This is a genomic window from Marmoricola sp. URHB0036 (genome assembly GCF_000426045.1).
Taxonomy (GTDB): Bacteria; Actinomycetota; Actinomycetes; order Propionibacteriales; family Nocardioidaceae; genus Marmoricola.
Genome location: NZ_AUEP01000018.1, coordinates 1 through 57671 on the forward strand (window position 1 = coordinate 1; position 57671 = coordinate 57671).

52 protein-coding genes and 1 riboswitch (1 of these 53 running past the window's edge) are annotated in these 57671 nt (G+C 70.8%); of the genes, 22 read left to right on the forward strand and 30 right to left on the reverse strand.

Annotated features, from left to right (window positions below; translation table 11 throughout):
* The 4 genes from H976_RS30150 to H976_RS0118820 all read left to right on the forward strand — a co-directional run.
* Window positions 1–288, forward strand: a 288-nt coding sequence (locus H976_RS30150; RefSeq protein ID WP_231388929.1) for a hypothetical protein, incomplete at its 5' end; no start/stop codon positions are given.
* Window positions 289–814: 526 nt separating this feature from the next.
* A riboswitch (cyclic di-AMP (ydaO/yuaA leader) is annotated at window positions 815–997 on the forward strand.
* Between the two features lie 97 nt (window positions 998–1094).
* Entirely contained in the window at window positions 1095–1991 is an 897-nt protein-coding gene (locus H976_RS29065; protein ID WP_231388990.1) for a C40 family peptidase, read from the forward strand.
* A 43-nt stretch (window positions 1992–2034) separates the two neighbouring features.
* Window positions 2035–3249, forward strand: a complete 1215-nt coding sequence (locus H976_RS29070) for a hypothetical protein (RefSeq protein WP_051277050.1) — start codon at window positions 2035–2037, stop codon at window positions 3247–3249.
* Between the two features lie 5 nt (window positions 3250–3254).
* The gene (locus H976_RS0118820) at window positions 3255–4517 is read left to right on the forward strand and encodes a M48 family metallopeptidase (RefSeq protein WP_231388991.1); all 1263 of its coding nucleotides are present in this window, start codon (window positions 3255–3257) and stop codon (window positions 4515–4517) included.
* A gap of 21 nt (window positions 4518–4538) precedes the next feature.
* Here H976_RS0118820 and H976_RS0118825 read toward each other — a convergent pair whose 3' ends face one another.
* The 10 genes from H976_RS0118825 to H976_RS0118870 all read right to left on the reverse strand — a co-directional run bounded on the left by H976_RS0118825 (window position 4539) and on the right by H976_RS0118870 (window position 16057).
* Window positions 4539–4736: a Flp family type IVb pilin gene (locus H976_RS0118825; protein ID WP_027862805.1), complete on the reverse strand. Its 198-nt coding sequence runs from the start codon at window positions 4734–4736 to the stop codon at window positions 4539–4541.
* A gap of 316 nt (window positions 4737–5052) precedes the next feature.
* A complete protein-coding gene (locus tag H976_RS0118830) occupies window positions 5053–5253 on the reverse strand; it encodes a Flp family type IVb pilin (protein WP_027862806.1) in 201 nt (66 codons plus the stop codon).
* Between the two features lie 200 nt (window positions 5254–5453).
* Window positions 5454–6092, reverse strand: a complete 639-nt coding sequence (locus H976_RS0118835) for a response regulator (RefSeq protein WP_051277054.1) — start codon at window positions 6090–6092, stop codon at window positions 5454–5456.
* Between the two features lie 39 nt (window positions 6093–6131).
* Complete coding sequence (locus H976_RS27280; protein WP_051277055.1) at window positions 6132–7664, reverse strand: sensor histidine kinase; 1533 nt, start codon at window positions 7662–7664, stop codon at window positions 6132–6134.
* Window positions 7661–8602: a type II secretion system F family protein gene (locus H976_RS0118845; RefSeq protein WP_027862808.1), complete on the reverse strand. Its 942-nt coding sequence runs from the start codon at window positions 8600–8602 to the stop codon at window positions 7661–7663. Before H976_RS0118845 ends, H976_RS27280 begins: the two co-directional genes overlap by 4 nt.
* Window positions 8602–10566, reverse strand: coding sequence for a type II secretion system F family protein (locus H976_RS29075; protein WP_051277057.1), 1965 nt, complete (start codon window positions 10564–10566; stop codon window positions 8602–8604). The genes H976_RS0118845 and H976_RS29075 overlap by 1 nt, the downstream gene beginning before the upstream one ends.
* Window positions 10563–12167, reverse strand: coding sequence for a CpaF family protein (locus H976_RS27290; protein WP_081683031.1), 1605 nt, complete (start codon window positions 12165–12167; stop codon window positions 10563–10565). The genes H976_RS29075 and H976_RS27290 overlap by 4 nt, the downstream gene beginning before the upstream one ends.
* Before the next feature lie 18 nt (window positions 12168–12185).
* Window positions 12186–13349, reverse strand: coding sequence for a P-loop NTPase (locus tag H976_RS27295; protein ID WP_051277059.1), 1164 nt, complete (start codon window positions 13347–13349; stop codon window positions 12186–12188).
* Window positions 13350–13376: 27 nt separating this feature from the next.
* Window positions 13377–14090, reverse strand: coding sequence for a Flp pilus assembly protein CpaB (gene cpaB / locus H976_RS0118865; protein WP_081683032.1), 714 nt, complete (start codon window positions 14088–14090; stop codon window positions 13377–13379).
* A gap of 161 nt (window positions 14091–14251) precedes the next feature.
* Complete coding sequence (locus H976_RS0118870) at window positions 14252–16057, reverse strand: long-chain fatty acid--CoA ligase (RefSeq protein ID WP_027862810.1); 1806 nt, start codon at window positions 16055–16057, stop codon at window positions 14252–14254.
* 152 nt (window positions 16058–16209) lie between these two features.
* Here H976_RS0118870 and H976_RS0118875 point away from each other — a divergent pair, with 152 nt between their 5' ends.
* From H976_RS0118875 to H976_RS27300, 5 genes are read left to right on the forward strand one after another with little or no spacing between them, the layout of a single operon-like run.
* Entirely contained in the window at window positions 16210–16647 is a 438-nt protein-coding gene (locus H976_RS0118875; RefSeq protein WP_027862811.1) for an SRPBCC family protein, read from the forward strand.
* Window positions 16648–16670: 23 nt separating this feature from the next.
* Window positions 16671–17858: an ArsA family ATPase gene (locus H976_RS0118880; protein WP_027862812.1), complete on the forward strand. Its 1188-nt coding sequence runs from the start codon at window positions 16671–16673 to the stop codon at window positions 17856–17858.
* Window positions 17855–18316 carry a hypothetical protein gene (locus H976_RS0118885; RefSeq protein ID WP_027862813.1) on the forward strand — a complete coding sequence of 154 codons (462 nt, stop codon included), beginning with the start codon at window positions 17855–17857 and terminating at the stop codon, window positions 18314–18316. The genes H976_RS0118880 and H976_RS0118885 overlap by 4 nt, the downstream gene beginning before the upstream one ends.
* Window positions 18313–19257, forward strand: coding sequence for an ROK family glucokinase (locus H976_RS0118890; protein ID WP_027862814.1), 945 nt, complete (start codon window positions 18313–18315; stop codon window positions 19255–19257). Before H976_RS0118885 ends, H976_RS0118890 begins: the two co-directional genes overlap by 4 nt.
* Before the next feature lie 16 nt (window positions 19258–19273).
* Window positions 19274–20269: an ROK family protein gene (locus H976_RS27300; RefSeq protein ID WP_051277061.1), complete on the forward strand. Its 996-nt coding sequence runs from the start codon at window positions 19274–19276 to the stop codon at window positions 20267–20269.
* On the opposite strand, the gene H976_RS0118900 is transcribed toward H976_RS27300, so the two are convergent.
* The 3 genes from H976_RS0118900 to H976_RS0118910 are packed head-to-tail and all read right to left on the reverse strand — an operon-like array spanning window position 20202 to window position 22726.
* Window positions 20202–21440, reverse strand: a complete 1239-nt coding sequence (locus tag H976_RS0118900; protein ID WP_027862815.1) for a TIGR00300 family protein — start codon at window positions 21438–21440, stop codon at window positions 20202–20204. The two genes, H976_RS27300 and H976_RS0118900, sit on opposite strands and share 68 nt — an antisense overlap.
* 33 nt (window positions 21441–21473) lie before the next feature.
* Window positions 21474–21929, reverse strand: coding sequence for a hypothetical protein (locus tag H976_RS29080; protein ID WP_051277063.1), 456 nt, complete (start codon window positions 21927–21929; stop codon window positions 21474–21476).
* Complete coding sequence (locus tag H976_RS0118910) at window positions 21926–22726, reverse strand: carboxylesterase (protein WP_027862816.1); 801 nt, start codon at window positions 22724–22726, stop codon at window positions 21926–21928. Before H976_RS0118910 ends, H976_RS29080 begins: the two co-directional genes overlap by 4 nt.
* A 161-nt stretch (window positions 22727–22887) precedes the next feature.
* On the opposite strand from H976_RS0118910, the gene H976_RS27310 reads away from it, so the two are divergent.
* The 5 genes from H976_RS27310 (at window position 22888) to H976_RS0118935 (ending at window position 26421) form a co-directional block, all read left to right on the forward strand.
* On the forward strand, window positions 22888–23652 hold the full coding sequence (locus H976_RS27310) for a 1-acyl-sn-glycerol-3-phosphate acyltransferase (protein WP_036227417.1): 765 nt from the start codon (window positions 22888–22890) through the stop codon (window positions 23650–23652).
* A gap of 4 nt (window positions 23653–23656) precedes the next feature.
* Window positions 23657–24826, forward strand: coding sequence for a MacS family sensor histidine kinase (gene macS / locus H976_RS0118920; protein WP_231388992.1), 1170 nt, complete (start codon window positions 23657–23659; stop codon window positions 24824–24826).
* The gene (locus H976_RS0118925) at window positions 24823–25329 is read left to right on the forward strand and encodes a flavin reductase family protein (protein WP_027862818.1); all 507 of its coding nucleotides are present in this window, start codon (window positions 24823–24825) and stop codon (window positions 25327–25329) included. Before macS ends, H976_RS0118925 begins: the two co-directional genes overlap by 4 nt.
* A 55-nt stretch (window positions 25330–25384) precedes the next feature.
* Complete coding sequence (locus H976_RS0118930; protein WP_155918536.1) at window positions 25385–26041, forward strand: response regulator transcription factor; 657 nt, start codon at window positions 25385–25387, stop codon at window positions 26039–26041.
* 74 nt (window positions 26042–26115) lie between these two features.
* Window positions 26116–26421, forward strand: coding sequence for a helix-turn-helix domain-containing protein (locus tag H976_RS0118935; protein WP_027862820.1), 306 nt, complete (start codon window positions 26116–26118; stop codon window positions 26419–26421).
* 101 nt (window positions 26422–26522) lie between these two features.
* Here the strand turns inward: H976_RS0118935 and H976_RS0118940 are convergent, their stop codons facing one another.
* Both H976_RS0118940 and H976_RS0118945 read right to left on the reverse strand, forming a co-directional pair.
* On the reverse strand, window positions 26523–27476 hold the full coding sequence (locus H976_RS0118940; RefSeq protein ID WP_027862821.1) for a type IV toxin-antitoxin system AbiEi family antitoxin domain-containing protein: 954 nt from the start codon (window positions 27474–27476) through the stop codon (window positions 26523–26525).
* Window positions 27477–27671: 195 nt separating this feature from the next.
* A complete protein-coding gene (locus H976_RS0118945) occupies window positions 27672–29066 on the reverse strand; it encodes a wax ester/triacylglycerol synthase family O-acyltransferase (protein ID WP_051277067.1) in 1395 nt (464 codons plus the stop codon).
* A 144-nt stretch (window positions 29067–29210) separates the two neighbouring features.
* On the opposite strand from H976_RS0118945, the gene H976_RS0118950 reads away from it, so the two are divergent.
* Genes H976_RS0118950 through H976_RS0118960 form a run of 3 tightly spaced genes read left to right on the forward strand, consistent with a single transcriptional unit; the run spans window position 29211 to window position 33452 of the window.
* On the forward strand, window positions 29211–30806 hold the full coding sequence (locus H976_RS0118950; protein WP_027862823.1) for a GMC family oxidoreductase: 1596 nt from the start codon (window positions 29211–29213) through the stop codon (window positions 30804–30806).
* Window positions 30803–32317 (forward strand): aldehyde dehydrogenase family protein, encoded by a 1515-nt coding sequence (locus H976_RS0118955; protein WP_231388993.1) that lies wholly within the window; start codon window positions 30803–30805, stop codon window positions 32315–32317. The genes H976_RS0118950 and H976_RS0118955 overlap by 4 nt, the downstream gene beginning before the upstream one ends.
* Window positions 32295–33452 carry an aromatic acid exporter family protein gene (locus H976_RS0118960; protein WP_231388994.1) on the forward strand — a complete coding sequence of 386 codons (1158 nt, stop codon included), beginning with the start codon at window positions 32295–32297 and terminating at the stop codon, window positions 33450–33452. Before H976_RS0118955 ends, H976_RS0118960 begins: the two co-directional genes overlap by 23 nt.
* Window positions 33453–33606: 154 nt before the next feature.
* Here H976_RS0118960 and H976_RS0118965 read toward each other — a convergent pair whose 3' ends face one another.
* The 3 genes from H976_RS0118965 to H976_RS29090 form a co-directional block, all read right to left on the reverse strand.
* Window positions 33607–34719, reverse strand: a complete 1113-nt coding sequence (locus tag H976_RS0118965) for a glutamate--cysteine ligase (RefSeq protein ID WP_027862826.1) — start codon at window positions 34717–34719, stop codon at window positions 33607–33609.
* A gap of 18 nt (window positions 34720–34737) precedes the next feature.
* Entirely contained in the window at window positions 34738–36048 is a 1311-nt protein-coding gene (locus tag H976_RS29085; RefSeq protein WP_051277069.1) for a lytic murein transglycosylase, read from the reverse strand.
* Window positions 36049–36163: 115 nt separating this feature from the next.
* Window positions 36164–36712 carry a DUF402 domain-containing protein gene (locus tag H976_RS29090; protein WP_081683033.1) on the reverse strand — a complete coding sequence of 183 codons (549 nt, stop codon included), beginning with the start codon at window positions 36710–36712 and terminating at the stop codon, window positions 36164–36166.
* A 23-nt stretch (window positions 36713–36735) separates the two neighbouring features.
* Here H976_RS29090 and H976_RS0118980 point away from each other — a divergent pair, with 23 nt between their 5' ends.
* Window positions 36736–37671, forward strand: a complete 936-nt coding sequence (locus H976_RS0118980) for a threonine/serine dehydratase (RefSeq protein WP_027862827.1) — start codon at window positions 36736–36738, stop codon at window positions 37669–37671.
* A 3-nt stretch (window positions 37672–37674) separates the two neighbouring features.
* On the opposite strand, the gene H976_RS27325 is transcribed toward H976_RS0118980, so the two are convergent.
* Genes H976_RS27325 through H976_RS27330 form a run of 3 tightly spaced genes read right to left on the reverse strand, consistent with a single transcriptional unit; the run spans window position 37675 to window position 40581 of the window.
* Window positions 37675–38196: a GNAT family N-acetyltransferase gene (locus H976_RS27325; RefSeq protein ID WP_051277073.1), complete on the reverse strand. Its 522-nt coding sequence runs from the start codon at window positions 38194–38196 to the stop codon at window positions 37675–37677.
* Window positions 38197–38236: 40 nt separating this feature from the next.
* Window positions 38237–39073 (reverse strand): SDR family oxidoreductase, encoded by an 837-nt coding sequence (locus H976_RS0118990; RefSeq protein ID WP_027862828.1) that lies wholly within the window; start codon window positions 39071–39073, stop codon window positions 38237–38239.
* Window positions 39070–40581, reverse strand: coding sequence for an NAD(P)/FAD-dependent oxidoreductase (locus H976_RS27330; protein ID WP_051277074.1), 1512 nt, complete (start codon window positions 40579–40581; stop codon window positions 39070–39072). Before H976_RS27330 ends, H976_RS0118990 begins: the two co-directional genes overlap by 4 nt.
* Window positions 40582–40652: 71 nt before the next feature.
* On the opposite strand from H976_RS27330, the gene H976_RS0119000 reads away from it, so the two are divergent.
* Window positions 40653–41261 (forward strand): TetR/AcrR family transcriptional regulator, encoded by a 609-nt coding sequence (locus H976_RS0119000; RefSeq protein ID WP_036227420.1) that lies wholly within the window; start codon window positions 40653–40655, stop codon window positions 41259–41261.
* Here the strand turns inward: H976_RS0119000 and H976_RS27335 are convergent.
* From H976_RS27335 to H976_RS0119030, 6 genes are all read right to left on the reverse strand, one after another.
* Window positions 41188–42453, reverse strand: a complete 1266-nt coding sequence (locus tag H976_RS27335) for a bifunctional glycosyltransferase family 2/GtrA family protein (RefSeq protein ID WP_081683034.1) — start codon at window positions 42451–42453, stop codon at window positions 41188–41190. The genes H976_RS0119000 and H976_RS27335 overlap by 74 nt on opposite strands.
* The gene (locus tag H976_RS0119010; RefSeq protein WP_027862830.1) at window positions 42450–44522 is read right to left on the reverse strand and encodes a glycosyltransferase family 39 protein; all 2073 of its coding nucleotides are present in this window, start codon (window positions 44520–44522) and stop codon (window positions 42450–42452) included. Before H976_RS0119010 ends, H976_RS27335 begins: the two co-directional genes overlap by 4 nt.
* Window positions 44523–44628: 106 nt before the next feature.
* Window positions 44629–44901 carry a DUF4242 domain-containing protein gene (locus tag H976_RS0119015; RefSeq protein ID WP_027862831.1) on the reverse strand — a complete coding sequence of 91 codons (273 nt, stop codon included), beginning with the start codon at window positions 44899–44901 and terminating at the stop codon, window positions 44629–44631.
* 72 nt (window positions 44902–44973) lie between these two features.
* Window positions 44974–47559 (reverse strand): AAA family ATPase, encoded by a 2586-nt coding sequence (locus H976_RS0119020; protein WP_027862832.1) that lies wholly within the window; start codon window positions 47557–47559, stop codon window positions 44974–44976.
* Between the two features lie 17 nt (window positions 47560–47576).
* Window positions 47577–48986 carry a cell wall metabolism sensor histidine kinase WalK gene (locus tag H976_RS0119025; RefSeq protein ID WP_027862833.1) on the reverse strand — a complete coding sequence of 470 codons (1410 nt, stop codon included), beginning with the start codon at window positions 48984–48986 and terminating at the stop codon, window positions 47577–47579.
* A complete protein-coding gene (locus tag H976_RS0119030) occupies window positions 48983–49708 on the reverse strand; it encodes a response regulator transcription factor (protein WP_027862834.1) in 726 nt (241 codons plus the stop codon). Before H976_RS0119030 ends, H976_RS0119025 begins: the two co-directional genes overlap by 4 nt.
* A gap of 138 nt (window positions 49709–49846) precedes the next feature.
* Between H976_RS0119030 and H976_RS0119035 the strand changes: the two genes are divergently transcribed.
* Both H976_RS0119035 and hrpA read left to right on the forward strand, forming a co-directional pair.
* Window positions 49847–50293, forward strand: a complete 447-nt coding sequence (locus H976_RS0119035; RefSeq protein ID WP_027862835.1) for a hypothetical protein — start codon at window positions 49847–49849, stop codon at window positions 50291–50293.
* A 188-nt stretch (window positions 50294–50481) separates the two neighbouring features.
* Complete coding sequence (gene hrpA / locus H976_RS0119040) at window positions 50482–54216, forward strand: ATP-dependent RNA helicase HrpA (protein WP_027862836.1); 3735 nt, start codon at window positions 50482–50484, stop codon at window positions 54214–54216.
* Window positions 54217–54222: 6 nt separating this feature from the next.
* On the opposite strand, the gene H976_RS0119045 is transcribed toward hrpA, so the two are convergent.
* The 3 genes from H976_RS0119045 to H976_RS30155 all read right to left on the reverse strand — a co-directional run bounded on the left by H976_RS0119045 (window position 54223) and on the right by H976_RS30155 (window position 56211).
* Window positions 54223–54645, reverse strand: coding sequence for a type II toxin-antitoxin system PemK/MazF family toxin (locus H976_RS0119045; RefSeq protein WP_051277076.1), 423 nt, complete (start codon window positions 54643–54645; stop codon window positions 54223–54225).
* 186 nt (window positions 54646–54831) lie between these two features.
* Window positions 54832–55461, reverse strand: a complete 630-nt coding sequence (locus H976_RS0119050; protein WP_027862838.1) for a hypothetical protein — start codon at window positions 55459–55461, stop codon at window positions 54832–54834.
* Between the two features lie 3 nt (window positions 55462–55464).
* A complete protein-coding gene (locus tag H976_RS30155) occupies window positions 55465–56211 on the reverse strand; it encodes a hypothetical protein (RefSeq protein WP_155918523.1) in 747 nt (248 codons plus the stop codon).
* Between the two features lie 145 nt (window positions 56212–56356).
* Here H976_RS30155 and H976_RS0119060 point away from each other — a divergent pair, with 145 nt between their 5' ends.
* Window positions 56357–57671 carry the 5' portion of an ABC transporter substrate-binding protein gene (locus tag H976_RS0119060; RefSeq protein ID WP_027862840.1) on the forward strand. The gene runs 44 nt beyond the window's last position, so the window shows 1315 of its 1359 coding nt (coding positions 1–1315); its start codon is at window positions 56357–56359; its stop codon lies beyond the right edge, outside the window.

Sequence of the window (57671 nt, forward strand, 5' to 3'; positions counted from 1 at the left end):
TCCGGACATGCCGCACAGACGCTGCCTCCGGCGGACTCGTATCGTTCAGGCGTGGCGAAACACACCGGGGTGCTCTTGCGGTTTTCCGACGGCAGGAGGCAGTTCATCGACGACGCGCACGTGCATGGGTTCCGCGACGGTGACCTGCTGATCGCACTTGGACCTGCTGAGGCGGGTCTCCATGCTGTGGTGGCTCGAAGAGTTCCGGTCGCAGAGCTGGCCTTCGCTGACACCCGCAATGCCTATGACGACGACGGCGAGCCTGATACGCATACCCTCAACTGGTGAACCGTCTTATGGCGAGGACATCGCGATCAAGGTCTGGCTCGGACCGGCTCTGACATCGGATCAGCGGGTGGGTGGGGCCGGCCCTCGTGCCTCGGCCGTAACGTCCGCACATGCCGCGACGCGCTCGTGTCGAGATCGCACCCGTTCAGAGTCCAGGTGACGGCGTCGAGCGGCGAGGACGGCCAATCCGAGCCTGGAGACCGAACGATCAGGTGGGAGGAGCACAACTGTCACCTGCTGACAGCAGGGCTCCTCCTAGTGCGTCACCCCCCACGCGGGGCACTCCCGGACTGCAGACCACGTCTCAGTGATCGCGGAGTGGCGAGCGTCGGTCTGAGAACTGGCAGAGAACTGCACAGGCAAGCAGACTGGTGGCGGTGGGACCGGTGTGCCCCACTGGGGCTGGTGCGGCCGGGAGTGGCCGAGAACACACCGTGTCCACCCGCGCCCCGGTTGGCAGCGCGGCCCGATCTTTCCTAGGGTGACGAACCTAGTGCCCCCGCACCAGCTCGCCGACCCGGCGGGCTCGGGGGCAGCGCCGAGTCTGGAACAGGTGCCCTCGGGGGAGACATCTGTACCGGAGCCGGGGACCCAAGTTCCTTGGGGTGAATCCGGCGGACCTGCCACCGAACGTGGCGGATCTCGCTGGTAGGGCGTTCTTTGGGCCCGAACCCGTCAGCTCACCTGGTAGGCGTCTGAGACAAAGAGGAGACCGACCGCTCGTGTTTGACGGCCGGAAGCGCCACCATGCCCGCGCGGTTGCAGGAGTCACCGGAGTGCTCGCCACGATGAGTCTCGGATTCGTCATGAGCCCTGCTGCTGCAGCCCCCGACACCGCCCAGAAGCTCGACGCCGCACAGGCCCGCGTCGACAAGCTTTCCCACAAGGCCCAGACCGCCGACCAGCGTCATGACAAGGCGGCCGCGAAGCTCACCGAGACCCGCAAGCAGCTGCGCCAGACGGCCGCTGACATGCGGCGCCACCAGCGGCTGATCCAGGCCCTGCAGGCGCAGGTCGCGGCGACGGCTGTCGACGCCTACGCCGGCACCGCCGGGTCCACCGCCCCCGTCAGCACGTCGTCCCCCGCCCTCGACGCCCAGGTCAAGAAGGACTCGACGGCCCTGCTGTCCAACGTGGTCCTCGTCAGTCAGGACGCGGGCGCTACTGCCGACGCCCTGGCCCGGTCGAACGCCGAGCTCGGGCAGCTCGCCCAGCGCAAGGCGGCACTGCAGGGCAGGCTGGACCTGCTCGCCCGTGGCGAGGAGGCCACGCGCAGCATGGAGCGGGTGGCCGACACGCGTCAGGCCAAGGCCTCGGCCACGCTGGCCGACCTCCAGGCCAAGCGGATGGCCGAGCTCGGCGGTCCCGCCGTGGCCTACGCGAAGTCCAAGATCGGCAACGGCTACGTCTACGGTGCAGCCGGACCGAGCGTCTTCGACTGCTCGGGGCTGACCATGGCGGCGTGGAGCCAGGCCGGCGTGAGCCTGCCGCACAGCTCCTCGGCGCAGTACAGTTCAGGTCGGCACATCTCCGAGAGCGAGCTTCAGCCCGGTGACCTGGTCTTCTACTACAGCCCGATCAGTCACGTCGGCATGTACATCGGCAACGGGCAGATCGTGAATGCGCTCAACCCCGGCGCGGGAGTCGTCATCTCCGGACTCCACGACATGCCGTACGTCGGTGCTGTGCGCCCTGGGAACTGACGCTTCCCACAGAGCCGCTCGCCCCTTCCGGGCGAGCGGCTCTGTGCTGTCCGTGGTCCTCGCCGTCGTGCTGGCCGGGCTCACCGGGTGCGACCACGACGAGAGCATCACGCCACCCTCTGCCTCGAAGGACAGCACCGCCCAGCACGCCCAGGAGGCCCAGCAGACGCTCGAGCAGCTCGTCCGGGCGGTGACCTCCGGGTCGAGGGACGCCGCCGAGGCCACGGCGGCCAACGGCTCGCAGGACCTGCTCGGCTCGATCTACGACAATGCCGCCGCCCTGCACGTCGGTGACTTCTCGCTGCGCTACGTCGACGAGGCGGCGCCGCTCGACGACAGCGACCAGGCCGAGCTCGGTCCGGGTGCCTGGCGCGGCACCGTCCAGCTCACCTACCGCAACGACGGGTTCGACAGGGCGCCGGCGCGGCTCGAGACCGCGGCCACCTTCGTGCCGACCGGCGACCACGTGCGGATCGCGTCCTTCGGCGGCCCGGGGGAGCGGACCCCGTTGTGGCTGGTCGAGCCGCTCAGCGTCGTACGCACTCCGCGGACGCTGCTCGCCGTTGCCGGCACCTCGACCGGGCGCTACCCCGGCCTGGTGGCCGAGGCGGTGCGGCAGGTCACCCGCGTGCTCCCGGACTGGAAGGGCCGACTGCAGGTGGAGGTGCCGGAGTCGGAGGACGAGCTGGAGGCTGCCCTCGACGCCCAGCCCGGCGAGTACGACAACATCGCGGCCGTCACCACCACCGCGGACGGCTCGCTGGCCCCGGACGCGCCGGTGCGCGTGTTCGTGAACCCGCAGGTCTTCGACCGGCTCAAGCAGCGGGGCGCGCAGGTGGTGATGAGCCACGAGACCACCCACGTGGCGACCGACGCGCCGTTCGCCTCGATGCCGACCTGGCTGCTCGAGGGCTTTGCCGACTTCGTCGCCCTCGACCACGCCGGCGTGCCGGTCGACCGCGCCGCCGGGCAGATCCTGCCGCGCATCCGCAAGGAGGGCCTGCCCGACCGGCTGCCGACCAGCCAGGACCTCGACCCGACCGCGAACGGCCTGGGCGCCACCTACGAGGAGGCGTGGCTGGCCTGCCGCTTCCTGGCCCAGGAGTACGGCGAGGACTCGATGGTGCGCTTCTACCGCACCGTCAACGCCGGTGCCTCGACGCAGCAGGCCTTCCGGACCGTCCTGCACACCACCCAGCGTGACTTCGTGACGCGATGGCGCGCCGACCTTGCCCGCCTTGCCGGGGTGGCAGGGTAGTTGGCGTGACGCCACCCGCCCCCAGCCGCGCGTTGTGTCTGTGGTTGATGGGGGCCTCGGCGGTCGTGTTCGTGGTCCTGGCCGCCGTGTTCGTTCCGTGGTCGTGGGTGCCGGGTGGCCACGTCGTGCACGTGCGGGGGAGCGAGGTGTTCAGCGCCGAGCAGCTGCGTCGCGGCCAGACCTACGCCTCGATGCAGCGGCACCTCGGCTGGGCCTCGCTCGCGGTCTCGCTCGCCGTGGCGCTGGTGCTCGGTCTGACCCGGCTCGGTGCTCGGCTGGTGCGGCTGCTGCCCGGTCCCTGGTGGGTCAAGGCGCTGGCGGGGACGCTGCTGATCCTGCTGGTCGGGCAGCTCGCGACCCTGCCGTTCGACCTCGCGATCCGTGGGAACGCCCTCGTCTACGGCCTGACCCGTCAGTCGCTCGGTGGCTGGCTCAGGGACTCCGCGGTCTCACTGCTCGTCAGCTGGGTGTTCGCCGGCGGCACCGTGCTCGTCGTGATGGTCTCCGCCCGTCGGTCGCCCCGTCGCTGGCCGTTGTGGGCGGGTCTGGCCGGAGCCGTCCTGAGTGTCCTGGGCTCGTGGGTGTACCCGGTGGTCGTCGAGCCGTTGTTCAACCACTTCACACCGCTGCCGCACGGTGAGCTGCGGACGAGGATCCTTGCCCTGGCGGAGAAGGAGCACGTGCACGTCTCGGACGTGCTGGTCGCCGACGCGTCCCGTCGCACGACGACCCTGAATGCCTATGTCTCGGGATTCGGCAGCACCCGCCGCGTGGTGCTCTACGACAACCTCGTCGACGACGTGCCGCAGCGGGAGACGCTGGTGGTGGTGGCCCACGAGCTCGGGCACGCCCACCACGACGACGTCCTGCTCGGGACGGCCCTCGGCGCGACGGGCGTCGTCTTCGCCAGCGGGTTGCTGGGGCTGCTGTTCACGCGCCGCCGGTTGCTCGACCGGGCCGGCGTACCGGACCCGGGCCAGCCGGAGGTGGTGGCTCTGCTCCTGGCGCTGGTAGCGGTGGGGACGTTGCTGGCCAGCCCGATCCAGAACGTGATCAGCCGGGCGATCGAGGCGCGTGCCGACCGGGCCTCGTTGCAGGCGACGGGTGACTACTCGGGGTTCGAGAAGATGCAGGTGCAGCTCGCCACGCGTTCGCTCAGCGATCCCGATCCGCCCTGGCTCAGCCAGCTCTGGTTCGGGTCGCATCCCACCGCGCTGCAGCGGATCGGCATGGCACGTGCGATCGAGCAGGAGCACGCCCCTCGCTGAGAGGTTCGGGACGGGAGCTGGTCAGCAGGTGGCGCTGGCGCTGCCCTTGCTGGAGACGACGCCGCAGGTCTTGGAGAAGGAGCTCTTGATCATCCCGCCCATGACGAAGACGATGGCCACGATCAGCGCAGCGATCCCGGCCACGAGCATGCCGTACTCGACTGCGCTGGCGCCGGTCTCGTCGCGGCGACGGGTGATGGTGCGGATGTACTCGAGCATCGTGTTTCCCCTCTGGGAATGGTGACTCTCTGACCGGGTGAGCGCCCGGCCCCTGCCGGCTTGGGCGGGGCCGGGCGACCCGTGTCGGTAGCTCACCACCCCCCGGCAGTGCAGGCGCGTTGCTCATGCGCGCCCGCTGAGGAGCCACCTCCACACCTGCACTCCGTGGTAGTGCAGGAGATTCAGCTGGTGCTCGGCAGGGGGTCCGGTGCCTCGGGCCGCGAGGCGTTGTGTCCTTGCAGACCGGTGGCGAGATGCCCCTGGAGAGCGGAACCCGGAGAGACCCTGTCGGGTCTCTCCGGGTCGAGCCGAGAGGTCAGGAGCAGGTGGACGCGGCGGTACCGTTGCCCTTGATGGTCTTGCAGGTGCTGTCGAAGGAGTTCTTGATGACTCCACCGAACAGGAAGACGATGGCGACGATCAGCGCCGCGATGCCGGCGACGAGCAGGCCGTACTCAACGGCGGACGCGCCGTCTTCGGTACGACGGCTGGTGATGTTACGGATGAACTCGAGCATGGTGGGTTCCTTCCCTCGGGAACTCGGCGGGCGGTGCGATTGACGTGGAACCGACTTATTCGGTCCAACAGGTAGAAAGTATTCCAAAAGGGACAGATCGGTACATCATTCATCCGGTTTGATCCCAATGACCTTAATGGGTGGTTTTGGGAATAGTCCGAACGGGCTATGGCATCGCCAGCCGCTGCTGGCTTACGCCGCTATTCGGTGGGAGCGGCCGAGGAGATCAGGCCCAACCGCATGGCCATGACCAGGGCCTGGGCCCGGTTGGCCGCGCCGAGCTTGTCGTAGATGCGGCCGATGTGGCTCTTCGCGGTCGACTCGCTCAGGTAGAGCCGCGCGGCGATGGCGGTGACGCCCAGTCCCTCCGCGAGCAGGTCGAGCACCTGACGCTCGCGGTCCGAGAGCCGGGGGGCCCCTGAGCTCATCCGCCTCACCATGGCCTCGGCCAGGCCGGTGCACGTGAAGGTCAGCGGGGCGACGACGGCCTGGCGCGCGGCACTGATGACGCTCGAGGTGGGGGCGTCCTTGCCGACGAAGCCGGACGCACCGGCGTCCATGGCAGCGAACAGCTGCTCGTCGCCGGCGTACATGGTCAGCACGACGAGGCCGATCTGCCGGTTCTCCTTGCGCAGGGTCCGGACGATCTCGAGGCCCGACCCGTCGGGCAGGCGTACGTCGGTGACCACCACGTCCGGATGGAGCTCCTCGGCCAGTGCGATGCCCTCGGCCACCGAGCCAGCCTGGCCGGACACCTCGAACCCGTCGGCCTGGCTGAAGGCACCGGCCAGTCCCTGGCGGATCAGCTCGTGGTCGTCGATGAGCAGCACGCTGGTCATGGGCACCCGGGATGTCGGCTCCCGGCCTCCAGTCGCAGGCTAACGGGTTCGCTCCCGCGCAGGTGAGCCGACGCGCACCGTCACCTGCGTCCCCGGCCGATCGGTCGTGGGCTCGGTGACGACCAGCTCGGCCCCGATGGTGCGTGAGCGCTCCCGCATGATCTTCAGGCCCTGGGAGTCGCTGCGAGGCGTGTGGGCGTTGGTGCCGTCGTCGCGCACCTCGATCTCGGCGTACGGCGGCCGGATCGTGCAGCGCAGCCACAGGTTGGCCGCCCCGGAGTGCTTCCGGGCGTTGGCCATCGCCTCCTGGGCGATGCGCAGCAGCTCGTACTCCACGTCTGCGGGTAGCCGTGGACCCTGTTCGTCGAGGGTGACGTGCACGGCCATCGGGGAGGTGGTGCTGACGTGGTTGGCGTACGCCGAGAGGCTCTCGCCGAGGCCGGACCCGGCGGCGAGCTCGTGGCGCAGGTCGAAGATCGAGTGCCGCAGCTCGGTGACCACCCGGGTGACCTCGCTGCGCAGCTGTCCGATCCGGGCCTGCTGGTCGGGGTCCGACGTCCCGATCGCGAGGTTGTCGACCAGGTAGCCGAGGGAGGCGACGTCTTGGGCCACACCGTCGTGCACCTCGCGCGCGATCCGCTGGCGCTCCTCGCTGGTGGCGGTGTCGCGGACCCGCCCGAACAGCAGCGCGGCCTGGAGCTGCACGGCGTGCCGCCCGAGGTGGTTGCGCAGGGCGACGGCCGTCGTCGACTCGACCTCACCGAGCGTCTCGAGGACCAGCACCGCGATCATCTCGTCGTTCGCGAGGAGCGGGATGGCGACGCGGGACTCCCGCAGCACCATCGCCTCGTACTCCCAGCACTTCGCGGCCAGCGCGCCGGCCCAGGCCATCGCCCCCGGCAGCGTGCCGGCGGAGTACCGCAGGGGCGCCATGGTGCCGTTGTCGGACTGCACGAAGACCCCGGCGCTGCGCGTCGGCACCACCGTGTCGGCGTCTCCCATCACCTGTTCGGCAATGCCGACGGCGTCGAGGCCTCCGCTGAGCTTGCCCGAGAGCGCCTCCAGGCGGCGGATCAGCCCCACCGCGCTGCGGTAGCTGGCGTCGGCGTCGGTGGTGCTCATGGCCCGTCGGAGGGCGACCCCCATCAGGCCGATCCCCACGGCGCAGGAGAGCCACGTGAACCCGCCAGCGGCGAACTGACGGTCCCAGCCCTGGATCACGATGGCGGAGGTGGCCACCAGCACCACGAACTCGGCGGCGATGACCCGCAGCATGCCCACGCGGCCGAGGTCGACCGCGGCGATCAGCACCGGGATCACCAGGTAGGGGGTGACGGTTGCCTGGTCGGGCCGGGCCAGCACTGCCAGCGCCGCGATCACGCCGCCCTCGAAGAGTGCGACGGTGTGCTCCGGCACCCGCCCGACCATCGCCACCGCCTGGGCGATGGCCGCGGTCAGGACGACCAGCAGGGCACCGTCGAAGTACCGCGGGCCAGCCACCGCGGCGAGCGAGGTGAGGGCGGCAACGGTGAACACACGGGCCGCGAGAGCGACCCGACCGACATCGGTCACTTGGAAAGTGTGCCCGAGAAGTTCTCCATGATGTGGATACCCGCCGGACCGAGCACGGCGATGAAGAGCGTGGGCAGGATGCAGAAGATCAGCGGGACCAGGATCTTGACCGGCACCTTCTGGGCGGCTTCCTCCGCCCACTGGCGGCGCTTGACCCGGATCTCGGAGGACTGCACACGCAGCACCTGGCCGACCGGGATGCCGAACGCGTCGGCCTGCACCATGGCGCTCACGAACGACCGGAGGTCGGGCAGGTTGGCGCGATCACCCATCGACCGCAGGGCCTCCGAGCGTCCGCGACCGATCTGCATCTCCTGCAGCATCCGGGCGAACTCCTCGGACAGCGGTCCTTCGGTGTTGCGCGCCACCTGGGCACAGGCCGCGTCGAACCCGAGGCCGGACTCGACCGAGATGGTGAGCAGGTCGATCGCGTCCGGCAGGGCACGTTGCAACGTGTCCATCCGGTTGTACGTCGCCTGGTAGAGGTACAGGTTCGGTGCCATGTAGCCGACGAGCGAGGCGATCACCACGAAGCCCAGCGTGGGGAGGAAGCCCAGGCCCATCAGCAGGGCCAGCACCAGCGACACGACGAGCGCGATCGCGAAGCCCACGACCTTCCCGGCCATCACCCGCTCGACGGTCCAGCCGGCCGGGTTGCCCGCCATCTCCAGCTTCTCGCGGATGCGCTCGCTGGCGTCCTCGGGGGTGAGCCGCCGACCCATCTGCTGGCTGCGCGCCAGCAGGGGGAAGAGCACCCGGTCGCTGAAGCTCTGGTCGAGCTCGCCCTTCATCTCGGCGGGCGCGCTGGTGAGTGCCTCGAGGACCGCGATGGAGCGGTTCACACCGGGCTGCTCCTTGAAGATGCCGCCCACGGCGCCGAAGACGAGGAGCAGGGCGACGAAGATCAGCGCGAACGCAACGATCACCACCGGGCTCATCAGACATCCACCTTCGCGAGCTTGGACATCCAGAAGATGCCGACGGACAACAGGGCCCCCATGACGATCAGCAGGATCCAGCCGATCGGAGTCGTGTACATCACGCGCACGTAGTCGGGCCTGGTGACGGCCAGGTAGACCATGAAGGCGGGCGGCAGGCCGCCGAGGATGTAGCAGGAGAGGCGGCCTTCGGCCGACAGCGCACGGACGTGACGGCGCAGGAACTCGCGCTCACGCAGGGTGGCGGCCACGGTGAGCAGGAGCTCAGCCAGGTTGCCGCCCACCTCGCGCTGGATGCGGATGGCCATCACGACCCAGCCGAAGTCACGACTCTGCATCCGCTCGGCGACGCCCTCCATCGAGTCCTCGAGGGTGACCCCGAGGCGGGTCTCCACGACGACGCGGCGGAACTCGCTGGCGATGGGGTCGACACCCTCGCGCACGATCGTGTCGATCGACTGCGCCAGCGACAGTCCGGCCGAGAGGCTGCCCGACATCAGCTGCAGCGTGTCGGGCAAGGCCGTGGCGAAGGCCTTCAGCCGTTTGGCGGCCTTGACCCGGAGGTAGATCGGGGGCGCGACCAGCACAGCGACCACGAGCAGGATGCCCAGGACGAGGTTGCCGGCGCCGATCAGGATCCCGAGGAGACCGCCGGCCACGCCGATTCCGGCCCGGAACAGCAGCCACTCGGCCGGTCGCAGGTCAACACCGGCGGATTCCAGGGCGGCAGCGAGTTTCGCCTCGTAGTTCTTGTTGTTGGCCAGCGCCTTCTCGGCGGCCTGACGGGCCTGACCGGCGAGGGGAGTAGGACCGGCGTCGTCGCGGCGCGGCCCGGCCTGGCCCGGGACCGACATCACGCCGTAGGCCTGGATCTGCTCGGACAGGGTGAGGTTCTGGGCGGGCTTGTTGCCCCCGATCGCCAGGACGCCGACGAGACCGAGCAGGCCGACGCCGATGGCGCCGACGGCTCCGAGGACGACGTTGCGCGAGACGGTGAGCGGACCGGCCTTGACCGGCTGTGGAGCCGCCGCTGCCGCCTGCTCGGCGGCGATGTCGGCAGCGGTGCGCACCGGGACGTACGCCGACGCGGTGTACGCCTGGCTGTCCGTCGGCACCGTCACGTCGACGTTGGAGCTGGTCTCCCGGAAGCTCGTGGGGACCTGGGCTGTCACCACGATCTGACGAGCGAGGGCTGCGGCCTCGCTGGCGAAGGCGGTCGAGAGGGCGGCGGGGTCTGCGGTGGTGAAGACCTTGCCCTTGCCGGCGCTCGCCATCGCCTCGAGGGGCTGGTTGGCGTCGCCCTGCTGGAGGGAGACCACGTCGACGCCGACGCCGGACGCCTTGATCGCGTCGAGCACGTCGGTGAGGTTGGTCGCGGTGGTGTCCTCTCCGTCGGACAGGACCAGGATCTTGCGCTGGCCGGAGTCCGCGCCCCCGGGACCGGCGGCCTTGATGGCGCCGAGCACCCCGTCGTACAGCGCCGTGTGCAGGGTGAGGGTCAGCTCCCCGATGGCCCGGGTCGCCGCTGCCCGGTCCAGCGTCGGGGCGACCAACGTCTTGACGGAGTCGTCGAAGCTGACGACACCCACCTTCACGTTGTCGGGGACGCTGGCGAGGTAGGCCAGTGCGGCCTTCTTGGCCTCCGCGATGCGGGGGCCCTTCATGCTGTTGCTGGTGTCGATGGCCAGGATCGAGGTGCGTTCCACGTTCGTCGTCGAGGCCGCGACGGCCTCGGAGCCGACGGTGGTGCCGTCGATCTCGACCCCGACCTTGTCGTAGTCGACCGGGTCGGTGCCGGGCACCGACACGAGCAGCCGCACGGCGCCCTTGGTCGGCTGGGCGTGGTCGATCACCGCGGTGTCGTCGGCCGCCGATGCGGGCGACGACGCGAGCAGCGCGAAGGAGACCAGGCCCAGGAACAGGGCCAGGACGGTCGCGGTGACGCGGTGGACGGTGCGAGTCATCGGAAGTCCATGGCGGTGGCGAACAACCGCGGGTCGACGACGACGTTGTTGTGCTGCATCTTCTCCAGGAACTTCGGTCGCAGACCGGTGGCCTTGAGGCTGCCGAGCGAGCGCCCCTCGGAGTCGAAGCCGGCGGAGTTGTCGAACAGGAAGATGTCCTGAAGCGTGATGACATCGCCCTCCATCCGCTCGACCTCGGTGACGTGCGTGATCCGGCGAGTGCCGTCCTTGAGGCGCGCCTGGTGCACGATCAGGTCCACGGCCGAGGAGACCTGTTCGCGGATGGCCCGGACCGGCAGCTCCATGCCCGCCATCAGCACCAGAGTCTCGAGGCGCGAGAGGGTGTCGCGAGGACCGTTCGAGTGCACCGTGCAGATCGAGCCGTCGTGGCCGGTGTTCATCGCCTGGAGCATGTCCAGGGCCGAGGCGTCACGGACCTCACCGACGACGATGCGGTCCGGGCGCATACGCAACGCGTTGCGGACGAGGTCGCGGATGGTCACCGCGCCCTTGCCCTCGATGTTGGACGGACGCGACTCGAGCCGGACGACGTGGTCCTGCTTGAGCTGGAGCTCGGCAGCGTCCTCGATGGTGACGATGCGCTCGTCGGAGGGGATGAACGACGAGAGCACGTTGAGGGTGGTGGTCTTACCGGCACCGGTACCGCCGGAGACGACCACGTTGAGGCGACCGCGCACACAGGCGTCGAGGAAGTCGGCGGTGCGCTCGCTGAGCGAGCCGAACTGGATCAGGTCGTTGACCGTCAGGGGGTCGGCGGCGAACTTGCGGATGGTCAGCGTGCTGCCGTCGATCGCCAGGGGCGGTACGACGGCGTTGACACGGCTGCCATCGGGGAGGCGGGCGTCCACCATGGGGGAGGCCTCGTCCACGCGACGACCGATGCGGGAGACGATCTTGTCGATCGTGCGCCGCAGGTGCGCCTCGTCCTTGAACTTGCCGTCGACCTTGACCAGCTTGCCCTTGCGCTCCAGCCAGATGCTGAACGGTCCGTTGACCATGACCTCGGCGACGTCGGTGTCGCGCAGGTAGGGCTCGAGGGGTCCGTAGCCGAGGATGTCGTCGGCGATGTCCTGGGTGATGCGTTCCCGGTCGACGCGGGTCAGCGGCCGGTTGGTGGCGGCGAGCACGTCGGCGAGCACGACCCGGACCTTGGTGGCGAGCTCCTCGGCATCGAGGTTGGCGTCGTACAGCTGCGGGCCGAGCTGCTGGAGCAGCTCGGTGTGCACGCTCTCCTTGAGGTCCTCGAACCGGTCCTTGGCGGCGTCGTTCCGGGTGGCCGTCGTCGCGGCGGCGCGGGACTGGTGGCTGGAGGCGCCGACGGCCTTGCCGAGGCCCGACGGGCCGGAGGTCGAGCCAGTGCCCTGGGAGCTGGCGGGGGGCAGCTGGCCGGCGCCGGAGTGGCTGCCCTGGACGGACGAGGGGGTGCGCGCCGGTGCGGCGTCCGGTGTCGCCGGGGCGTCCGTGGGTACGTCGGCACGCCGCTTGGGGGCCGGCGACTGGCCGTCCTCCGGGGACTCGGCCTCCGTGGCCGGACCTGTCGTCCGGTTCAGGGCCGCCAGGCGCTCGCTGAGACTGCTCATCGCGTTGCTCTCTTCCCGCTACTTCTTGCGACCGAACAGACCACGCTTGGCCGGCTCGGCCGGCTTCGCGTGTGCGGACTCACCGGCCAGGCGCATGGCCAGGCCGATGATCGCCTTGGACACCGGGTGGTCCGGCTTGGACAGGACGATGGGCTGCCCGTGGTTGGTGGCGCTGGCGACCGCGGGGGAGCTCGGCAGCGCGACCGCCACCTTGATCCCGAGGATGTCCTCCACGTTGCCCTGGTTGAGGCCGACCTCCTCGTCGGCCCGGTTCAGCACGAGGTGCCGGTTGCCGGGGACCAGGTTGAGCAGGTCGAGGGTCTCGATGGCGACCTTGGTGTTCTTGATGGTCGGCACGTCGAGGGTGGCGACGATGATGCACTCGTCGGTCTCGTCGAAGGCGCCCAGCACCTGGTCGTCGAAGCCGGGAGGCGTGTCGATCACCACGTAGTCGAAGTGACGACGCAGCGTCTGCACCACGCGTCGGGCCAGTGAGGCCGTGATCAGGTCACGACCCTCGGGGTGCGTCGGTGCCGCGAGGATGGTCAGGCCGCTCTCGTGGCGGGTGAGCAGCTTCTGCAGCAACGAGAAGTCCATGTCGTCCTCGGACACCGCTGCCTCGGTGATGGTGTGCTCGGGGATCAGCTGCATCGTGATCGCGACGTCGCCGAAGGCGAGGTCGAGGTCGACGACGCACACCTCGACGCCGGTGCGCGCCAGGGCGACGCTGAGGTTGACCGCCATGGTGGTCTTGCCGACACCGCCCTTGGGCGAGAACACCATGAACACCTGGCCCTGTCGCTCACCCTCGACCACGCCGGTCGGGCCGTGGATGGCCTCCCAGGTGCTGCGAGCGCGGGTGACGGCGGTGCCGAGGGCCGCGTGGTCGTCGGCCGCCACCACGGCACCGATGCCCGCCTGCATGGCCTGGGCGTAGACCTGGGGTTCGAGCTCGAGCCGAGTGAGCACGATCGAGGTCCCGGGGTGGCCGGTGCGGACTCGTTCAGCGAGTCCGACGGCGGCCGTCATCTCGAGCGTGGGTCCGATCACGAGCGCGTACTCACCGCGCCCGTTGAGCCAGCCCTCCACCTCGTCAGCACGAGCGACGACCTGGGCTCCACCGGGAAGTGCCGAGGTGAGCACTCCAGCGGTGGTGGAGTCGGGTTCCACGAGGATGGGCATGGGGGTCCTTCCGGGTTGTGCGCGGGGTCAGCGGAAGAGGTTCAGGTCGGTGGCGCCCTGGGAGGGAGCCACCACGGAGTCGTCGTTGAGCAGGCCGAAGGCGAGCTCGCCGAGCTTCTGGGCCAGCAGCACCCGCTCGGCGTCCTGCTGCGAGACGGCCAGGGTGAGCAGGGTCTTGGGCAGCTGCTCGGTGCTCTGTGCGCCACTCGCGTCGGTCGTCGTCGTGGTGGTGACGGTGGTCGTGCCGGCACCGATCACCGTGACGCTGGGCAGGAGCAGCCGGGCGCCCTTCTCGGTGGTCAGGAAGATGGCCACCTTGTCGCCCGGGTTCACGAAGCCGGCGACGCGGGACGGGTCGGAGAGGTTGATCGAGATCGCGATCTTGCCCTTGGGGATGGCCAGGCCGTTGGCGGTGTTGGTTGCTCCGAACTTCGAGGAGACCAGCTGCTCGCCGGGGTAGATGGCGGTCGTGGCGACCTTCCCGGCGATGGGCTGGGTGCCGGTCAGGGCGTCGGGCAGCAGGTCCTTCTTGGAGACCGAGCCGGACTCGATCTTGCCGGCCGACTGGGCCGCCTCGACGGTCTCACCGGCAGCGATGGGCTTGACCACGCGGAGCACCTGAACGGCGTCGTACCGCTGGTCGGCGCGAGTGTCCGCCCCGCGTACGTAGAGGAACACCAGCAAGGTGCCCACTGCGGCGATGACGGCAGCGACGAGAAGCAGAGCTTTCCTGCGATCCATGAACGGAGCCTTTTCTAGTCCGTGGAGCGCGGATTCTGCATCGCGGCTCCCGTTGGCACCGTGAGACAACTCGACTTTCACGGCATGAGACAGATTGCCCCACTAGAGTCCGTTTTGTACGTGAAATTCGAGACTGGTACACAAATTGGGGAAATTGGGACTCAACGGATGTAAAGGGCGTCCACGTCGTCGCGGTGTTCACGCATCACGACGCCCCTCTTCAGCTTGAGGCTGGGGGTCAGCTGACCGCCCTCCTCGGTCCACGCCGCAGGCACGATCGCGAACCGGCGGATGGACTCCGCCTTCGAGACCGCCTTGTTGGCCTCCTCGACCGCGGACTCGATCTCGGCCCGCAGGTCGGGGTCGTCGACGAGGGCGTGGATGTCACCGGACTTGCCGTGCTGCTCGACCCACGTCGGCAGGGTCTCGACGTCGATGGTGACCAGGGCGCCGATGAACGGCTGGCCGTCACCGACCACGATGCACTGGTCGACGAGGTGGTGCGCCCGCAGGCGGTCCTCGAGTACGGCGGGGGCGACGTTCTTGCCGCCGGCCGTCACCAGGATCTCCTTCTTCCGCCCGGTGATCCGCACGAAGCCCTCGTCGTCGATCTCGCCGACGTCGCCGGTGTGGAACCAGCCCTGGGCGTCCTTGGCCTCGGCCGTCGCCTCGTCGTTGTGCCAGTAGCCCGCGAACACCTGACCACCACGGAAGAGCAGCTCGCCGTCGTCGGCCACGCGCACGCTGGTGCCCTGGAGGGGGCGCCCGACCGTGCCGATCTTCTGGGCGTCGGGCAGGTTGGCGGTCAGGGCGGCCGTGGTCTCGGTCAGGCCGTAGCCCTCGAGCACGTTGACCCCGATGCCCCGGTAGAAGTGGCCGAGCCGGTCACCGAGCGGGGCACCCCCGGACACGGCGTACTCGCACTGGCCGCCGAGCGCGGCCCGCAGCTTGGCGTAGACGAGCCGGTCGAACACACGGTGCTGGGCCCGGACAGCGAGGCCCGTGCGGCCGCTCTCCTGGCCGCGCGACCAGGCGATCGCGACGTCGGCGGCCCGGTCGAAGATCTTGCCGCGCCCGTCGGCGACGGCGCGCTGGGAGGCGGTGTTGAAGACCTTCTCGAAGACCCGTGGCACGGCGAGGATGAACGTCGGCCGGAAGGCCGCGAAGTCGTCGAGCAGGTTCTTGATGTCGGCCGAGTGACCCATCCGCACCCGGGCCTTGACGCAGCCCACCTGGATGATGCGGGCGAAGATGTGGGCGAGAGGCAGGAACAGCAGCGTGGAGGCGCCCTCGCCCTGCTCGCCGGACGGGGCGAACAGCGGGTCGAGCTCATCGATCGCGACGGTGAGCTCGAACATGAAGTTGCCATGGGTGAGCATGCAGCCCTTGGGGCGCCCGGTCGTGCCCGAGGTGTAGATCAAGGTGGCGAGGTCACCCGGTCCGGTCGCCGTACGACGCTCCTCCAGCTGCTCGTCGCTGACGTCGTGCCCGAGGGTCATCAGCACGCCGATGCCGTTGCCGTCGATCGACCAGACGTGGTGCAGCTCAGGGAGGTCGTCGCGGGCCTCCTTGACCCGTGACCCGTGCTCGGCGGTCTCCACGAACGCCGCCCGTGCGCCCGAGTCCTCGAGGATCCACGCCACCTGGGCCGAGCTCGAGGTCTCGTAGACCGGCACGGTGGCGGCGCCGGCGAACCAGATCGCGTAGTCGAGCAGCGTCCATTCGTAGCGGGTGCGCGAGATCAGGGCGACCCGGTCACCGGCCTCGACGCCAGCGGCGATCAGGCCCTTGGCCACGGCCCGGACCTCCTCGAGGAACTCGCCGGCAGTGACGTCCGCCCATGCGCTGCCGGCCCGTCGCGAGAACACCACGACGTCGGCGTACTCGGTGCCGTTGGTGACGACGTCGTCGGTCAGGTTGCCCGTCGTCGGGACGCTGACCTGCAAAGCGGTGGAGTACTCGCGCACGCTGTACCTCTGTAGGTGTGGTGAGAGCCTGAACTGCACCTGCACGGTACTCGTCGGCGCCCCTTCCCGCCGCCCGCGGGAGGGTGAGGCGGACAGGTGGGCTTGCACTACCCTTGGGCTGCCCAGCAGCCCCGACGTCAGGACTTCACCAGATGGCCGAGCAGACCACGTCCAGCATCGTCATCGACGCCCCTGCGGCCGAGGTGATGGCCGTGATCGCCGACTTCCCTGCCTACCCCGAGTGGGCCCAGGGGATGAAGAAGGCCGAGGTCGTCGAGGAGGGCGCGGGCGGTCGCGCGGACAGGGTGCACTTCGAGCTCGAGGCCGCGCCGATCAAGGACTCCTACACGCTGGCCTACGACTGGAAGGGTGACTCCTCGGTCACCTGGGTGCTGACCGAGGGGAAGATGCTCAAGGCGATGGAGGGGGCCTACGTCCTCGAGCCGTCGGGGTCCGGGACCGAGGTCACCTACCGACTGGCCGTCGACCTGAGCATCCCGATGATCGGCCTGCTGCGCCGCAAGGCCGAGAAGGTCATCATCGACACCGCTCTGAAGGGCCTGAAGAAGCGCGTCGAGTCGCTGCGCTGACGCGCGCAGGAGCTGGCTGATCCGTGAGCGTTCGCATCATCCTGTTCACCGGCAAGGGCGGGGTCGGGAAGACCACCAGTGCGGCCGGTACGGCCGCACTCGCCGCCCGGGCCGGCCAGCGCACCCTCGTCCTCTCCACCGACGCCGCGCACTCGCTCGGTGACGCGTTCGGCCGGCAGGTGGGCCGCGAGCCGGTCGAGGTGGCCACGAACCTGTGGGTGCACCAGGTCGACGCCCAGCGTCGCTTCGAGCGGTCCTGGGGTGAGATCCAGGGCTACCTGATGTCGGTCCTCGACGCCGCCGGGGTCGATCCGATCACCGCCGAGGAGCTCACCGTCATCCCCGGTGCCGAGGAGGTGCTGGCGCTCCTGGAGCTGCGCAACCACGTGGTCAGCGGAGACTGGGACGTCGTCATCGTCGACTGCGCCCCCACCGCCGAGACACTGCGGTTGCTGGCCCTGCCCGAGGCCCTCGGGTGGTACATGACGCGCGTGTTCGGGGTCCAGCGTCGCGTGGTGCGGGCACTGCGGCCGATGCTCAGCCGCGCGGCCGGGGTGCCGATGCCGGAGGACGCGGTGTTCGACGCCGTCGAGCGGCTGCACGCCGACCTCGAGCAGGTCCAGCAGATCCTGACCGAGAAGGACGCCACCGTCCGGCTGGTGCTCACCCCCGAGACCGTGGTCGTGGCGGAGGCGCGGCGCTCGCTGACCACCCTCTCGCTCTACGGCTACCGCGTCGACGGCGTGATCGCCAACCGGGTCTTTCCCGAAGGTGGCGGCGACGAGTGGCGTGCCGGCTGGGTGGCGGCGCAGCAGGCGGTGCTGGCCGAGGTGCGGCAGTCGTTCGCCGACCTGCCGATCTGGCTCTCCGGCTACCGGGCCGACGAGCCGATGGGAGTCGACGCACTGGCCGGCTTCGCCGAGGCGGCGTACGGCGGGGACGACTCGCTCGCGATCCCGGAGAGCGGCGAGGGACCGCTCACGATCACCCGCACCAGCACCGGCGCCGTCCTGCGCATCGCGCTGCCCTTCGCCCAGCGACAAGACGTCGACCTGGCCCGCCACGGCGACGAGCTGGTCGTGACGGTCGGCTCCTACCGTCGCCTGCTCTCGCTCCCCGCCGCCCTCAGCCGGCACACCGTGTCGGCCGCGCGCGTCGAGGACGGCGCGCTGCAGGTACGGTTCCGGTTCGAGCAGGAGGAGCAGCCGTGAGCGACACCGAGGGACCCACCGAGGGGCATCAGCCACCGCCCGGATCCGGTGAGGGACCCCAGGGGAGCGGGGGAGAGCACGAGCCCGTCGGCTCCGTGGGCGAGGAGGCCGCGAAGCTCCTGGGGGCGCTGTCGGAGTGGGCGCGCGACCAGGGCACCGACTACGCCGGGAGCGCGGCCGGTGCCGCGAGCACGTTCGCGCACGCCGTCCGCGACGTGAACGAGCACATCGCCACCGACAGCGAGGACTGCCGCTACTGCCCGGTCTGCCAGGTGATCCACGTCGTACGCTCGACCAGCCCGGAGGTGCGCGAGCACCTCTCGGTGGCGGCCAGCTCGCTGATGCACGCGGCCGCCGGCCTGCTCGCCACCCATACCAGCCCGTCCTCCTCCCCGCCGGTGCAGAAGATCGACCTCGACGACGGAGACGACGGGGGCAGCTGGGACGAGGAACCGTGAGCTACACGGTCGGCGTCGACGTCGGCGGCACCAAGATCGCGGCCGGGCTCGTCGACGAGCACGGCCAGGTGATCGCGCGGGAACGCACCCAGTCGCCGGCCACCGACCCGAAGCAGATCGTGCGCACGATCGGTGAGCTGGTGCGCACCCTCACCGACTCCCAGCCCGTCGAGGCGGTGGGGGTCTCCGCCGCGGGCTTCGTCGACAAGGCGCGCGCGATGGTGGTCTTCGCCCCCAACCTCGCCTGGCGAGACGAGCCGTTGAAGCGCTTCCTGGAGGAGGAGCTGGAGCTCCCGGTCATCGTCGAGAACGACGCCAACGCGGCTGCCTGGGCCGAGTTCACGTTCGGTGCCGGCGAGGACGTCGAGGACCTGCTGATGCTGACGGTCGGCACCGGCGTCGGCGGCGGAGTGGTGATCGACGGCGAGCTGGTGCGCGGCGGCTTCGGCATGGGTGGCGAGGTCGGCCACATCACGATGGTGCCCGGCGGTGTCGTCTGCGGCTGCGGCAACCTCGGCTGCCTGGAGTCCTACGGCTCGGGACGGGCCCTGGTGCGCGTCTCCCGCGAGCTCGCGGTCACCGACCCCGAGTCAGCCAAGGGCCTGCTCGCGCGGGCGGGGGGCGACCCGAGCAAGATCACGGGGCCACTGGTCACGGCGGCCGCCCAGGACGGCGACCCGTTCGCTGTCGCGCGCCTGGCGGAGCTCGGCGACTGGCTCGGCCAGGGGGTGGCCACGCTCACCGCCGTGCTGGATCCCAACGTGGTGGTGATCGGGGGCGGCGTCGGCGAGGCGGGAGCCCTGCTGCTCGACCCGCTCCGGGAGAGCTTCGAGCGGCACGTCACCGCCCGCGGGCACCGGCCGATGCTCGAGATACGCCAGGCCAGGCTCGGCAATGCGGGCGGCCTGATCGGGGTCGCCGACCTGGCGAGACACCGGTGAGCTCGGAGCCCGCCTCGTGATCCCGTCGATCGGGGTCGACATCGGTGGCACCAAGGTGCTCGCCGCCGTCGTCGACAGCACCGGCCGGGTGCTGGACACCGAGGCGACCGCCACGCCGGGCACCGGCACAGGGCCGGAGGGCGCCACCGCGGCCGAGGTCGAGGATGCCCTGGTCGACGTCACCAGCCGGCTGCTCGCCGTCTACGGCCGCTGCCCGGTCGGCGTCGCGGCGGCCGGGTTCGTCGATCGGGACGCACAGCGGGTGCGCTTCGCCCCCCACCTGCCGTGGCGTGACGAGCACCTGTCGAAGCAGCTCACCACGCGGCTCGCCGGCCGGATCCAGGGCGACGTCCTCGTCGACAACGACGCCACGGCGGCGCTCTGGGCCGAGGGGCGGTTCGGCGCGGCACGGGGGATGCGCGACGCCGTCATGATCACGCTCGGCACCGGGATCGGGGGCGGCCTGATGGTGCACGGTTCGCTGCACCGCGGCGCCAACGGCATGGCGGGCGAGTTCGGGCACATGCAGGTGGTCCCCGACGGACGCGCGTGCCAGTGCGGGCGCCGGGGGTGCTGGGAGCAGTACTGCTCGGGTCGAGCGCTGGCCCGGGCCGCCGAGGAGGAGGGCTCCGACCTCTCCGGTCCGGCCCTCACGACGGCGGCCTACGAGGGTGACCTGGTCGCGACCGCGGCGTACGAGCAGGTGGCCTACTGGCTCGGCGTCGGTGCGGCCAACCTCACCGCGGCCTTCGACCCGGAGATCATCGTCGTCGGCGGTGGCGTCTCGGCGGCCGGTGAGCTGCTCCTCGAGCCTGCGCGGGCCGCCCTGGCAGACAGCCTGGTGGGCGCCGGCTTCCGCGACCTGCCCCAGCTGGTCCGCGCCGAGCTGGGTCCGCTCGCCGGCGTGGTGGGTGTCGCCGACCTCGCCCGGACCGCCGGTCGGATCAGGCGCGTCGGTAGGTGGGGGAGAGCTCCATCGCGAGTTGTTCGAGGAAGAGCCCGACGTCGGTGACGATGCCGCGGGCCTGCGAGGACCCCCGGTCGGCCAGCTTGGTGACGGTGGCCGGGTTGATGTCGACGCAGACGAGCGGCACCGAGGCCGGCAGGATGTTCCCGGTCGCGACCGAGTGGAGCATGGTGGCCACCATCAGGCAGAAGCCGACGTCAGCCAGCTTGGCTCGCATCGCGCGCTGGCCGTCGATGACGTCGGTGTAGACGTCCGGCAGGGGTCCGTCGTCGCGCACCGAGCCCACCAGCACGAACTCCTTGTCGTGGGTGACGAGCGAGTGCATGATCCCGCTGCTCAGCACGCCCTGCTCCACCGCGGCGCCGATCGACCCCGCCTTGCGGATGGTGTTGATGGCGCGGATGTGGTGCTCGTGACCGTGCTTGACCCCGCGGCCCTCTGCCAGGTCGATGCCCAGCGAGGTGCCGTAGAGCGAGGACTCGATGTCGTGGGTGGCCAGGGCGTTGCCGGCGAAGAGGACGTCGACGTACCCCGCCTCGATGAGGGCCACCATCGCCGGCGCCGCACCGGTGTGCACGACGCCCGGACCGCCGACCCACAGCACCTTCTTGCCGGCCTCCTTGGCCTCGCGCATCCCCTCGGCCACCTGGCGCACCAGCACCGCCTGCGGCTTCTCGCTGGACACGTCGGACTCCATGAAGCCGAAGTCGCCGTCGCTCGTCTCCGTCACCGGCACCGTCACCTTGATGCCGTCGGCGCCGCACAGGACCTTCATGCCCTTCTCGACGTCCGCCATCGGCAGGGTGCGTACGACGATCCCGGGGCCCTCGCCCTCCACGATGAGGCCGCAGTCCATCTCGGGGTGCTGTACGTCGATCCAGCGGCCCTCGAGTCGCACCTGCGTCTCGAGGTTGGTGCTGGAGTAGAAGCCGTCGGGGAAGACGCCGTCGAGCTCGGCCACACTGACCTCGGCCTCGCCGGGATCGACCTGGTTGACCCCGTGGATCTGCAGGCGCATCAGGATCCGCTGGAGGATGTCCTCGTGGTCGGCGGACACGCTGATGCGGCAGTACGACGGGTCGTCGGAGCCGTGCCCGATGTCGAACTGCTCGACCCGGTAGTCGCCGCCGTACTCGCCGATGTCGTTGAGCACCTTGGACAGGGATGCCGTGTCGATCAGGTGGCCCCGGATCTCGACGATCTCGCTGTAGCTCACGCGTAGTCCTCCCAGCTGGATCCCGGCGCGGGCCTAGAGGACCGCCCCGTCGTCGTAGTCGTCGCCGGCTCCCGGACGCATGGAGGCGACCAGGTAGACGAACCCGCCGACGAACCAGACCATGAGTATCAGACCCAGCCAGTTCGGCAGGTTCACCTGGGCCATCAGCGCGACCAGCACGACCGACGGCACGCCGAACAGGCCCAGCCAGGCCAGCAACCGGCGCGGCTCGGGCCGGGGGAGCGGCGGTGGAGCGGGAGGCACGTAGTGCTCCTCGACCTCGACCGGCTCGGGCGGCTCCGGCTCCTCCTCGGGGAACGCGCCGCGGGGCGAACCCGGGATCTCGATCTCGGGCTCGTCGGTGATCTCGGGGCGGTCGCCGTAGTTGTCGATGATCGAGCGCCAGGCCGCCTCGTCGGCGGAGACGCCGCCGGAGAGGTCGTCCTGACCGCCCGGGGTCTCGTCGTCGGGGTCGCGGGGCGTGCTCACGGCTCGGCCTGGCCCCCGGTCGCGCCCGAGGTCAGGCCGGCCACCCGCTCGACGAACGCCACCGAGCCGTCGAAGATCTGCTGCGCGTCGTTGTCGAGCGTCGCGACGTGGTAGCTGTTCTCGAGCATCTCCTCGCGGACGTCGGTCGAGGAGACGGCGCCGCGGATGGCGCGGCTGCTGGAGGGGTCCACCACGTGGTCCTCGGTCGAGCGGAGCAGCAGGATCGGGCAGGTGACGCGGCCGAGCTCGGAGACCAGCACCTTGTAGGCCCGGAACATGGAGTCGGCGGCCCGGAGCGGCGTCTTGGTGTAGCCGTGCTCCTCGACTCCCGGCTTCTTGATGTCGTTGGCGATCCCGGGCATGGCCGGGATGACGTGCTTGAGGACGGGCAGCAGCTTGACGTCCTTGCGGTCGCTCCCGACCGCCGGGTTGACCAGCACCAGGCCGGCGACGCGGTCGGGGTGGTTGGCGGCCAGCCGGAGGGCCAGCCCGCCACCCATGGAGAGTCCGCAGACGACCACGGTGTCCACCTGGTTGGCCAGTGCCTCGAACGCACGCTCGACCTCGCCGTACCAGTCGGCCCACGTCGTCTTGTTCATCTCCTGCCAGGTCGTCCCGTGCCCGGGGAGTCGCGGCACCGACACGGCGTACCCCTGGGCGGCGAGGTGCTCGGCCCAGGGCTTCATCGAGGCCGGGGAGCCGGTGAACCCGTGGCTGAGCAGGATGCCGACCCGGCCGCGGGGGGAGGTGGCATCCCCGTCGGCGACGAACGGCTCGGCGAGAGGATGCACGGACACGGATGGTCTCCTGGCGGGCTGTGACGGGGGGCGCGGCAATCGTGTCACGCGTTCCTGAGCGGGGCCAGTGGGATCGTGGCCGGAGGGTCGAGCGAAGTTCGGGTACGGCCACTAAGGTTCGTCCGTGAGGGCGCGAGCAGCATGAAGGGGAGGTGTGCCGAGTGTTCTACTGGTTCTTGAAGTGGATCGCCATCGGTCCGCTCCTGCGAGTGGTCTTCCGCCCGCGGGTCTCGGGTTCGGAGAACATCCCGGACGAGGGTCCGGCCATCCTGGCCAGCAACCACCTCTCCTACGCCGACTGGCTGTTCATGCCGCTCACGCTCGCGCGCCGGGTCACGTTCGTGGCCAAGGCGGAGTACTTCAACTCCCCGGGCATCAAGGGCTGGTTCCAGAAGCGCTTCTTCTCCGGGGCCGGCCAGGTGCCCATCGACCGTTCCGGTGCGTCGGCCGCCGAGGGTGCGATGACCGCGGCCAAGCGGGTGCTCGATGAGGGTGAGCTGTTCGGCATCTACCCCGAGGGCACCCGATCGCACGACGGCCGTCTCTACCGCGGCAAGACCGGCGTCGCCCGACTCGCGCTCGAGACCGGCGTCCCGGTGGTCCCCGTCGCCGTCGTGGGCACCGACGTGGTCGCGCCACCCGGAAAGCGGTTCGGCAGCTTCACCCGGCCGATGGTCCGCTTCGGCAAGCCGCTCGACTTCTCGCGCTACGAGGGCCTGGAGAACGACCGCTACATCCTGCGGTCGATCACCGACGAGATCATGTACGAGATCATGCGGCTCTCCGGCCAGGAGTACGTCGACCAGTACGCCTCCGTGGCCAAGGAGGAGCAGAAGAAGGCCGACCAGAAGAAGGCGGACCCGAAGTCCGAGAAGGTCGCCGGGACCGGCGAGAGCACGTCCGGCCCGGACGCGAAGGCCTCCTGACCCCGTGACGCCGGCGGCGACAGCCCCCGAGCCGCGGTTCGACCCGGAGATCGGCCCGGAAATCGGCTTTGGGCGGCACGTGCCGGTCCAGGACACGATGCTGCGCGCCCTCGGGGTGCTTCGGTTCGTGGTGCTGCTCAACGCCATCGGCATCTACCTGGTGCGCTACGACCACTACGACCACCCCGTCGCGGGCTGGCTGGTGATGGGGTTCCTCGTCGTGTGGACCGTCTTCGCCGTGTGGGCGTACGCCGCACCGGCTCGGCGTACTCCGTTGCTCCTGGTCGCGGACCTGCTCGTCGCGGTCGCGGCGATCGGCGTCTCGCCGTACGTCAAGGGCGAGGGGTTGAACGCGACCCTGCCCGGCTTCTGGGTGATGGGGGCCGTGCTCGCGTGGGCGATCCTCTGGCGCTGGCAGGGCGGTCTCGCTGCGGCCGTGGTGGTCTCCGTCGCCGACATCAGCATCCGCGACGACATCACCCAGAAGATCTACGGCAACATCTTCCTACTGGTCGTGGGCGGCGCCATCGTCGGCTTCCTCTCCGGGCTGCTCCAGCAGATGGCCGGGCAGCGGGACCGGGCCGAGCGCGCCGCCGCCACTGCGGCCGAGCGCCAGCGGCTGGCCCGCGTGGTGCACGACGGGGTGCTGCAGGTGCTCGCTCTCGTGCAGCGACGGGCTCCGGAGCTCGGGCCCGACGGCCGCGAGCTCGGCCGGTTGGCAGGGGAGCAGGAGGTGCAGCTGCGGGGGCTCGTGCAGCAGGACTCGCGTGAGCTGGTGGCGCCGCTCGGTGACCGCGACCTCGTACGGATGCTGGCCGAGCTGCAGAGTCCGAACGTCCACGTGGCCGTGCCGGGAACTCCCGCGATGCTGCCGGCCGAGCGGGCCAGCGAGGTACTGGCGGCCGTCGAGTCCTGTCTCAGCAATGTGCGCCACCACGTCGGGCGCGACGCGGAGGCCTGGGTGCTGCTGGAGGAGCTCGACGACCGGTGGGTCGTGTCGGTGCGCGACGACGGGCCGGGCATCCCCGAGGGGCGCCTCGAACAGTCCGCTGCCGAGGGACGACTGGGCGTGCAGCAGTCGATCGTCGGCCGGTTGCGCGACCTCGGGGGTACGGCGACGCTGCGGTCGACGGCCGGCCAGGGCACCGAGTGGGAGCTCGACGTGCCGCGATGACCATCCATTCCGAGCATCCCTTCCTCGACCCGGACCCGGATCCCGTACGCCGCCTCCGCGGTCGACTCGGCGGGGCGGTCACGCTCTGGACGAGCGGCACCGAGGAGTGGGCCGGCCTCACCGTCTCCTCGGTGATGGTGGCCGGTGGCGAGCCGGGTCGCCTGATCGCCCTGCTCGATCCCGACTCGGACCTGCGCTCGGTGCTGGCGGAGACGGGTCGGTCCGTCGTACAGCTGCTCGAGTGGGGGCACCGCGACCTCGCCGAGGCCTTCGCCGGCCAGCTGCCGTCGCCCGGCGGCCCGTTCCGGATGGGTGAGTGGGAGCAGACCGAGTTCGGGCCACGCCTCGTCTCGGCGACCTCCTGGGCAGCGGTCGAGCTCGAGTCGAGCGAGACCGTCGGCTGGTCGGACCTCGTGGTCACCCGGGTCGTCGACGTCGTCCTCGGTGACGACGCCGAGCCGCTGGTGCATCGACGTGGGCGATACCGCCGCCAGGACGGGTGAGGGCGGCTAGGGTGCGCGCGTGACCTCGGACACGGACGAGCAGCAGCTGCGGGTGATGGTCGTCGACGACCACCCGATGTGGCGCGAGGGCGTGGCCCGCGACCTGACCGAGGCCGGCATGCGCGTCGTCGCCACCGCGTCGAACGGCACCGAGGCGATCACCCGGTTCCCGGCCGCGCGGCCCGACGTACTCGTGCTCGACCTGCAGATCCCCGAGCCCAACGGCGTGGCGGTGACCGCCGAGGTGGTCCGCCAGAACCCGGGCGTGCGGGTGCTGATCCTGTCCGCGAGCGGCGAGCAGCAGGACGTGCTCGAGGCCGTGAAGGCGGGCGCGACCGGCTACCTGGTCAAGTCGGCATCTCGCGACGAGCTGCTCGACGCCGTACGACGGGTCGCCCACGGTGACACCGTCTTCACCCCGGGCCTGGCCGGGCTGGTGCTGGGGGAGTACCGCCGCCTCTCCGACACCCCGGCCGACGCCACGGACGGCGCCCCGCGACTGACCGAGCGCGAGACCGAGGTGCTGCGGATGGTGGCGAAGGGGCTCTCCTACAAGCAGATCGCTGAGCGTCTGGTGCTCTCGCACCGGACCGTCCAGAACCACGTCCAGAACACCCTGCGCAAGCTGCAGCTGCACAACCGGGTGCAGCTGGTGCGCTACGCGATCGAGCAGGGCCTCGACGACGAGGATCTCCCCGGGGGCGCGCCGTGAGGCCGGGCGCGCGCGGGGAAGAACCACGCGTTGGGTAGCGTTGACCACGAGACACACCGGAGAAGGAGCACGACATGGGCCAGGGAACGTTGCTGTTCCGCGCATCGCTCGGTGACGTGCTGAGGGCCGAGCGGATGCGTCAGGGAATGACCCTGCGCGAGCTCTCGTCGTCCGCCCGGGTCAGCCTCGGGTACATCTCCGAGATCGAGCGCGGCCAGAAGGAAGCCTCCTCCGAGCTCCTCGCCGCCCTCTGCGAAGCCCTCGACGTCCCCCTGTCCGGCGTACTCCGCGAGGTCAGCGACCAGGTCGCCGACGAGGAGCTCGCCCTCGAGGCCCTCCAGCCGCCCGCCCCGGGTGGGGTTGTCGCGTCGGCCGCGTAGAGGACAGGGTTTCCCCGGACGTCCGGGGAAACTGAGGGCTGGCAGGCAAAGTTTGGTGCGCCAGCCCGGAAGGTCGGCTGCCAACCTTGGTGGATTTGTTGTCAGACGTGGACGGGGCCACCGGCCAGGGCCGACATGATGCGGGCGATCATCTGTTCGGGTTGATACAGGTCGGCCCAGGTGATCCGAATACATCGCCAGCCGGTGAGACCGCAGATCCGCTCCTCGCGCTTCTTCTCGCGAAGAATGGCGTCCAGCGGCTTCTCGCCCGGGCGAAGGTACTTGAGGTACTTCTCCTTCCCGTCGAACTCGAGGAAGACACCCAGCTCAGGCCAGGCGAAGTCGAGCCGGGCCAGCAACTTTCCGGCGGCATCGCAAATGTCGTAACCGGTCTTCGGTGCGGGCACGCCATGGCGCCAGAGCTTGTAGGACGTTCGTGACTCGCCGACCGATTCGCAGCGTGGGTTGGCCAGGCGGATGACGAGGTCAGTCGTCAGGGTGTCCTTCCACAGACGCATGGCCTCGGCTCCCTCCCGGAGATTCGCCTTGGTCGTTGCGCCGACATGCAGAAAGTGGTCGACGACGGCGAGACTGTGCTCGACGTCCAGAATTCGCGTCACATCGAGTGCCGTTCGGGTCGGGGACGTGACGCTGAGTGAGTCGAGTTCGACGATGTCTCGGGGGACCAGCAGCCCCCGATGCTGCACGAGTCCGGCCTCTGAGCGCCCACCCCTGCGGTCGGTGCGCGTCACGTGCACCATGTCGAGTGGAAGCTCCCAGGTTGGCGCACCGTGCAGGACAACCGCGGTGACGTGAGAGAAGACCAGGTTGGTCTTTGCGGTGCGCAGGGCTGCCATGGCACGCACGATGTGCCGTTCATCGCCGGGCAGCGGATCCCACAGCTCCCGGAAGAAGTAGGACCCGTGTCGTACGCGTGTCAGGACCCCACGTCGGACGGCGCGTGCCAAGTGCTCATCGGTGTAGCCGAGGGCAATCGCTTCGTGCCGCAGGAAGATCCCATGTGTGTCGCAGATCTGGCGAAGTTCGTCGTACATGCGGTGAGGGTGTGCCAGGTCCGTGGCGCCGCGCGCGGCTCGTCATCCGAGCTGTGGAGCGCACCGCCGTGGTCGCCTCTGTGGACGCGAAATGGTCAGAGCTGGCAGGCAGTCTTGTGGGCTGGCAGGCGAAGTATTGCCCGCCAGCCCTGGGTTTCCCCGGACGTCCGGGGAAACCGCGGCACCCACGAGCCCCTACGCCACCCCCGCCGCCTTCTCCAGCGCACCCAGCTCGTCATCGAGGTGGGTGAGCAGGCGCTGGAGGTGGGGGACGCTGCGGCGGCAGCCGGTGAGGCCGAAGTCCATGTCGTCGGCGTAGCTGTTGCAGGTGATGTTCAGGGCCATGCCGTTGATCGGGATCGACAGCGGGTAGGTGCCGGTCATCCTGGCGCCGTTGAGGTACTGCACCGAGCGGGGGCCGGGCACGTTGCTGATGATCAGGTTGAACGGCGGGCGGATGATGCCGTGCAGGCGCAGCATCGGCGTGACGATCGACGGGGCCATGCCCAGGGCGCTCATCGCCATGATCTGCAGCTGGGTCATCGAGCCGAGCGCCTCCTTGCCGGTCTTCATCGACCCGTGGATCGCAGCGAGCCGGTCGGCCGGGTCGTGCAGCTCGGTGCCGAGCTTGACCATCACCGCACCGACCGCGTTGCCGCCCTCGCCGGAGGCCGACTGCGACTGCTTCGCGTTCAGGCCCACCGGCACCATCGAGACGAGCCCCGAGTCCGGCAGGGCGTCGTGCTCGATGAGGTAGGTACGGATCGCGCCGGAGCACATCGCGAGCACCACGTCGTTCAGGGTCGTCCCGCTGGCCTTGCCGATCGCGCGCAGCCGCTCGATCGGCCAGCCCTGCGCGGCGAAGCGACGCGAGCCGGTGATGGTGGTGTTGAACATCGTGCGCGGGGCGTAGAGCGAGAGGGCCGACGTCTCGTTCTTCAGGCCGCTCCTCAGGGTCTTGACCAGGGCCGCGGGCAGTCCGGCGGCGTCGGCGGTGATGCCGAGCGCCGTACGCATGGCGTCGAGGGGTACGGCGGCCAAGCTGTGCTCGGCCTCGTCACGGGCCTTCTCGGTCTTCTTGCCGGGCCGGGCCGCCCACATCGCGGGCATGTCGCGCTTGTCGGGGTCGGTGGTCATCACGCTCTGCAACAGCCGCATCGCGGAGATGCCGTCGACCAGCGAGTGGTGCATCTTGGTGTAGAGCGCCACCCGCCCGTCGCGCATGCCCTCGATCAGGTGCGCCTCCCACAACGGCCGCTCGCGGGCCAGACGAGTGCTGTGCAGCCGCGAGCACAGCTCGAGCAGCTCGCGGACGCGACCCGGCTTGGGCAGGGCGCTGTGCCGGAAGTGGTACTCGAGGTCGAAGGCGTCGTCCTGCGTCCAGGCCCACTGGCCGGCAGTGGTGATGCCGCGGGTCGGCCGCTTGAGGAACAGCGGCGCCATCTCCTCGACCTCGGACATCTGCTCGTAGATCTGACGCACGTAGTCGCGCGGAGCGCCCTCGGGCTTCTCGAAGAGCTGCAGGCCACCGACGTGCATCGGCATCTGCCGGTTCTCGGCGTACAGGAACGCCGCCGACGTCGGATCCATCGGAACTGCCACAAGGGCCCCCTCTCACAGGTGTGCGCATCCTCGCGTGTCTGACGCCGATTGAACACCCGGCGTCCGCAGCCGGGCACCGCGACGGGGTATAGGTTCGGCCTCGGGCGACGACGTCGAGCACCGGGAGGTCCCGTGACCCAGACCAGCGCGCGCTTCGGCGGGCACGACTACGTCATCGTCGGTGCCGGGAGCGCCGGCGCGGTCCTCGCGGCCCGACTCACCGAGGACCCGGGCGTGCGCGTGCTGCTGCTCGAGGCCGGCCCGGAGGCGGAGGCCGACGAGATCTCGATCCCGGCCGCGTTCCCGGCGCTGTTCAAGACGCGGTGGGACTGGAACTACACCACCACCGAGCAGAAGCAGCTGCACAACCGACGCGCCTACTGGCCGCGGATGAAGGCGCTCGGCGGGTGCTCGTCGATGAACGCGATGATCTACATCCGGGGCAACGCCGCCGACTACGACTCCTGGCGCGACGAGTACGGCGCCAAGGGCTGGGGCCACGAGGACGTGCTCCCGTACTTCATCCGTGCCGAGGGCAACACCCGGCTCGGCGCGCCGTACCACGGCCACGACGGCCCGTTGCACGTCGAGGACCGCCGCTACACCCACGAGCTCACCGACCTGTGGGTCGAGAGCGCGGTCAGCGCCGGCCTGAAGCCGACCGATGACTTCAACGGCGCCGAGCAGGAAGGAGCCGGCCGCTACCAGGTGACCTGCAACAAGGGTCGCCGCTGGTCGGTCAACGAGGCCTACCTCAAGCCGGTGCGCGACCGCGAGAACCTCGACGTCGAGACCGGCGCCTTCGCCACCCGCATCGTGGTCGAGGGTGGTCGCGCGACCGGGGTGACCTACCGCGCCGGTGGCCGCGAGATCACGGCCACGGCGACGCGGGAGGTCCTCCTGTGCGGTGGTGCGATCAACAGCCCGCAGCTGCTGATGGTCTCCGGCATCGGGCCGGCTGCCCACCTCGAGGAGCACGGCGTCGACGTCGTCGCCGACGTCTCGGGTGTGGGGCAGAACCTCCAGGACCATCCCGTGGTCCCGATGCTCTGGTACACCCGCGGCACCACCGACCTGGCGGAGTACAACAACGTGCGCAGCCTGCTGCGGTGGAAGACCAGGGGCACCGGACCGCTGACCTCCAACGTCGGTGAGGGGGGCGGGTTCCTGCGCACCCGCGACGACCTGCCGGCCCCCGACGTCCAGTACCACGTGGCCCCCGCCGGCTTCTACGACAACGGGTTCCACGAGCCCACCGAGCGGATGTTCACCGCCGCCCCGACCCTGGTCTCGGTGCGCAGCCGCGGTTCGCTCCGGCTGCGCTCGGCCGATCCGGCCTGGCACCCGGAGATCGATGCTGCGTACTACGACGACGGCGCTGACCTCGACGCGATGCTCGCCGGCATGAAGCGGGCCTGGGAGATCTCCAGCCAGGGACCGCTCGCCCGCCACCTGGTCCGGCCCTGGCAGCTGCCGGACAGCCCGAGCGACGACGACTTCGTCGAACACCTGCGCACCTGGTCGCAGACGCTCTACCACCCCGTCGCGACGTGCGCGATGGGCTCGGGCGAGGACGCCGTGGTCGATCCCGAGCTCAGGGTCCACGGGGTCGACGGTCTCCGGGTCGTGGACGCCTCCGTGATGCCCGCCGTACCCCGGGGGAACACCAACGCCCCCACCGTGATGATCGCCGAGAAGGCGTCCGACCTGATCAGGAGCGCGCAATGACCCCCGAGATGACCGCCGAGATGACCGCCACCCGGCAGACCTTCGACTCGCTCAACCCGCGCACCGGCGACGTGGTCGGGACCCATCCGGTGCACACCCCCGACGAGGTCAAGGCCGCTGTCGACCGTGCCCAGGAGGCTGCGGCCTGGTGGTCCGGCCTGTCGTACGACGAGCGGGCGGACCTGCTGACCCTGTGGAAGGGCGTGATGACGCGCCGGATCGCCCAGCTCGCCAACGTCGTGCACGAGGAGACCGGCAAGCCGCACAGCGACGCCACCCTCGAGGCCGCGCTCGCCCTCGACCACGTGTCCTGGGCCGCCAAGCGCGCCAAGAAGGTCCTCGGCCGTCAGAAGGTCTCCGCCGGACTGGTGATGGCCAACCAGGCGGCGACGGTGCAGTACCTCCCGCTCGGCGTGATCGGCGTGATCGGCCCGTGGAACTACCCGGTGTTCACCCCGATGGGCTCGATCGCCTACGCCCTGGCCGCCGGCAACGCAGTGGTGTTCAAGCCGAGCGAGCTGACGCCCGGGGTCGGCCAGTGGCTGGCCGCGACGTTCGCCGAGGTGGTCCCCGATCACCCCGTGTTCCAGGTCGTCACCGGCCTCGGCGAGACCGGCGCCGCCCTGTGCCGGTCCGGGGTGAACAAGCTCGCCTTCACCGGCTCGACCGCGACCGGCAAGAAGGTGATGGCCGCCTGCGCCGAGACGCTGACGCCCGTGGTGATCGAGGCCGGTGGCAAGGACGCCGTGCTCGTCGACGAGGATGCCGATCTCGAGGCGGCGGCCGACGCCGCCCTCTGGGGCGCGTGCTCCAACGCCGGCCAGACCTGCGTCGGGGTCGAGCGCATCTATGTCCACGACCGGGTCTACGACGAGTTCCTCTCCCAACTGGTCGACAAGGCCCGGGACCTCACCGCCGACGACAGCCCCGACTCGAAGATCGGGCCGATCACGATGCCCAGCCAGCTCGGCGTCATCGGCTCCCACATCCAGGACGCCATCGACCGCGGCGGCCGGGCGGTCCTCGGCGGTCCCAACGCGGTGGGTGATCGCTTCGTGCAGCCGACGATCCTGGTCGACGTACCCGAGGACTCCTCGGCGGTGCAGGAGGAGACCTTCGGCCCGACGGTGACCGTCACCCGGGTCAGGGACATGGACGAGGCCGTGGCCAAGGCCAACGGCACCCGCTACGGACTGGGCTCGACGGTGTTCTCCAAGGCGCGCGGCATGGAGCTCGCCGAACGAATCCGCTCCGGCATGACCGCGGTCAACGGGATGATCACCTTCGCCGGCATCCCGGCGCTCCCGTTCGGCGGGGTCGGCGACTCGGGCTTCGGCCGGATCCACGGGCCCGACGGGCTCAAGGAGTTCACCTACGCCAAGGCGATCGCCCGCCAGCGGTTCAAGCCGGCGCTCGCGCTGACCACCTTCGCCCGCACCGCCAAGGCCGACAACCAGCTGACCCAGATCGTCACGATGCTCCACGGCCGTGGATCCACGCTCAAGAAGTAGTGGTGCGCGCGAGCAGCTGACGCGCTACGGGGCCGCAGCCGCCCCGCACCTCGAGCTCGCGATGACCCGCGGCCGCACCTCGTTGCGGCAGCGGGGGGCCCGGCTCCGGGCGAAGAGCTGGCAGGTCGGCCAGTGCGCGATCGCGGCCGGGACGGCGTGGGCGATCGCCACCGACGTCTTCGACCACCAACGCGCCTTCTTCGCGCCGGTGGCGGCGGTGGTCTGCCTCGGCACGTCCTACGGCCAGCGCCTGCGGCGGGTCGGCGAGGTCACCGTCGGGGTGTCCCTCGGGGTCTTCCTCGGCGACATGCTCATCCAGGCGCTCGGGGTCGGGGGCTGGCAGGTGGCCCTGATCGTGACCCTCGCCATGTCCACCGCGCTGCTCCTGGACCAGGGCAACCTGCTCGTCACCCAGGCGGCCGTCCAGGCGGTGGTGGTGGCGACGCTGCTGCCCTACCCGGGCGCGGCCTTCTCCCGCTGGACCGACGCCCTGATCGGCGGGGGAGTCGCCCTGGTCGCGGCTGCCGTCGTACCCCGGGCACCGTTGCGGCGTCCTCGCGAGCAGGCCGGCGTGATCGTCCGGAAGATCTCCGCACTGCTGCGCGCGGCCGCGGAGAGCATCCTGGACGGGGAGGTCGACCAGGCGCTCGAGGTGCTCCGCGACGCGCGAGCCACCGACGAGCTCATCGGTGAGCTCCGCGCAGCCGCCGACGAGGGCCTCTCGGTGGTGCGGTCGTCGCCCTTCCGGCGTCGGCACCGCGGGCGGGTGCGCGCGATGGCCGAGCTGGTCGAGCCCCTCGACTTCGCGCTGCGCAACACCCGCGTGCTGGTCAGGCGGGTGGCGGTGGCTGCCTACCGGAACGAGCCGATCCCACCGTCGTACGCCGCCCTGCTGGACGACCTCGCCAACCTCACCGACGCCATCGCCGACGAGCTGCGTGCTGGCCGAGCGGCCACCGCCGTGCGCGACCGGCTGGTCGAGCTGGGGCGCGAGACGGCCCACGTCGAGCGCACCCGTGATCTCTCCGCCGAGGTGATCCTCGCGCAGGTGCGCTCGCTGGTGGCAGACCTGCTCGCCGTCACCGGGCTCGACCCGCTCGCCGCCACCGACCTGATCCCGCTGGCGCCGGAGTAGGCCCGTCGGTCGGTGGTCGCATTGGTGGTCGCTTTGGTGGTCCGTGGTTTGGCCGGGCGCCCGGCCAAACTGTCAGTGGAGGGGTGAAACATCGCGCCTCCACTGAACAGATGGCCGGGCGCCTGGCCAAACTGGCCCGCCCAGACGCCAGCGCTCAGAGCTCGCGCACCACCGAGTCGACCACGGCCACCAGATCCCCGTCGGTGCGCTCGGCGACGCGCCGCTGGCGCTGGTAGGACGCACCTCGGCGAGGGATGTCCTCGACCAGGGCGAGGTCGGCACTGCAGCCGAGACGCTCCGCGACGGGAGCCAGCTCCTCGAGGAGCCGGGCCAGGTCCTCCTGCAGGAGGCACTCGTTGGAGTGCTCGTCGAGGATGATCCAGGCGTCCAGGCCGTAGCGGGCGGCTCGCCACTTGTTCTCCTGCACGTGCCACGGCGGCATCGACGGCAGGGTCTCACCGCGGGACAACCGGTCGGAGAGGTCGACGACGAGGCAGTGGGTCAGCGCCACCAACGCACGCATCTCGTCGAGCGTGGAGACGCCGTCGCAGATCCGCACCTCGACCGTGCCGAGGCGCGGCGCCGGCCGCACGTCCCAGCGGATCTCGTCGATCTCCTCGATCACGCCGGTGACCTGCAGGTCGTGGGCGTAGGCCTCGAAGTCGGCCCAGGTCTCGAACTGGAACGGGAGCCCGGCTGTCGGCAGCTGCTGGAACATCATCGCCCGGTTGCTGGCGTAGCCGGTGTCGGTGCCGGCCCAGATGGGGGAGGAAGCGGAGAGGGCCTGCAGGTGGGGGTACCACTTCAGGAGGCTGGAGACGATCGGCATGGCGTGCTCGCGGGGTACGCCGACGTGGACGTGCACGCCCCAGATCAGCATCTGCCGACCCCACCACTGGGTCCGCGCGATCAGCTCCTCGTAGCGGTGTCCCGGCGTCAGCAGCTGGTGTGACCACGCGGCGAAGGGATGGGTGCCGGCGGAGTACAAGTCGACGCCGAGCTCGTCGGCGGACGGACGGACGAGCTCGATCAGCCCGGCCAGCTCGGACATCGCCTGGTCCGTCGTACGGCAGATGCTGGTGGTCAGCTCGACGGTGTTGCGGAGCAGCTCCTTGTGGATCCGTGGCTGTACGCCGTGCCGGGAGGTGACCAGGTCGAACAGCTCCGAGGCGGCGTTGACGAGATCGCGCGACCGCTTGTCGACCAGGGCGAACTCCCACTCCACGCCGAGGGTCGGCTCGGGTGAGTCCGCGAATTCGATGGGCACGCGCTCATCGTTCCACGGTCAGGGGGCGGGGGTCGCCCCCGCGCTGGCCGCCAGCAACCGGGCGAAGGAGCCGTCCGCGTTGCGGAAGCCGTCGGACCCGATCACGTAGACGACCAGGTTGCCGCCGGCGTGCACCGCCTGCAGCGTCACCTGCTGGCCGACGAGACCGGCGAACTCCTGAGCGTTGCTCTCGACGGTGCCGTCGTGGTCGAAGTCGGCGCTCGCCTTGTCGTTCAGGCCGTTCTGCGGGCCCAGGTCGAGGTTCGTCGTGCCGAGGCAGAACGAGCTGCCGCAGGCCTGCCAGGTCCCGTCGACCCGGTCGAGCTTCGGCGCAGCAGGCGTGGGCGTCGCGGTCGGCGTCGGGGTCGGCTTGGGCGTGGGCTTCGGGGCCGGCTTCGACGGCGTGGTCGTCGCGGGCTTCGGGGCGGCCGGGTGCTGGACGACGTGCTTCTTGGTCGTGGCGTGCACGGCGTGCTTGCGCACGACCCGGGTCTTCTCGGGCGCCGGCGGCGGCGGGGAAGGCACGGCGAAGACGCCGGTCTGGTAGCCGGTCTGGAAGGACATCACCAGCTGCACGTAGTAGTCGGAGTGGTTGTAGCGGAAGGCTGCTCGGGCCACGCCCGCCGGGTCGGCCAGGCTGCCGCCGGCGCCGCACAGGTAGACCGCGGCACCGAGGGCGCTGTCGTCGATGTCGTCGGGGTTCTTCTGCCCGTCGCCGTCACCGTCGCGGGCCACGGCTTTCCAGGTCTGCGGCAGGAACTGCATCTGGCCCACGGCGCGGTCCCAGACCAGGTCGTGGTCGAGAACGCCGTGGTCGCTGTCCTTGATCGCGGCGAAGGCGCCGGCGCCGTTGAGCTGGGGTCCGCGGATCTCCGGACGGGAGACGCCGTCGGAGCCGAGCTGGGCACCGCCGAAGCGGCCGTGGTTGGACTCCACCCGACCGATGGCGGCCAGCAGGGTCCAGGAGATGTCGCAGCCCGGGTCGGCGGTGGCCATCACCTTCTCCGCGTGGTGGTAGGCCCGCAGTGCCGCCTCGGGTACGTCGTTGCTGCCCGTGCTGCTGATCTCGAAGAACTGCTTGTCGCTGCGCGTCCCGTGCGAGTCGTGGTGCGTCCCGCGGCTGACCAAGGTGGTGCCGGGCACGACCTGCTGCAGCGTGGTCAGCTGCCAGTAGAAGCCGAGGGGGGCGGCGTCCGGCGCGGAGGAGACGCCCTGGGTGGTGGCGCTGACCTCGGAGGCGGACGCGGTCTGCTGGTGGCTCAGTGGGGAGGCACCGAGGCCGACGAGGGCCAGGACCAGGGGGCTGATGAGCACCCAGACGTACTTCATCGCGGGACTTTCGTGAGGGTTCGGGCGAGCACCCCCCAGCCTAGGTAGCAAAACGGTCGGCTCTGTCCAGAAAGCCCCAAAAATGCCCAAAACGGGCTTAATAGGTCTAACCGGACTAGACAGGTCCGCCGCTCAGCTGGCGCAGCCGGGCCAGCCAAGGCAGGTGCGTGCCGTCGAACGGCGCGGCGCGCCTGGTGACCGAGGCGAGGACGTGCTGGCAGCTGGTGACTGCCTGCTCGGTCACCTCGTCGGGGTAGCCGAGCGCGACCCGGTGGGCCGCGAACTCGTCCTCGTCGTCGACCCAGATGCGTCCGGTCGTTCCCTGGATCACATCGAGGTCGAGGTCGACGGCACGGACGAGGTCGTCGCCGTGCCAGACCGCAGGCGTGGCGATGTCGACGTAGGTGTCGAAGGGTCGCTTGGCGTCGTCGCCGTAGAACGTGCCGAGCCACCAGGCGTCGTGGGGGACCAGCGTCACGTGGTCGGCTGTGGCGTGGAAGGCGCGCACCGGGCTGGCCAGCAGGGTGCCTTCGGTGATGCCGATCCAGGTCCCGTGGCCGTCCACCCCTAGCCGCACTCCGTCGAACTCCCAGTGCGGGTCGTCGGGCCACTTGCGGCACTCGACGCGCACAGGACGCGCGGACCGGCTGGGCCGAGAGGACATGGGGGCGAGGATACGTTGGGCCGGTGGCCGACATCCCCCTCCCGACGTACGACGACATCCGGGCGGCGGTGGCCCTGATCGCTCCGTGGGTACGCCGTACGCCGATCCTCGAGGTCGACGTGGACGGGCGGCCCGTCGCGCTGAAGCTGGAGCTGTTCCAGCACTCCGGCTCGTTCAAGGCCCGCGGTGCCTTCACCAGCGTGCTCTCGGCACCCGAGCCGCCGACTGCGCTGGTGGCTGCGTCGGGCGGCAACCACGGCCTCGCCGTCGCCCACGTCGGCCACCGGCTGGGCATCCCGACCCGCATCTTCGTGCCGGAGGCCGCCCCGGCAGTCAAGGTCGACGCGATCGCGGCGCTCGGGGCCGAGGTCGACCGGGTGGGCTCGACCTACGCCGAGGCCTTCCTGGCCAGCCGCGAGGCGGCCGAGCGGCCCGGTGTGCTGGCGCTGCACGCCTACGACTCGTTCGGCACGGTCACCGGCCAGGGGACGCTCGGCGCCGAGGTCGGCCAGCAGCTGCCCGACGTCGACACCGTGCTCCTCGCGGTCGGTGGCGGTGGCCTCTGCTCAGGAGTGACCCTGGGGCTGGCGGGGTCACGACCGGCGGCCCGGGTGCTGGCCGTGGAACCGACGACCTGTCCGACGCTGCACGACGCCCTTGCGGCAGGCGCTCCCGTCGACGTGCAGGTCGGCGGGGTGGCGGCCGACGCGCTGGGCGCCTCCCGGCTCGGCCAGATCGCCTTTGCCGCAGTCACCGAGCACGACACCGCGTCGGTGCTCGTCGAGGACGACGCGATCGTCGAGGCCCGTCGCTGGCTGTGGCGAGAGGCGAGGGTGGCGGCCGAGCCGGCCGGGGCGACGGCACTCGCGGCCGTGCTCACCGGTGCCTACGTGCCGTCCGAGGGCGAGCGGGTCTGCGTGGTGGTCTGCGGCGGCAACGCCGACCCGGCGGGGTTGTGAGCCTCAGGCGTCCGGACGCCACTCGAGGATGACTGACGGCGGGTCGTCGGGTCCGTCCTCGGAATGCCGGCGTTCGCCGACCTCGACCAGACCGGCAGCGCGGGCGGTGGCCATCGAGGCGTGGTTGTGCCGCTTCACCGTCGCCCGCACGGTGTGCCCGGGGAGCTCCTCGCGGACGCCGGCCATGATCGCCTGCGCGAGCTCGCGGCCGTAGCCGCGCCCGAGCGCGTCGTGGGCGAGGCGGTAGTAGAGGTTCACGACCGTCTCGTCGGGCGTCGGCTTGACCCCGCCCCAGCCGACCAGCCGTCCGGTCGACAGCTCCTCCACGGCGACGTACCCGTAACCGAACTGCTCCCAGTCGAGGAGGTATGACGCCAGCCGCTGCTCGCACTGCTCGGGCGTCGGCATGCTGGCCGGCGCGTGCGCGTAGGTGCGCGGGTCGCTGTGCAGCTCGGTGAACGCCGCCAGGTCCTCGCCCACCGGTCGACGCAGCCGCAGGTGCTCGGTCTCCCGCTCGAAGGGCATGCGTCATCCTCCCCGGCCGGACGTATGACGCACGGGCGGGTCAGTGCTTGCGGGTCGGCATCGTCTTGGGGGCGAGTCGGGCGACGACGTCCTGGTAGCGCGAGCCGAGGAGCTTGGCGAAGTGGTGCATGGCGTGGGCGTCGATGCCGACGAGCACTCGTGCCTTCCCGGCGAGGGCGCCGTCGAGGATGATGCGGGCGGCCTTCTCGGCAGTCATCCGGGCCAGCTTCTTCTCGAAGAAGGAGTCGATCGCGGCCGCGTCCTGGCTGGCCGTCTTGCGGCCGTGGCGGGCGATGCCGGTCTTGATGCCGCCGGGGTGGATGCAGGTCACGGTCACGGGGTGGCCGTTGATCAGCATCTCCTCGCGCAGGGCCTCGGTGAAGCCGCGGACGGCGTACTTGGTCGCGTTGTACGCCGTCTGGCCCGGCATGCTGATCAGGCCGAACAGGCTGGAGATGTTCACCACGGCGCCGTCGCCCGAGGCGATCAGGTGCGGCAGGAACTCCTTGGTGCCGTTGATGACGCCCATGAAGTTGACTCCGACGATCCAGTCGAAGTCGTCGTAGGTCATCTCCTCGAAGTCGCCGGTCACGGTTACGCCGGCGTTGTTGACCACCATGTTCACGCGGCCGAACTGCTCGACGACTGCCTGGGCGAGGTCGGCGACGGCGCTGCGGTCGGAGACGTCGACGACGTCGCTGCGCAGCTCGCGGGCACCGGCTTCCTTGAGCAGGTCGACGGTCTCGGCCAGTGCCTCCTCGTTCCAGTCCGAGACGGCGAGGAGTGCTCCGCGGCGAGCAGCGAGCAGCGCCATCTCGCGGCCCATGCCGGAGCCGGCGCCGGTGATCACGACGACCTTGTCGTTGAGGTCCTTCATGCGACGTTCTCCTGGGGGATCGGGGTGGCAGTGCGCCTGGTGACGACGTACTGGTCGAGGTCGAAGCTACGCAACAGCCCGCGGAACGCGAACGTGGTGCGTGGCCACAGGGTGGTGTTGCGGCCGTGGGAGTCGATGTACCAGCTCGCGCAGCCGCCGGTGCTCCAGACGGTGCGCTTCATCCGGCGCTGCACGTCGTCGTTCCAGGCGTCCTGTGCCTGCTGGGTGGGCTCGACGGTGGCGATCCCGCGCTCGCCCATCTGTTGCAGCGCTGAGCGGATGTAGGCGATCTGGCTCTCGATGATGAACACCATCGAGGAGTGCCCGAGCCCGGTGTTGGGGCCGACGATCTGGAACAGGTTGGGGAAGCCGGCGATCGTGGTGCCCTTGTACGCCGCCATGCCGGTCTCGCGCCAGGCGTCCGCGAGGGTGCGGCCGTCGCGACCCTTCACGTGCTCGGCGATCGGCTGCTCGGTCGTGTAGAAGCCGGTCGCCACCACGATCGCATCGACCTCGCGGACGGTGCCGTCGGCAGTGACGATGCCGGTCGGCGTGATCTCGCGGATGCCGTCGGTGACGAGGTCGACATGGTCGGAGTCGAGCGCGGGGTAGTAGTCGTTGGAGATCAGGATGCGCTTGCAGCCGATCTGGAAGTGCGGGGTGACGGCCTTGCGCAGCTCGGGGTCGGAGATGCCTCGCTCGATGTTCTGGAGTGCCAGCTTCTTCGCCGGGACGGCCAGCCTGGGGTTGATGGTGAACCCGGGGACGAAGCACTCACGGCCCCAGTAGATGCCGGTGCGGTAGGCCTTCTGCACCAGCGGCAGGTGCCGGAACGCGAACCGCTCGATCGCCTTGTAGGGCCGGTCGCCGCGCGGCATCACCCAGGGAGCGGTGCGCTGGTAGACGTCGAGGTGCGCGGCCTGCTTGGCCACCTCCGGCACGATCTGGATCGCCGACGCGCCGGTGCCGATGACGGCTACCCGCTTGCCGGTGAGGTCGTAGTCGTGGTTCCAGCGCGCCGAGTGGAAGATCTCGCCGGCGAAGGAGTCGATGCCGGCGATGTCCGGCAGCTTGGGCTCGGAGAGCCCTCCGGAGCCGGTGACCAGGATGTCGGCGAGGACCTCGCCGTGGTCGGTGCCGATGTGCCAGACGCGCTCCTCCTCGTCCCAGGCGGCGTCCTCGACCGTGACGCCGAACCGGAACCGGTCCAGCACTCCTGCTTCGCGGGCGGTGCGCTCGAGGTAGGCCTGGATCTCCGGTTGGGGGGAGAAGGACCGCGACCAGTCCGGGTTGGGCGCGAAGCTGAACGAGTAGAGCTGACTGGGCACGTCGCAGGCCGCACCGGGGTAGGTGTTGTCGCGCCAGGTCCCGCCGACGCTCTGGCCCTTGTCGACGACGAGGAAGTCGCCGAAGCCGTGCTCGTCGAGCTTGATCGCGGTGCCCAGGCCGGCGAAACCAGCGCCGACGACGAACACCCGGACGCGCTCGGGGAGGGAGATCGAGGTCATGGGACCACCCTGCCAACGTACTGAACAACCGTCAATAGCGTTGTTGACCCGAGTTCAGTAACATGGGACACATGTCCACCACCCGGATCCGGATGAGTCCCGACAGCCGGCGCGAGCAGCTGATCGAGCTCGGCGTGCGCCTGCTCGCGACCCGGTCGCTGGAGGACCTCTCCATCGAGACACTGGCCGAGGAGGCCGGCATCTCCCGCGGGCTGCTCTACCACTACTTCGGCGGCAAGCAGGAGTTCCACACCGCCGTCGTACGTCGCGCCGCCGACGACCTCTTCGCCGTGACGGCTCCCGACGGGGACGGCAGCCCCCTCGAGCAGCTCGAGGGCTCCCTGGCCCGCTACGTCGACTACGTCGTGGACAACTACGAGGGCTATGTCTCGCTGGTCCGTGGCGCCGCCGGCGGGCACGAAGGCCTGCGCGAGATCTACGAGGAGTCCCGCGAGGCCCTCACCGGCCGTCTCTTCGAAGGCCCGGTCGCCGAGGAGGCCGCGCAGCTCGGCCTGGTCGACACGCCTGCGGTCCGGCTGATCGTCCGGGGCTGGTCGGCCTTCACCGAGGAGGTCGTCCTCGACTGGGTGCGCGACCCCCGCGGCATCACTCGCGAAGAGCTGCTGCAGACCCTCTCGGCGTCGTTGCCCGCCATCCTGGCGCCGCAGGCCCGCGGCTGAAGACCCAGAGCTTCATCGCACCGAACCGCAGCACGGTCACGCCCAGGTTGGCGAGCGTGAGTACGACGACCTCGGCCCCTCGACCGGGAGAGCTCACCGCGTGGAGCAGCCACAGCGAGCCCGTCGTGGCCGCGAGCCCGGCCGCGAAGATGACGAGCCCCTGCACCTGGTGACGTACGACGTCCCGCGGGCCGCGCACGCCGAAGGTGAACCGCCGGTTGGCCGCCGTGTTCGCGATGGCCGTCAGCAGCAGTGCGCTGAAGTTGGCCCACCACGACGTCATCGTCGACCGGAGCGCCAGGTAGAGCACGGCGTAGGCCAGTGTCGAGCCGACGCCGATCACCAGGAAGATGCCGACCTGCATGCCGAGTCGACCCCGACCCGCCTCCGAGCTGGTCCGGCCGAGCCGCTCGCCGATCTCGCGGAGGGGGAGTGTGCCGCGCACCAGCGAGCGTCCCAGCCGGACCATGCCCTTGAGGTCGTCGACCGCCGTACGCACGAGGTCCACGCTGCTGTCGGGGTCGTCGACCCAGTCGACGGGCACCTCGTGGATCCGCAGGCCGGCCCGCTCGGCGACGACGAGCAGCTCGGTGTCGAAGAACCACGCGTTGTCCTCGACCAGCGGCAGCAGCTCGCGGGCCGCGTCGCGGCGGATCGCCTTGAACCCGCACTGGGCGTCGCTGAACCGGGCCCGGAGCACCTGCCGCAGCAGCAGGTTGTAGCTGCGCGAGATCAGCTCCCGCTTCGCGCCTCGCTCCACCCGCGAGTGGCGGGCCAGGCGCGAGCCGATGGCGACGTCGGAGTGACCGCTGACCAGCGGTGCGACGAGGGGGAGCAGCGCGGCCAGGTCGGTGGACAGGTCGACGTCCATGTAGACCAGGACGTCGCTCTCCGAGGCGCTCCACACCCGCTTCAGGGCTCGCCCCCGACCCTTCTCGGCGAGGTGCACGACCGAGACCTCGGGGTTGGTGTGGCTGAGGCGACGGGCGATCAGTGCCGTCTGGTCGGTGCTCGCGTTGTCGGCGATCGTCACCCGGAACGACCAGGGCATCGTGCGCAGGTGTTCCAGCACCCGCTCGACCGAGGCTGCGAGCTGCGCCTCCTCGTTGTAGACCGGGATCACCACGTCCAGGACCGTCGTCGTGGCGAACCCGGGCTCACCGGGGGAGGCCGGCTGCACCAGCGCGCTCACTTGATCCCGCCCGAGAGGTCGTAGAGGGTCACGCCGTCCACGGTGGTCGCGGTGAAGTTGGCAGCGACCCACTGGGCGATCTCGCTGCTGTCGTTGCTGCCGGTGCCACCCGGTCCGCCGCCGACCCCACCGCTGCCGATGAACCAGTGGACCTGTCCGTCGGCGACGTACTTCTCGAACTGTGCGAGCGTCGGGCTCGGGTCGCTGCCGTTGAAGCCGCCGATCGCCATCACCGGCTCCTCGCTGGCCAGCTGGTAGCCGGCGGCGTTGTTGGCGCCCAAGGCCGCGGCTGCCCAGGTGTAGCTGTCGGCGTCGTTCTGCAGGAGCTTGGTCACCGCCGCACTCGAGGTGCTCCCGTTGAGCAGGCCGCCCATGCCGCCGCCGGTGGGTGCGGTCCTGGTGGTGCCTCCCTGAGCCGGGCCGGTCTGGCCCTGGCCCTGGCCTTGGCCCTGGGCCGGCGGGGTCCCCAGCTGGCGCATGCCCCCGGGCAGCCCGCCCGGGCCACCCATCCCGCCGGCCGTGGTCGGTCCGGCGCTCGGGATGGAGCCGGTGTGCGGGGTGGACGCGGTGCTCACGGCGTACGCCGCCGGCCCGGCCAGGCCGGTCACCAACGCGGCCGCCGCCACGGCCAGAGCCACCCTGTGGGGCAGGTGACGTACGCCGGCCAGGACGAGTGCCGCCGCGAGACCGGCGACCACGACGACCCACTTCAGCCAGGGGACGAAGCCGTCGGCCCGGTCGAGCAGGTACCACGCGAGCACCGACGTCATGGCCGTGGTGAACGCGAGCACTCCGCTGGCGGCGTACGACGCGCGGTGCTGCCACAGCACCCAGGCGCCGATGCCGACGAGCGCCGCGATCGCCGGCGCCAGGGCGACCGTGTAGTAGGCGTGGAAGATGCCGGCCATGAAGCTGAAGGTCAGCGCCGTCACGAGCAGCCAGGCCAGCCAGAGGGTGAGCGCACTGCGCAGGTGCTGGTGGCGCCGCCCGAACCAGAGGGCGGCTCCACCCAGCACGAGGGCGGCCGGGAGCAGCCAGGCGATCTGGCCGCCGATCTCGGTGTCGAACAGCCGGAACAGCCCGGTCGCGCCCCAGTTGCCGGCGCCGCCACCGCCGCCGCCGACCGAGCCGGTCTCGTTGCCGCTGAGTCGCCCGAGCCCGTTGTAGCCGAGGGTCAGCTCGAGGATGGAGTTGTCCTGGGAGCCGCCGATGTAGGGACGGCTCGACGCCGGCCACAGCTGGACGATCGCGATCCACCAGCCACCCGCGAGCAGCATCGTCCCGAACGCCACCATCAGGTGACCGAGGCGCTTGCCCCACGAGGTCCGGGCGAACAGCAGGTACGCGAGCGCCAGGGCCGGCAACACCAGGAACGCCTGCAACATCTTGGTCAGGAAGGCGAGTCCGACCAGGGCACCCCCGAGGGAGAGCCACCGGACGGGGTGGCCACCCTCGCGGCCACTGGAGTCGACGGCGCGCAGAGTGGCTCCGGCAGCGCCGACCATCAGCAGGGTGAGCATCGCGTCGGGGTTGTTGAACCGGAACATCAGCACGGCGACCGGTGCCAGCGCCATCGTGGCGCCGGCGACCAGACCGGCCGCGGCCGATCCCGTCGTACGACGGACCAGGCGGTGCAGCAGCCCGACGGTGGCCACGCCCATCAACGCCTGCGGGACCAGGATGCTCCAGCTCGACAGCCCGAAGACGCGCACCGAGAGGGCCATCGGCCACAGCGACAGCGGAGTCTTGTCGACCGTGATCGAGCCGGCCGCGTCACTGGAGCCGAAGAAGAACGCCTTCCACGACTCGGAGCCGGCCTGCACGGCGGCGGAGTAGAAGGAGTTGGCCCAGCCGCTGGCCCCGAGCCCCCAGAGGTAGAGGACCCCGGTCGCGACGAGCAGCGCGATCAGTGCCGGTCGTGCCCAGGCCGGCTCGTCGGCCGGCCCGCGCCAGAGACGGACGATCCGGTCGGGAACCTGCCCGGAGCGACGGGTTCGGTCGGAGGGGAGCGCTCCTGGCTCCCAAGTGGTCGTGGGTCCCGAGGGCCGGGGAAGCGTGGTGGTGTCCATGCCGAGAGGTTCGGCGACCCACCTGCGACGGCCGTGTGGTCGTTCTGTGGGGGCGCTGTGAGGGTGGCGCCCGCCCGGACACGAACGTGGACGGGCGCCGCGTCGCTCAGTGGTAGAAGTACGGGTCGAGCACCGACACCTCGGTGATCACGTCGACCGGCAGCTCGTTGGTGCCGGCGGCGCTCCGGATCGCCGCCGGGTCCGGCGCGTCGTAGATGCAGAACGAGGTGTGGTGGTCGGGCGAGACGTAGGAGTGCAGCCAGGTGACGCCGTGGCCGGCGTTCCCGGCCACCACCTTGAGGCATGTCTCGGCACCGGTGTGGTCGACCGGGATCTCCAGGCCGTCCGGGAAGGTGCGCTGTACGAGGTAACGAGGCATCGGGATTGTCCTTCGTGTGTGGGTGGGACTTGATGCCTCGATCCTGTGCGGGCCGGTGGCCTGCGACATCGGTCACCGGTGCCCATGTTTCGGCGAGGCGATGACCTGGTCGGTCCACGCCGCCACGGCCCGCGCGGCCTCGCGTCGGTTGGCGACACCCAGCTTGGCGAGCACGGCCGAGACGTGATGGGCCGCCGTCCTGGCCGAGATGAACAGCGCGGCACCGATCTCGGCGTTGGTCGCGCCGTGGCCCAGCAGGCGAGCCACCTCGAGCTCGCGGTCGGTCAGGCCGGCCGGGTTGGCGGCCGTCGTACGACGCGGTCGGACGGCGACCGTGAGCCCGAGGTCGCGCATCCGTTGCGCCGTGCGGGCGGCGTCCTGCCGGGCTCCCAGCCGGTGCAGCTCGGCCGAGGCCTGCTCGAGGTCGTCGGCGTCGTCCGTCTCCGACAGCGCAAGTGCCGCCTCCCACGGACAGCCGATCTCCCGCCACTGCGCGGCGGCGGCCTGCCAGCGTTGCTCCACCATGGCGCGGTACGGCGCCGCCATCGGGAGGTCCTCGACGACGCCGGTCGCGCGCCACCGCCACCAGGCCAGCTCGCCGGTCGCCCAGGGATGGCCGAGACCCACGGCGAGCTCGAGGGTCGGCGTCACGAGGGCGGGGATCTGGTCGGTACGCCCGGAGTACCAGGCGGCCTCGGCCTGTCCGGCCGCGACCGGCCACAGGCGCTGGAGGTGACCCGTGCGTTCTGCCAGCGCCTGTGCGGTGTCGAGCAAGGCGGGTCCACCCGGTTCTCCGCGTCGGACGAGCACCTTGGCTGCGACCGGCAGGGCGCCGATCCGCGAGATCGGGTCGGTGTCGTCGGGGAGACTGCTGGCCAGCGTGAACGCACGGTCCCAGTCGCCCTGCTCGAGGGCGATCCGGGCCAGCCAGCAGACGGCGTAGTCACGGCTGTGGTCGAGGTCGCGCTCCGTGCAGAAGCGGCGGTTCTCCTCGAGCCAGTGCCGGGCCGTCCGGTAGCGGCGTACCTCTCCGGCGCCCGAGCCGAGGTTGACCATGGCAGAGGCTGTCGCGATGTCGTCGCGCAGCCGCCGGGCGGTCTCGAGCGACTCGACCAGCAACGGCTCGGCGGCCTCGGGGTCGGCGAACCAGTTGGCCGTGCCGACGGCGTTCAGTGCCCACACGAGACCGTGGCCGTCACCCCGCTCACGGGCCAGGCCGATGGCACGCCGGCCGGTCTCCAGCGAGAGCGGGATCTCGCGGGCGAGCATGTACAGCGCGCTGGCGGTGCCGAGCACGTCCACCTCCCCGACCGAGCCGGGGGAGGCGAGCACCAGCTCGACGGCCTCGTCCACGGCGGCCCGGGAGTCGGCGCGACCGAGGATCCACAGCACGCGGGCATGGATGGCCAGGTGCCTCGGCAGGTCGTCGAGGTGGTGGTCCCGGCTGATGGCCACGGCCCGGCTCGAGGCGTCGAGGGCCTCGTCGAGGCGGCCGGTGGCCTGGAGGATCGGGGCGGCCCGTCCGAGGATGTTCGCGGCCCGCGTCGGTTCGGCCCCGTCGAGGTGGGCGACCGCACGGGCCATCTGGGCCGCCGCCTCGCGATGGGAGCCCAGGCGAGCCGCCTGCTCGGCCGCCGCCACCGCGTTCGTCAGCACGGTGGCCGACTCGCCGGCCAGGTCGGCGTGATGGGCGATGCGTGCCTCGTGGTGACCCGATCGGGTGAGCAGCTGGGCGACGACACCCGCGTGCAGCTGCTGGCGTCGTACGGCGGGCAGGCTGTCGAGCACGGCGTTGCGGGCCAGCTCGTGGCGGTACGTCGCGACCCGCGACTCGATCTCGAGCAGGTCGGCGCGCTCGCACTCCTCGAGATCGAGAGCCGTCGATCCGCTGACCGCGAGCAGCAGGTCGAGCTCGACCCGGTCGGGCACGACGGCGGCGGTCTCGAGCGCAGCTCGCGCGCCCTCCGTCAGCCCGGCGGCCCGTCCGACGACGGCGTCCCGTACCGAGGCCGGCACGACGTCGTCCTGGGAGGCGAGCACCTCGGTCACGAAGAACGGGTTCCCCGCCGTGACGGCGTGCACGTGCTCGGCCCGGACCCGGTGGCCCTCGGCGAGTCGGCCGACGGCCTCGACGGACAGCGGAGCGAGGGCCACCCGCAGGCTCCGCTGCGACCGGGCGAGATGACCGGCCACCTCGGCCAGCCGCGGCGGTGCGTCCGGGGCGTGCTCGCGAAGGGTGAGCAGGAGCGTCGAGGTGGTGTCCGCCATCCGCCGGCCGAGGAAGACGAGCAGGTCGAGGGTGGCCTCGTCGGCCCAGTGGACGTCCTCGACGACGACCACGGTCGGCGACTCGGCGAGTGACTCCAGCGCGGCGGTGAACAGCTCGTGACGCCCGGCATCGCTCGCCATCAGCCCGGCCAGCCGGCCACCGGTCTGCAGAGCGATGTCGTGGAGCGGTTGCAGCGGCCGCGGGGTGGTGAGGGGCTCGCAGGCACCGGTGAGCACGCGTCCCTGGTGGCTGTGTGTGAAGGCGCGGACCAGGCTGGTCTTGCCGATCCCGGCCTCGCCGGCGACCAGCACGACGCCGCCCCCGTGCTCTGTCGACCCGGCCGCGAAGGCGGTCAGGTCGTCGAGCTGCCGATCGCGCTCCAGAAGCACCGCTCGATCGTAGAGCGCTACGCCGGCAGGGTCACCGTGAACGTGGTGTCGCCGGGCTCGGACCGGACCGAGGTGCTGCCGGCGTGTGCCTGGACGATCGCGGCGACCAGCGACAGTCCCAGGCCGGCCCCTCCGCTCGCACGCGTGCGCGAGCTGTCGCCACGGGTGAATCGCTCGAAGACGTGGTCGGCGAGTCCTGGGGGGAGGCCCGGGCCGTCGTCGTGCACCGTGATGGTGATGCCGCTGTCGCTCGGCTCGGCCGAGACGGTGACCGTCGTCCCGGGAGGCGTGTGGTGGCGGGCGTTGCTGAGCAGGTTGGTGACCACCTGGTGCAGTCGCTGCTCGTCGCCGGTGACGGTCACCGGCTCCTCGGGCAGCCGGAGCTGCCAGCGGTGGCCGGGAGCGAGCACCCGGGCGTCGCCGACCGACTCGAGCAGCAGCCGGGTGACGTCGACCTCGACACGGTCGAGCGGGCGGCCGGAGTCGAGCCTGGCCAGCAGCAGCAGGTCGTCGACCAGCGTCGACATCCGGTCGGTCTCGGTCTCGACCTTGGTCAGGGCGCTGGCGAGGGCAGCCGGGTCGTCCGGCGTACGACGGGACAGCTCGGCGTAGCCGTGGATCGTGGCCAGCGGCGTACGCAGCTCGTGGGAGGCGTCGGCCACGAACTGGCGCACCTGCTGCTCGCTGCGGTGCCGGGCCGTCAGCGAGACCTCCACGTGCTCGAGCAGCGTGTTCAGCGCCGCCCCGACCTGGCCGACCTCGGTGCGCTCGTCGGTGAGCCGCTCCGGCACCCGCTCGGTGACGCCGATGTCACCGGAGTCCAGGGGGAGTACGGCGACGGCGTGCGCGGTCTGCGCGACGTCGTTGAGCGGACGCAGCTGCCGTCGTACGACGAGCGTGCCGGCTCCTCCGGCGGCGACCACGCCGAGCAGGCCGAGCAGGACCTCCAGCCAGATCAGGCTGGACAGGATGTCGTGGACCTCGGTGGTGGGAAGCCCGGTGACGATCTTGCCGCCCGTGACGTCGCGCGCGATGACGCGGTAGTCGCCCAGAGCCGTCAGGTTGACGGTGTGCAGGGCGCCGTCGGTCGGCACCTTGTCGAGCTGCTCGGTCACCGTGGTGGAGACCGATCGCTTCACCCCTCGATTGTCGTCCCGGGTCGTCACCACGAAGGCCTGGGCCGGCCCCTCCTCGGGGTAGAGCCCGGTGACCGTGCGCAGCTGGGCGCCGAGGTCGGGCCCGGGACCGATGTCGCCGCCCGGAGGGCGACCGAGGTCGAAGCTCTTCATGACCTGGTCGTCCAGCCGGCTGTAGAGATAGCTGCGCATCGCGAGTGCCGTGACCGTGCCGATCAGCACCGAGGTCACGGCGACCAGCACCACCGTGGTGATGACCAGGCGTGACGTCAGCGAACGAGGAAGCCTCATGTGGTCGGCTTCAGCACGTAGCCGGCCCCGCGCATGGTGTGGATCATCGGCTCGCGACCGGCGTCGATCTTCTTGCGCAGGTAGGAGATGTAGAGCTCGACGACGTTGGCCTGCCCGCCGAAGTCGTAGTTCCAGACACGGTCGAGGATCTGGGCCTTGCTGAGCACCCGGCGGGGGTTGCGCATCATGAAGCGGAGCAGCTCGAACTCGGTCGCGGTCAGGCTGATCTCCTCACCGGCCCGGCTCACCTCGTGGCTGTCCTCGTCGAGCTGCAGGTCACCGACGACCAGGGCCGTGGTCGTCGAGGTCTGTTGTGCACCCGACCTCCGCATCAGAGCTCGCAGCCGGGCCACCACCTCCTCGAGCGAGAACGGCTTGGTGACGTAGTCGTCGCCGCCGGCGGTCAGGCCTGCCACCCGGTCCTCGACCGAGTCGCGAGCGGTCAGGAACAGCACGGGTACGTCGTCCTGGTCGCCGCGCAGCCGGCGCAGCACCTCCATGCCGTCGAAGTCGGGCAGCATCATGTCGAGCACGACGGCATCGGGTCGCTGCTTCTTGGCGGTCGACACCGCCTTGGACCCGGTGAGCGCGACCTCGACCTCCCAGCCCTCGTAGCGCAGCGCCATCCGCAGCAGCTCGGCGATGTTCTCCTCGTCGTCGACCACGAGGACGCGCAGAGGGCTGCCGTCGGCTCGGGTGAGGTCGGGCTCAGCGCTCTTCATGCTGCTCACTCTGGTGGCTGCGCCACCGGGGAGTCCATGAGGTGGCTGTGCGTTTCCTGTGAACGCGCTGCCGTGGGCGTGCCGGGTTTCGTTGCCGAGACACAGGACAAACACAGGTTCTCGGCGCACCATGAGTGCGTGACCGACGTACCTCCGGAATCGCGCCCGGTTCCGCCGCCCGAACCCGACCCGGCCTCCACGCACGTGCTGCCTCCCGACCAGGTGCCTGCCCCGCCCAGGCAACGCTTCGTCGACCGGCTCTGGTCCTTCCGCGCGCTGATCGCGGTGGCGCTGGCCTCGGTCATCATCGGCGGTCTCGCAGGCGCGGCCCTGGCCAGCGCCGGCGACGGCAACGACCGACGTGGCGGTCCGATGCGGTTCCAGCGTGGCGGCCCGATGGCACCTCCGGGCGGGCGGCACTGGCAGTGGGGCGACGGCCCCGGCAGTGGACCCGGCGGGGGGCAGGGCACCGACCCGATGCCGCGCTGGCGCGGTCCCCAGCAGGGCGACGGCAACGGTCCGCGCATCCTCCCCCCGAACAGCGCCCCGACCCCCACCCCACCGAACGCGACTCCCTCGCCGTAGCCGGCAACCGGCGGAATCCCCGGCTGACCGGGTATCCATGGCCAGTTCAGGCGTTGCAACACCCGAACAGAACATGCACGGCCCGGGGAGTGGCTGCCGCACCTTGCCTCGGGCCATGTCTTCGCCGCAGCCGCACAGCAACAACCCGCTTGGCCCGGTGAGCACGTGCCGGGGAGAATGGCGACGCTGTGCGCATCCACTTCCCACCCGACCTGCCGGTCTCGGCCCGTCGTGACGACATCGCCGAGGCCATCCGGGACAACCAGGTGGTCGTGGTGGCCGGCGAGACCGGGTCGGGCAAGACCACCCAGCTGCCGAAGATCTGTCTGGCGCTGGGCCGTGGTGACCCCGGTGCCCCGGGCGGCGGGATGATCGGCCACACCCAGCCGCGGCGCATCGCCGCGCGCAGCGTCGCCGAGCGCATCGCCGAGGAGCTCGGCACCGAGCTGGGCGAGACGGTCGGCTACCAGGTCCGGTTCACCGACCGTACGTCGAAGCAGAGCCGCGTCAAGGTGATGACCGACGGGATCCTGCTCGCGGAGCTCCAGCGCGACCGCGACCTGAAGCGCTACGACACGATCATCATCGACGAGGCCCACGAGCGCAGCCTCAACGTCGATTTCCTGCTGGGCTACCTCAAGCGCCTGCTGCCGCGACGTCTCGACCTCAAGGTCGTGATCACCTCGGCGACCATCGACCCGGAGCGGTTCGCGACCCACTTCGCCGACTCGAGTGGCCGCCCGGCTCCGATCATCGAGGTCTCGGGCCGGACCTACCCGGTCGAGGTGCGCTACCGGCCCCTGCTCGAGGAGTCGTACGACGACGAGGAGGGTGAGCCGGTCCAGCGGGACCAGACCGAGGCGATCGAGGCGGCTGTCGACGAGCTGCTCGCCGACACGGCCGGGGACATGCTCGTCTTCCTGCCGGGGGAGCGCGAGATCCGCGACACTGCAGAAGCCCTGGCCCGCAAGGCCGAAGGGCCTCGGGGCTTCGACATCGTGCCGCTCTACTCGAGGCTCTCGGCCGCCGAGCAGCACCGTGTCTTCGAGCGGCACACCCGCCGTCGTGTCGTGCTCTCCACCAACGTGGCCGAGACCTCGCTCACCGTCCCGGGCATCATCGCGGTCATCGACACCGGGCTGGCCCGGATCAGCCGCTGGTCGACGCGCACCAAGGTGCAGCGGCTGCCGATCGAGCCGATCAGCCAGGCCTCGGCCCAGCAGCGCTCCGGTCGCTGCGGCCGGGTCGAGGCCGGCATCGCGATCCGCCTCTACAGCCAGGAGGACTTCGAGGGCCGTCCGGAGTTCACCGAGCCGGAGATCCTACGCACCTCGCTGGCCAGCGTGATCCTGCAGATGACCTCGCTCGGGCTGGGGCAGGTCGAGCAGTTCCCGTTCGTCGACCCGCCGGACACGCGCGCGGTGCGGGCCGGCGTACAGCTGCTGGAGGAGCTCGGTGCCCTGGCGCCGGGCCGCGACGACCGCCGGCGCCTGACCGGTGTGGGCCGCAAGCTCGCCCGGCTGCCGATCGACCCCCGGATGGCGCGGATGATCCTCGAGGCGGACCGGTTCGGCTGCCTGCGCGAGGTGCTGGTGATCACGGCCGCCTTGTCGATCCAGGACCCGCGCGAGCGTCCGGTCGAGCAGCGTGCTCGAGCCGACCAGCTGCACGCCCGGTTCCGCGACCCCCGCTCGGACTTCATCGCCTGGCTCAACCTCTGGCGGCACCTGAAGACCCAGCAGAAGGAGCTCGGCTCGAGCGCGTTCCGTCGTCTGTGCCGCCAGGAGCACCTGAACCACCTCCGCGTGCGCGAGTGGCAGGACTTCGAGTCCCAGCTGCGCCAGGTGGCCAAGCAGGTGGGACTCAAGCCGGGTACGCCGGCCACGGTGCCCGACGCCGACGGGATCCACCAGGCGCTGCTCTCCGGGCTGCTGTCCCACATCGGGCTGCGCGACGTCGACCGGCGCGACTACCTGGGCGCGCGCGGGGCACGGTTCGCGATCTTCCCGGGGTCGGGCCTGTTCAAGTCCCAGCCCGATCTCGTGATGGCGGCCGAGCTGGTCGAGACCTCCCGCCTGTGGGGCCGGCAGAACGCTGCGATCGACCCGGTGTGGGCCGAGCGGCTCGGCGGCGACCTGGTCAAGCGCACGTACTCCGAGCCCTACTGGTCGAAGAAGCGGGAGTCCGCGCTCGCCCACGAACGCGTCACTCTCTACGGCGTGCCACTCGTCGCCGACCGCGTCGTACCCCTCGGCCGGCACCAGCCCGACGTCGCGCGCGAGCTGTTCATCCGGCACGCCCTCGTGCAGGGGGAGTGGCGGGCGCGGCACCGGTTCTTCGAGACCAACCGCCGGCTGCTCGACGAGGCCGCCGAGCTCGAGCACCGCGCCCGTCGGCACGACATCGTGGTCGACGAGGAGACCTTGTTCGACTTCTACGACGCGCGCATCCCGGCCGAGGTGATCTCCGGTGCGCACTTCGACACCTGGTGGAAGCGGGAGCGCCGCGACCGCCCCGACCTGCTGACCTTCGACCCGACGATGCTCGTGCACGAGGGCGCGGGGCTCGACGAGGCCGACTTCCCCGACGAGTGGCAGGAGGGGCGGCTCACCCTGCCGCTGCGCTACCACTTCGAGCCCGGCCACGAGGCCGACGGCGTCACCATCGACGTGCCCCTCGCCACCCTCAACACCGTCGGCTCCGCGCCGTTCACCTGGAACGTGCCCGGCCTGCGGCACGAGCTGGTCACCGCGCTGATCCGCTCGCTGCCCAAGCAGCTGCGGGTCAACTTCGTGCCGGCGCCGGACGTCGCGCGCCGGTTCCTCACCGCCGTGCCGCCGGGGGAGGAGCCCCTGCTCGACGCGCTGTCGCGCTACCTGCGCTCGCTCAACGGGGTGCACGTGCCCGCCGAGGCGTGGGACCTCGACAAGGTGCCCGCCCACCTGAGGCCCACCTTCCGGGTCCTCGACGACCGGGGGACCGAGGTCGGCGCCGGCAAGGACCTCGAGGCGCTCAAGGCGCCGTTGCGTCCGTCGCTCGACCGGGCGATCAAGCAGGTGGCCGACGAGTCGGGCCTGAGCTCGACCGGCCAGACCACGTGGACGTTCGGCACGATCGAGGCGTCGTTCGTGCAGACCCGCGCCGGCCACGAGGTGCACGGCTATCCGACGCTGGTCGACGAGGGCAGCACCGTCGGCCTCCGGGTAGCCGCCTCGGCCGACGAGCAGGAGGCCCAGCACCGTCTCGGCGTACGACGCCTGCTGCTGCTCGCGGTCCCGTCACCTGTGGCCGGGCTGGTCGAGGGACTGGACAACACCGCCAAGCTCGGGCTCGCTGCTTCGCCGTACTCCAACGTGCGGGCGCTGATCGCGGACTGTGTCGTCGCGGCGGCCGGCGAGCTGGTCGACCAGGCGCCCCCCGTGCGGGACGCGGACGCCTTCCAGGCCCTGGCCGAGCGGGCCGCCGAGGAGCTGCCGGAGCGGTCGGCTGCCGTGCTCCGCCAGGTGCTGCGCGTGCTGGCCGAGTGGCGGCCGGTGGACAAGGCGCTGCACGGTCGGGTGGAGATGGCGCAGCTCCCGGCGATGAACGACCTGCGTGCCCAGCTCGCCCGGCTCGTGCACGACGGGTTCGTCAGCGAGGCGGGAGCGGCGCTGCGCGAGTACCCCCGCTACCTCCAGGCGATGACGGTGCGCATCGACAGGCTGGGCGAGCTGGCCCGCGACCGCGAGCTGATGGACCGGGTGGAGGAGCTCCAGCAGGCCTGGCAGCACCGCGTCGACGCGCTGCCGGAGGGTCGCCCGATGGGAGCTCGGCTGCGCGCGGTGCGCTGGCTGCTCGAGGAGTACCGCGTCAGCCTGTGGGCCCAACAGCTCGGGACGGCTCAGCCGGTCTCCGATGCGCGGATCCGCAAGGCTCTCGGCTAGGTCTCGTCACTGGAGGTACGGCTTCGCGGCGGCGATCACGGCGTCGAACATCGCGCGGTCCAGTGCAGCCCCCTCGCGTCGTACGCCGGACGGGTCGACGCGCAGCAGCCGGTTGAGCCGCACCTCGCTCGGCCGCCGCTCGCGGTCCCAGGCGCCGGTGCCGATGTCCATCCACTCGCGCCCGTCGCGATGCTCCTGGGCGGCGTCGACGTCGTGGTCGCGCGAGGTCAGCTGGAGCGCGAGCAGCGAGTCACCGTCCTCGCCGATCACCAGCACCGGACGGTCCTTGCCCTGCGTCGGGTCGTCCTCGTAGGGGACCCACGTCCACACGACCTCGCCGGGGTCGGGCCGCCCGTCGGGCTTCGGCGCGTAGCGCAGCCGCGGCGTCACCGGGTTGCGCAGACGCAGGCGCGGGAGGCGGAACGCCATCGGGGCACCTCACGTCGGGAGAAGTAGAGCGTCGGGCCGGGAGCGCCTCACGGCGCGTGGCCGCTCGTAGCGGCTTAATTTGGGACCCGGGGCTGCCACGGCCCGACGCGCCCCCAACTCTACAAGTGCAACCCGCTGACTCAACGGCAAACGCCGTGGTGAGTGTCACTGCTCTCGTACAGGTGACTAGGCGAGCGCTCCGGACAGCTCGAGGCGCGCGGCGTGCTGGAGCTGGTCGGCCAGGGTGATGAGACGTGAGGCCGACACGTCGGCGGCGTACGACGACCCGCCCTCCGGCGCGACCAACGGCACGTCGTGCACCCGTCCTGCTGCTGCCACACGCGCGAACGCTGCCGCGCGGAACAGGGTGTCGGCGAACTCGCCCACGACCACGCCGCTGAGCACCTCGTCGACCAGTGCCCGCACCTCGTCCGGTCCCGGAGGCTCGACCACGCCGGAGATGACCTCGGCCACCGGCACGTGGGCCCGGCCACGGTCGAACTCGGCGGCCGCGGTCCGTGGGTCGGCGTACACCCAGCTGCGGAGCAGGTAGAGCCGCCACAGCGCACCGGCCAGGGAGTCCGCCGCCGCTCCTGACCAGAGCTCGGCCAGGGTCTCGAGCCCCTCGGAGTCGGCGAGGTGCACCACGCGGTCCACGAGCGCCTCGTCGGCCTGCGTGCGGGCGCCGCGCACGAGGGCGTGAGCGGCCCGGTCGGCCGCCTCGCTGAGGGCTGCCGGGTCCGCGTCACCCTCGATCGCCTCGAACGCCTGGGCGCCCGGCATCGAGGGGCGGTGGTGGTGCCGGTCGGTGCTCATCCGTCACATCTTGGCTGATGCGGCCTTGACGGCAAGTTCCATGGGGTCCTGACCGGCGGGGTAGTCATGGTCCTGGCCGCCGTGGTCCATCTTCAGCAGCGTCATCCGGTTGCCCTTGGACACCAGGCCGAAGGAGTGGAAGTGGCCGGCGCCGGCGCGCTCCCAGCTGGCGACGTACCACCAGCCCTTGCCCTGGGGCACCGCGACCGACGTGATCGGTCCGACCTTGATGTTGCTGCCCTTGATCTGGCTCTTGCAGGTGTTGTGCCAGGCCTCGAAGACCTTGCCGGCACGCACCGTGTTCTGCGCGTCGGGGTACTCCACGACCTGCTGCCCGGCGCTGTCGCCCGGGCTGCCGGCGAAGCTGCGCTCCACGACGCTCATGGCGCCGATGGAGAGGGCGTCGAACCGCTGGCAGACGCCGAACGACGTCGGACCGGGCACCGTCGTGCCCTTCTCGGTCCACGGCGACGAGGCATTGAGCGGCGGCAGCTGGGCTGCGCCGAGCAAGGCGCTCGCGGGGTCGGCCTTCGTGGTGGCCGAGCTGCTGGCTGTGGGGGTCGGCGTCGCGGGGGCGGGCGTACCGGTCGCCTCCTCGGTCGCAGTCGGGGTCGGCGTCGCATCGGGGGCCGAGGAGGTGTCGGGCTTGTCGTCGTCCTTGCTCAGGGAGCAGCCGGCGAGGGCGCCGTTGAGGAGGAGTCCGAGCGTGGCGACGGCGACCGCCGCCCCGCGCTTCCTGGTCGTTGGCATGGCGTCAGCGTAGAGGCCGAGACCCACTCGACACCGCGCCGCGCAACGGTGTGGCGTGTCCCGATATCGTGGCGTGGCCGGTGGTCGAGGACGTCTCCCTGAGCCGGCCTGACTCGGGCGGATGCGACGGAAAGGTGCTGTACGGATGGTGAGGTCGTCGCTGCGTCGAGGTGTGGCCGGCATCGCCGTCGTCCTCGTGATAGCCGCAGGATGCGCCTCCAACGACAGCCCGCCCGAGGCCAAGCCGTCACCGACCCCGAACGCCCGGACCCAGGTGACCTTCGCCGTCTACGGGCCCAAGGAGGTCATCGACGCCTACAAGCGCATCGCCGCCGACTTCACCGTCCAGCACGACGGCGTCAAGGTCGTCGTCAAGGACTATCCGACGCACGACGACGCGATGGTGGCGTTGAACAAGGCCCGGGCCGCCGGGAACCCGCCTGACCTCTTCCTGATGGACCACGACGACCTGGCCGGTCTCACCGAGGAGAAGGCCGTACGCCGGGTCGACGACCTCCTGGCCGAGCGCGAGGTCGACTTCGGCGACGGCTACACCCGCAACGGGCTCGAGGCGTTCAGCGCGGACGCGGCCCTTCAGTGCATGCCGATCGACGTCTCGCCGATGGTCGTCTACTACAACCCCAAGCTCATCGAGCTCGACCGGATCAACGACCCGGGGAGCAAGCCGGTCACCCAGGAGACCGGCTGGTCGCTCGACCAGTTCCGCACCGCGGCCCTCCAGCCGCGACGCCCGGGCGTGCGCGGGCTCTACATCGCGCCCGACCTCGAGCAGGTCGCCCCGTTCATCTGGTCCGGCGGTGGCGACGTCGTCGACGACACCGACGACCCGACCACGCTGACGCTCTCCGACGGTCCTTCCGAGAACGCCATGGAGAAGCTCCTCGAGACCGTGCGCAACCCGACACTGACCTTCAACGAGAAGGCCCTGGCCAACCGGTCCGCCCTCCAGCGGTTCGAGGACGGCCGGCTCGGCATGATGCTCGGGTTCCGTGACCTCACTCCGGTGCTGCGCGAGCAGCAGACGCTCACCTTCGACGTGATGCCACTGCCCCGGGTCGGGAGCAGCGCCACCATCGCGCGGATGTCGGGCATGTGCCTGTCCGAGGGGTCCCAGCACACCAAGGAGGCGGCCGACTTCCTCGCCGCACTGATCTCCGACAAGAACGCCGGGATCCTCGCCGCCACCGGCTACGTGATGCCCTCCAACGTCGACGTGCTGAACAGCGACGACTTCCTCCAGACCGGCCAGCGGCCCCTGCACTCCGAGGTGTTCGCCCGCGAGCTGCGCCGGGCCCAGATGCTGCCGAGCACCACCACCTGGCCGTCGGTGGAGGAAGCCACCGGCGAGTCGCTGACCCAGCTGTTCTACGACCCGGTCATCCTCCCGCTGCAGGACCGCCTGGAGGCGATCGACGCCGCCTCGGTGCCGTTGCTGAACC

Coding starts and splice junctions, on each gene's coding strand:
- H976_RS29065 (WP_231388990.1), top strand. CDS start 1,095: ATGAGCCCTGCTGCTGCAGCCCCCGACACCGCCCAGAAGCTCGACGCC.
- H976_RS0118825 (WP_027862805.1), bottom strand. CDS start 4,736: ATGCTCGAGTACATCCGCACCATCACCCGTCGCCGCGACGAGACCGGC.
- H976_RS0118830 (WP_027862806.1), bottom strand. CDS start 5,253: ATGCTCGAGTTCATCCGTAACATCACCAGCCGTCGTACCGAAGACGGC.
- H976_RS0118835 (WP_051277054.1), bottom strand. CDS start 6,092: ATGACCAGCGTGCTGCTCATCGACGACCACGAGCTGATCCGCCAGGGA.
- H976_RS0118845 (WP_027862808.1), bottom strand. CDS start 8,602: ATGAGCCCGGTGGTGATCGTTGCGTTCGCGCTGATCTTCGTCGCCCTG.
- H976_RS29075 (WP_051277057.1), bottom strand. CDS start 10,566: ATGACTCGCACCGTCCACCGCGTCACCGCGACCGTCCTGGCCCTGTTC.
- H976_RS27290 (WP_081683031.1), bottom strand. CDS start 12,167: ATGAGCAGTCTCAGCGAGCGCCTGGCGGCCCTGAACCGGACGACAGGT.
- H976_RS27295 (WP_051277059.1), bottom strand. CDS start 13,349: ATGCCCATCCTCGTGGAACCCGACTCCACCACCGCTGGAGTGCTCACC.
- cpaB (WP_081683032.1), bottom strand. CDS start 14,090: ATGGATCGCAGGAAAGCTCTGCTTCTCGTCGCTGCCGTCATCGCCGCA.
- H976_RS0118875 (WP_027862811.1), top strand. CDS start 16,210: ATGGCCGAGCAGACCACGTCCAGCATCGTCATCGACGCCCCTGCGGCC.
- H976_RS0118925 (WP_027862818.1), top strand. CDS start 24,823: ATGACCATCCATTCCGAGCATCCCTTCCTCGACCCGGACCCGGATCCC.
- H976_RS0118930 (WP_155918536.1), top strand. CDS start 25,385: ATGGTCGTCGACGACCACCCGATGTGGCGCGAGGGCGTGGCCCGCGAC.
- H976_RS0118935 (WP_027862820.1), top strand. CDS start 26,116: ATGGGCCAGGGAACGTTGCTGTTCCGCGCATCGCTCGGTGACGTGCTG.
- H976_RS0118940 (WP_027862821.1), bottom strand. CDS start 27,476: ATGTACGACGAACTTCGCCAGATCTGCGACACACATGGGATCTTCCTG.
- H976_RS0118945 (WP_051277067.1), bottom strand. CDS start 29,066: ATGGATCCGACGTCGGCGGCGTTCCTGTACGCCGAGAACCGGCAGATG.
- H976_RS0118955 (WP_231388993.1), top strand. CDS start 30,803: ATGACCCCCGAGATGACCGCCGAGATGACCGCCACCCGGCAGACCTTC.
- H976_RS29085 (WP_051277069.1), bottom strand. CDS start 36,048: ATGAAGTACGTCTGGGTGCTCATCAGCCCCCTGGTCCTGGCCCTCGTC.
- H976_RS29090 (WP_081683033.1), bottom strand. CDS start 36,712: ATGTCCTCTCGGCCCAGCCGGTCCGCGCGTCCTGTGCGCGTCGAGTGC.
- H976_RS27325 (WP_051277073.1), bottom strand. CDS start 38,196: ATGCCCTTCGAGCGGGAGACCGAGCACCTGCGGCTGCGTCGACCGGTG.
- H976_RS0118990 (WP_027862828.1), bottom strand. CDS start 39,073: ATGAAGGACCTCAACGACAAGGTCGTCGTGATCACCGGCGCCGGCTCC.
- H976_RS27330 (WP_051277074.1), bottom strand. CDS start 40,581: ATGACCTCGATCTCCCTCCCCGAGCGCGTCCGGGTGTTCGTCGTCGGC.
- H976_RS0119000 (WP_036227420.1), top strand. CDS start 40,653: ATGTCCACCACCCGGATCCGGATGAGTCCCGACAGCCGGCGCGAGCAG.
- H976_RS0119010 (WP_027862830.1), bottom strand. CDS start 44,522: ATGGACACCACCACGCTTCCCCGGCCCTCGGGACCCACGACCACTTGG.
- H976_RS0119015 (WP_027862831.1), bottom strand. CDS start 44,901: ATGCCTCGTTACCTCGTACAGCGCACCTTCCCGGACGGCCTGGAGATC.
- H976_RS0119025 (WP_027862833.1), bottom strand. CDS start 48,986: ATGAGGCTTCCTCGTTCGCTGACGTCACGCCTGGTCATCACCACGGTG.
- H976_RS0119030 (WP_027862834.1), bottom strand. CDS start 49,708: ATGAAGAGCGCTGAGCCCGACCTCACCCGAGCCGACGGCAGCCCTCTG.
- H976_RS0119045 (WP_051277076.1), bottom strand. CDS start 54,645: ATGGCGTTCCGCCTCCCGCGCCTGCGTCTGCGCAACCCGGTGACGCCG.
- H976_RS0119050 (WP_027862838.1), bottom strand. CDS start 55,461: ATGAGCACCGACCGGCACCACCACCGCCCCTCGATGCCGGGCGCCCAG.
- H976_RS30155 (WP_155918523.1), bottom strand. CDS start 56,211: ATGCCAACGACCAGGAAGCGCGGGGCGGCGGTCGCCGTCGCCACGCTC.